This is a genomic window from Bacillus cereus group sp. MS39 (genome assembly GCF_040448665.1).
Lineage (GTDB): Bacteria > Bacillota > Bacilli > Bacillales > Bacillaceae_G > Bacillus_A > Bacillus_A wiedmannii.
On sequence record NZ_CP123058.1, the window covers coordinates 803,760 to 860,185 of the forward strand.

The window sequence follows — 56,426 nt, forward strand, 5'->3', positions numbered from 1 at the left end:
TTAAAATCGCTGAAGAAATTGGCACATATGATATTTCAATTCGTCCGTACGAAGATTGCTGTACAGTATTCACACCAGCAAGCCCAGCGACGAAGCCGAAGCGTGAAAAAGCGAATCGTTTTGAAGCGAAATACGATTTCACACCATTAATCGATGAAGCTGTAGCGAACAAAGAAACAATGGTATTACAAACAGTTGAAGTAGTGGCGGAAGAAGAAAAATTCGAAGAACTTTTTTAAAACCATAAATTACCATATCTAAAACATGTATGAAGTCATGTTATTTATCACACTCTATACTCACAAGGAGGTGATATAACATGTCACGTAGCACAAATAAATTAGCGGTTCCTGGTGCTGAATCAGCATTAGACCAAATGAAATACGAAATCGCTCAAGAGTTTGGTGTTCAACTTGGAGCTGATGCAACAGCTCGCGCTAACGGTTCTGTTGGTGGTGAAATCACTAAACGTCTAGTTTCACTAGCTGAGCAACAATTAGGCGGTTACCAAAAATAATCCCATATAAGATGGCTTAGAAAGAGCGGATTTTCCCGCTCTTTCTTTTTGTTGTTTGCACCGTTATACATTCATTTCGACATAGATATAAAAAATTTGTCAAAAGAAGAGGGTTCAAAATTAACTGAAAATTCTTTATTATATAAGGGAGGCATAGAAATGGAGGAGGATATTGTATGAAGAGAGAAGAATTGTTGGCGCCGCCGTCTTATAATTTAGTTTCTGAAATAGAGAAATATACAAGTGATAAAGAGAAGCTTGCTTTAATTTGGCAAGATGATAAAGGGAATAGACGAGAAGTTACATACGCTGAGTTAATGAAAGGTGCGAATAAAATTGGAAACGCTTTTATAAAGAGTGGTCTGCAAAAAGGGGACAAGCTCCTCATTATGATGCCACGTTTAATTGAAGCGTACATGACGTATATCGCTGCGATTAAAGCAGGATTTGTCGTAATTCCGAGTTCGGAAATGTTGCGCAAAAAGGATATAGAATATCGCATTGGGCACGGGGAAGTAAAAGCAATCGTAAGTTATGAGCCGTACATTGGGCAGTTTGATGATATAGAAGCGATGGAATCTCTTCAAAAATTCGTTCTGAGCGAGCAGTCAGTAGATGGATGGATTAATTTAAAAACAGCGTTAGAAACAGAAAGTGACCTGTTAGAAATGGCGAAGACAGATAAAGAAGATATGGTCTTTTTATCTTACACGTCAGGGACGACAGGAAATCCAAAAGGTGTTGTTCATACGCATGCATGGGCATATGCTCATTTACGTACGAGCGCTCCAAACTGGCTCGGAATTGAAGAGAATGATGTTGTGTGGGCGACAGCTAGTCCAGGTTGGCAAAAGTGGATTTGGAGCCCGTTTGTAGCAACTCTCGGTTCAGGTGCAACAGGATTTGTATACCACGGTAAGTTTGAACCAAAAACGTATTTAAACTTATTAGGTGATAATAAGGTGAATGTGCTTTGTTGTACGCCGACTGAGTATAGATTAATGGCAAAAGTAGAAGACTTAAGTGAGTACAATTTAGAAGCATTACATAGCGCTGTATCCGCAGGTGAGCCGTTAAATAGAGAAGTCATTGAAACGTTCCAAAAGCACTTTAATATTCCAGTAAGAGACGGCTATGGGCAAACGGAAAACACATTACTTGTCGGTGTAATGAAAGGAATGGATATTAGACCAGGATCAATGGGAAAACCAACGCCAGGAAACCACGTTAATATTGTAGATGAGGAAGGTATTCCGGTAAAGGTAGGAGAAGTGGGTGATATTGCAGTTCACATTGAAACACCAGCCCTCTTTAAACAATATTATAAAGACGATGAGCGCACAGCGATGCAATTCCGCGGTGATTATTATATTACCGGTGATAAAGCGAAGAAAGATGAAGAAGGCTATTTCTGGTTTGAAGGGCGCGGTGATGATATTATTATTAGCTCTGGTTATACAATTGGGCCGTTTGAAGTAGAAGATGCGCTCGTAAAACATCCTTACGTAAGAGAGTGTGCGGTTGTCGCAAGCCCTGATGAAATTCGCGGAAGTGTCGTGAAGGCATTTATCGTATTAAGAGAGAATATAGACAAGAACGAAGAAACATTAATTCCAGTACTCCAACAACACGTCAAAGAACTCACTGCACCATATAAATACCCTCGCAAAATTGAATTTGTAGATGAACTACCAAAAACGATTTCTGGAAAAATTCGCCGTATTGAACTTAGAAAACAAGAGATGGAGATTCCGTCAAAATAATTTTGAAAACAGTGAAGGAAATAGTTGAATGAAATGCCAAACAATGATAATATAAAAACGAACATAAGTTCGATTTTATAAACTAAAAAAAGAGGTGTCCGTATGATTTTAGGTATTAATCCGTACTTAGTTTTAGATGGTAGTGGGCAAGAGGCTGTACAGTTTTATAAAGAGGCGTTAGACGCAAAAGTAGAAGTCATGCAAACTTTTGGTGACATGCCTGAAAATCCAGAATACCCGATTCCAGCTGAAGCAAAAGAGCGCGTTTTACATGCTACTTTAAAAGTTGGTAATACGGACCTTATGATTTCTGATACATTCCCAGGTCAAGGGCATGCAATCGGATCTCAAGTAACAATTGCAATTCAAATTAGTAATGGAGAAAAAGCGAAAGAAGTATTCGAAAAGTTACAAGAGGGTGGAGAAGTTATTATGCCACTTCAAGAAACGTTCTGGAGCCCAGCATACGGACAACTAAAAGATAAATTTAGCATTGAATGGCAAATTACAACGAATCCTACTGAACAAAATTAATTTTTGGAAAAGCACCATTTTTAATCGGAATGGTGCTTTTTTTATACGGATTAATTTCGTAGACTTAAGGAAAAGGGGATGAGTATATGGGAGAGATTTGGTATGGCGGCACCATTTACACGATGCGAGAAGAGAATGAAAAAGTAGAAGCTATTTATGTTGAAAAGGGTATGATCGTTGATGCCGGGAGTAAGGAAGAACTAGAAAGCAAATATTCAGACGTGAAGTTGTGCGACTTAAAAGGGAAAACGATGATTCCAGGTCTCGTTGATAGTCATATGCATCTTATTGGTCATGGAGAGAGATTACTTCGTTTAGATTTATCAAACTGTACATCTTATAGCGAAGTGCTGATTCTTGTGCGGGAGCGAGTGGAAGAAGCTCCAAAGGGCTCTTGGATTATTGGAGAAGGCTGGAATGAAAATAACTTTACAGATACAAAACAAGTTCATGTACGTGATTTAGATGAAATTTCTACAGAACATCCAATTTTATTAAAGCGGGTTTGTCGCCACGTTACATGGGTGAATTCATACATATTGCAAGAAGCGAACATAACAGAAACGACGCAAGACCCGAAAGGAGGAAAAGTCGGCCGGGACGCATTGAATAATGTAACAGGGCTTTTATATGAACAAGGACAAGAACTAATAAAACATGTTCAGCCTGAAATTGATGAAGCCTACTTACAAAGAGCTCTGCAAACAGCGATAAAAGACTGTTGGCAATATGGACTCGTTGGTGGGCATACGGAAGATTTAAATTATTACGGTGGTTTTAGAAAAACGCATAATGCGTTTTCTCATGTTATAAAAGAAATGCCATTTAAAGCGCACTTGCTCGTTCACCATGAAGTGGCACATGAGCGAAAAGAATATGAAAATGAGCATTATATTGAATTTGGTGCGATGAAAATTTTTTCTGATGGCTCTTTTGGCGGAAGAACAGCTTTATTAAGTGAACCGTATGAAGATGCGCAGGAAACAAATGGAGTTGCAATCTTCTCACGTGAAGAGCTTGCGGAGTTAGTGAAAAAAGCACGTGATTTCCATATGCCAGTTGCGATTCATACAATCGGTGATTTATCGCTTGAATATGTCATTGATGCACTTGAATTATATCCACCAGTAGAAGGATTACGCGACCGCATTATTCATTGTCAGTTAGCTCGTGAAGAGTTGATTGAGAGAATGCAACACTTGACGGCTATTATCGATATTCAGCCCGTCTTTGTGTCATCGGACTTCCCATCGGTCATTGAAAAACTAGGCGAGCATCGTCTTCGTTATGCATACGCTTGGAAGACGTTACTGGAAGCAGGATTACACTGCAACGGTGGGTCTGACGCACCAATTGAACAAGTGAATCCGTTTTTAGGCATATATAGCGCTGTTACACGTAGAAGTTTTATTGACGGTTTATGCTATATGCCAGAGGAAAGATTAACGGTATATGAGGCTGTCTCTTTATTTACGACAGGAAGTGCCTATGCAATTGGAAAAGAAGCGAAGAGAGGACAAATTACAAAAGGATATGAAGCGGACTTTACGATATTAGCCCGCAATATTTTTGAAATAGAAGCAGAAGAAATAAAAGAATTACAAGCAGAAATGACTGTAATTGATGGGGAGATTGTTTATAGGAAAGATGTCTAAAAGTTTGAGGAAACGGCCTGAAAATACATTTTGGTGTTGCTTCCTCTTTTTAGATAGGTTGATGATATTGTTAATTTTTGTCGGTAAATTGATATTTTGGTTAAAATCGTTGATATATTTTGACTTGTGATAGATATATTCGAAAAATCGTTGATATATTTTGAGTTACGATAGATATATTTGAAAAATCGTTGATATAATTTCATATACTGTTGTCCTGTTCCAAAATATTTTGTGAAACAGCGTTAAGTTGCATGTGATAAATAAATAACCCTCGAATTATGGAAATCCCATAATTCGAGGGTTATTTGATTACTATAAAAACGTTCTCTGTACTTTTTCCCAGAAGGAATTGTTTTTTAATTTAACTGTTTTAATTTGTTTATCGCTTAAGCGTACAACAGCTTTTTCCACTTGTTTAATGCTAAGCGCTTCATTATCCAGACCGATAACAGGATAATCGTTACCGTCTGGTTTTAGTTTTAAAGTTAATGTGCGTTCGTGATTTAAAATGAACGGTGAACCGAGCGTACGGTATGTGTTGTTATTTAATGATGCTAGTTCGCTTACTTGGAAGCACGGAATAAGTGGGTCAACAACCGCGCCATGTAATGATTTATTGTAAGCTGTACTTCCTGTTGGGGTGGAAACAACTAAACCGTCCCCTCTAAATGTTTCGAAATATAGATCATCAACGTGAACATCTACAACGAATGTTTTAATGATACTAGAACGTAATGAGAACTCATTTAAACAATAGAAAGATGTACTGTGATCTACATCTACCTGAATTGTTGGATATTTTCGCACTTCAATTTCATTTTTTGTAATTTCTTGAAGGGCTGTATCAACGTGATCAATATGGAAATCGCAGTAGAACGAAATTTCATCTTTCGTAGAAATCCCTGCGTATAAGCAATCTTCTCTAAAACCAGTTTTACGAACGGCTTGTAAGAAAGTTGCATCATCTCCAACACTGACGATAGCGTTTGCATTTTTTGGATGATCTAATATGGTGAATCCATTCTCTTCTAAAATACGATAGATTGGTTTCATTTTTTCAACGAGCGTTGCTTTGTCATCACCATAAAAGAAAAATAAATTGCGACGATCTGCCATTATGTATCCCTCCACTGCAGTTAAATTTTCTGTTCTTCGTGCTACATATCATCCAAATACGTTCCCCGACGATATGTTCAAATAATATATTTCGATATAAAATGTCAAAATCCTTTTTTTATTTTTAGAAAAATTTTTATATTCAATCTTAAAGGATTCTGTTTAATGATGAATAAACTTGTCGATAATGGGTACGGAGTGAAAGGATGATACGTATGAAGTGGCTCGTGATTGGAATAATAATTCTTCTCCTTTTTATTTTGCTTATACTATTGTCGAAAATAAAGCTTAAAGTGACATTTTTATATTCAGAAATGGAAAAGCAATGTTTGTTTCAAGTGAAAATATGGATGATTCGATATACGTTTGATGTATTGGAAAGAATTGAAAAACAACAGAAAAAGACAGGGCAGAAAATCGAAAAAGCTGAAAAAGACGGTGGATTAGATAATAAAATTATGGCGCAACTTGATAGTATGGGGGAGCTGATAAAAAAGCTACAAGAAGTTCATACTATTGTTAAAGATTTTCTCAAACGAGTGAAAATCAATGGGTGGAAATGGCATACGCAAATTGGAGCAGGCGACGCAGCTAGCACTGGAATTGTCACTGGATATGCATGGGGGACAAAAGGAATGGCTGCTGGAGTTGTAGGACAATATATGCATATTGTAGACGTACCAGAATTTGAAATTACTCCTGTTTTTCAAGGGAAAGGATTTGCATCAAGATGTGAGTTAACGGCATCTTTTCGCATATTTCGTGCTATAAGAACAGGGATCAAATTACTCGTATTTATGAGAAGACAAAGATCTGGTACGACTGAAAAATCTGTTCAAGCATAGGGGGGATATAGAATGGACCATCCAATTCAAGGTTTAATGACAACCGCAATGCAGCATTTAAAACAAATGACTGATGTAAATACAATTGTTGGTGATCCGATTAAAGCGGCAGATGGAAGTGTAATTCTTACCGTTTCGAAAGTTAGTTTCGGATTCGCCGCCGGTGGAAGTGAATTTGGTAAAGTAGAACATTCAGGCCGTCATCCATTTGGCGGGGGAAGTGGTGGAGGAGTTTCTATTAATCCTGTTGCTTTTCTTGTTATAAATGGAGAAGGTGTAAAAGTGTTGCATTTAGATAAGCAAACACACGTCATCGATAAAATAATTGAATTAGCGCCACAAGCTGTTGATAAAGTGAAGGAAATGATGGATAAACGAAAAGAAGACGATCCTGAATTTCAAATTTAACAAATAAAGAAGCTAATCAATGGATTAGCTTCTTTAATTTTTTTGTAAATAAAGCGATTTTATTTGCATTATCGATAGGGACAAACTATCATTTACAGTGTACATATTTTGTTTAAATAAGGGAGGATTTTCAAGTGGCAAACGTAACTTTTAAAGGTAACCCAATGACTTTAGTTGGAACAGAAGTTAAAGTTGGCGATCAAGCGCCAAAATTCCAAGTATTAGCAAATGACTTATCTCCAGTAAGTTTAGAAACATACAAAGGCGAAGTAAAATTAATTAGTGTTGTACCTTCAATCGACACAGGTGTGTGTGATGCACAAACACGTCGTTTTAACCAAGATGCAGCAGGTATTGAAAACGCGAAAGTATTAACAATTAGCGCTGACCTACCATTCGCTCAAAAACGTTGGTGTGCAGCAAACGGTTTAGAAAATGTTGTAACACTTTCTGACCACCGTGACCTTTCATTCGGTGAAGCTTACGGCTTAGTAATGAAAGAGCTTCGTTTACTTGCTCGTGCAGTATTCGTAGTAGATAGCAACGACAAAGTAGTTTACGCAGAATACGTAAGCGAAGGTACAAGCCATCCAAACTATGAAGCAGCATTAGAAGCAGCTAAAGCGGCAAAATAATGTGAAAGAAATGACCTCTTATAAAGAGGTCGTTTTTTCTCATGTATTGCTGCGTAATGGTACCAATATATGAGAAAAAACGTTATATCATATATAACTTAAAGGGGAGCTCTTTGCAGGAGGTCGCTTTTTCTTTTTGGAAAAAAACACTTTGTGGTATGATATAAGTTATGTGTAAAAGAGAGAAGGAGGAATGTACGTGAGTCAGACAGTAGAAACATTATTTTCTATTTTTGATTCTTCTGCGGTAGTTTTACGTAAAGAATTAGATGTAACATATTTAGAGGCGCTTGTAGAAACAGGTGATAACTTGTTTGAAGGAGCAATTTTACAAGAGGAATTATCCGAATCAGCAATTGAAAGGCTGAATCGTGAATATAGTACGTTTAATGAAGAAACATATAAAGGGGAAGAAATTCGTAAAGCATTTCAGTTAGCCATTTTAAAAGGAATGAAAGAAGGCGTACAAGCGAATCACGAAATGACGCCTGATGCAGTTGGAATGTTCATGAGCTACTTATTCCATAAATTTATGCAAGGGCAAAACGAAATTACTGTTTTAGATCCTGCAATTGGAACAGGTAACTTAATGACTACAGTATTTAATAGCGCCAAAGAAGGACTAGCAATGAGTGGATTTGGTGTAGAAGTGGATGAAGTGCTAATTAAACTTGCTTTAGTAAATGCAAATTTACAAAAGCATGCAATCGAATTCTTCCATCAAGATGGACTAGCGCCACTTTATATCGATCCGGTTGATGCAGTCGTTTCAGACTTACCGATTGGTTACTATCCAAATGAAATCGGTGCAAGTGAATATAAGTTAAAAGCAGATGAAGGAATGTCGTATGCCCATCACCTATTTATTGAACAAAGTGTGAAACATACGAAAGAAGGCGGGTACTTATTCTTCCTAGTACCAAACTTCATTTTTGAAAGTGATCAAGCACCCAAATTACATGCATTTATTAAAGAAACATGTTTTATTCAAGGGCTATTACAGCTACCTGTTTCCATGTTTAAAAACGAGAAAAATGCAAAAAGTATATTTGTTCTCCAAAAGAAAGGTCCTAGTGTAACAATGCCAAAACAGGCGTTATTAGTGGAGTTACCTAAATTCTCCAACATGAAGGCGATGGAGAACATTATGGATCAATTAAATACTTGGTTTGCAACCCACAAATAAGGCAAGGTATATGTAACAGGGTTAGTAATTCATGTAGTACAGTTTTATATGATATGTCATATTTTTAAATATATACTAGATTAAACTGAATTTTTTTGAAATCTGTAATATATATTTTTTCTTGGTGTTACAATTTTTTCACTTGAAATATATGTCGGACGATGTTTAAATTAAAATCGTGAGTATAAAATTCACTAATGATGAAACGTTTTCATATTTAGTGAATTTGATCAGATAAAATCGAGCGGTTTGTGGACATATCCACACAACTACCAAGAGAAAAAGGGGCGAAAGACTAGATGTCAAAAATCATCGCGATTAACGCAGGAAGCTCTTCCTTAAAATTCCAATTATTTGAAATGCCAAGTGAAACAGTATTAACAAAAGGTTTAGTAGAACGTATCGGTTTAGAAGATAGTATCTTCACTATTACTGTAGATGGCGAAAAACAAAAAGAAATTACAAATATTCCAGATCATGCAGTAGCAGTAAATATGCTTCTTAAAAAATTAACTGAAAACGGAATCGTTAAGTCTCTAGATGAGATTGGCGGTATCGGTCACCGTGTTGTTCACGGCGGCGAAAAATTTGCTGACTCTGTTTTAATTACTGATGAAGTATTAGCTGATATCGAAGAGTTAAGCGATTTAGCACCACTTCATAACCCAGCAAACCTTGTTGGTATTAAAGCATTCCAAGAAGTATTACCAAACGTACCAGCAGTAGCAGTATTCGATACAGCATTCCACCAAACAATGCCGGAATCTGCATTCTTATACAGCCTACCATATGAGTACTATGAAAAATTCGGTATCCGTAAATACGGTTTCCACGGAACTTCTCATAAATACGTAACTGAGCGTGCGGCTGAATTATTAGGTCGTCCACTTGAAAGCTTAAGCTTACTTTCTTGTCACTTAGGTAACGGTGCAAGTATCGCAGCAGTAGAAGGCGGTAAATCTATCGATACTTCTATGGGCTTCACTCCACTTGCTGGTGTAACAATGGGTACACGTTCTGGTAACCTTGACCCTGCGTTAATTCCATACATCATGGAAAAAACAGGCCAAACAGTAGAAGAAGTAGTTAACGTATTAAACAAGAAGAGTGGTATGTTAGGTCTTACTGGTTACTCTAGTGACCTACGTGACATCATTGCGAAAGAAGAAGAAGGCGACCACCGTGCGAAAGTAGCACTTGATGTATTCGTAAGCCGTATCCACAAATACATCGGTTCTTACACTGCTCGTATGAAAGGTGTAGACGCAATCATCTTCACAGCTGGTGTAGGTGAAAACAGTGCAATTATTCGTGAGCGCGTATTAGAAGGCCTTGAGTACATGGGCGTATACTTCGACGTAAAACGTAATAACGTATTTGGTGAAGAAGCATTCATCAGCTTCCCACACTCTCCAGTAAAAATTATCGTAATTCCAACTGACGAAGAAGTTATGATTGCTCGTGACGTACTACGTCTTGGAGATATTGGTTAATATACTATATGAAAAGAAAGACGAGATCCTATAGGATTTCGTCTTTTTTCTTTTGTATATAATTTAAAATTCCATCTGGATATAGTACTTTCTTCTTCTGAATGAATACTGTAACGGGAATCCATTTCGCATACGATACTGTTTGCTCATCTTGTATATTCATTTTTTCCATTTCATATAGTGATGTGTCTAATAAGCGTAAAGAATATAGCTGAATGATTTCATGACCAATTCCCTCATCTAGCTGAAAGATGTTTTCTAAGCAGCCTAAATAATTGGTGATTTCCACTTCTGTATGAAGCTCTTCTTTAAATTCACGAATAACGGTATGTGCTGATTTTTCACCAAGTTCAATTGAGCCGCCAAGAGGTCGGTAATACGTTTCATCGCCTGTATGATATTCTTGTACGAGAAGGCGACCTTGATGTGTAGCAAGACCAAAAGCCTTTGCACGTGGATACATATATAATCACTCCTTATTTCTTTTGTATAAGGATGATTATAAGGCAGTGTGTAATAAAAAGTATCGTGTATTTAAGCCTGCGGTCTAATCGTAATCCCATCAAATAAGTCATGCCAAAATGCTTCATTGTACTGGTATACATCCATAATAGGGCATTTTATAACGCAAATATTTTGTAATCCCCAATCTTCTTGGGCAACAGTTGGTACATCTGCAGGAAGTAGTAATAGGACAGAGAATTTATGTTTAACTATTTGAGATAAAATTTGTTCCAGAGATCGTGCTTCTTCGTATGTTCCTCCAGTTCGAATAAACAATATGGATTTTTCCATTTCAATTGTAGTTAGAAAACGAGTAATTCGATGCTCATAATTTAGCTTGATTTCTGAATAAGAAGGCCAAGAAGTTGGTGTGTTTACATCTGTTTTAAAGTCGTGACAGGAGTCGATTTCATATAGGTTGTCCCTTAGTCTTAATTTCGCAGCATCATCCCAAAATGAGATAAAGGATAAGTTTTCGAAATGTAAAAAACGGTCAAATCGATTTTGTAATAATAAGTTCACTTTTCCTAATGAAGGGCTTAGCATAAAATCAATAACGCCAAAAAATGGTGATAGTCCGAATTGATATAAGGCCCAAGCAGGCCAACAGTTTTGTCCTAAGCTGAATACGGCATTATATTCTTTTTTTATATTGGATAGATTCATGTGATTCATCTCATCCTTTTTGTTAATATTTTATGCCATAAAAAAATGGTATGTGAATGAATATAGACAAGCATATTTGCAAAGAAGAAGCAGAAATATGTTACAATAGAAAAAAATCGAACGAGGTGGTTGTTACGATGCGATCGAAGCGAGAACAAGCCATTTTAGACAATATAAAAGAATGGGAATCGCAATTAGTGGAGCAAGAAGCGACCGATTTTCAAAAAATCTTTGATAAATGGGTACATACGACAATTGCGAAATTGCCTGAGAAAAAACGAAAAGATTTCTTTACGAAAGCAGATGGATGGCTCTTTCATTTGCATGCATTGATTCAAAGTTCACAATCACAGCTAGATGCGCGTAATCGTATTTTAGGAACGTCGAGATTGTTTGATGAATCGATTGAGCAACTAGAAGATTTGAAAGCATTATCTATTGATCAGTTAACATACATAGCAGAGCAGCAAACAGCACGTCATCGCCTATATTCATTCGTACAAGGCGGAGCAACGGGTGCCGGAGGTTTATTATTATTAACGGCTGATTTTCCGGTTATGATTGCGTTAAATGTGAAGGCTGTCCAACTTATTGCAACATCATTTGGGCATGATGTGAACAAGCCTTATGAAATGATGCTTGCATTAAAGGTATTTCATGCGTCATTACTACCAGGAAGACTTCAGCAATACGCATGGTACAATTTATTGCAAGAGCTAGAGCAAGAAGATTCGTTCTTCTACGAAGGAGACGAAACGGTGTTACAACCAGCTTCTACTGAAGTTGTGTTAAAACAAATTTTGAAAACATTTTCGATTTATGCTCTTCGTCGTAAATTATTCCAAGGTATTCCGGTAATTGGAATGGCAATCGGGTCTACAGTGAACTATCGTTTAACAAGAAACGTTACTGAATTTGCAAATAGATTTTATCAAGTGCGCCACATAGTTGAAAAAGAAAAGAGAGCGTAAAAAAAGCGAGAGGCCGAAGCCTTTCGCTTTTTTAATTTGTTGCATGTTTTTTTGGCATTGGAACAGATACTGGTTGCTTTTCCGCTTTTTTTTCTGCTTTTGGATAATAAATTAAATCCAATGTTTTTGCTTGTACGGCAATCGAAAGAATAGTGAAAGCAATTTCTGTCCAATTTAAATAATATAATGAAAGCGCAAGAACAATCGCGTCAAAGACGAAGAAAATTTGCCCAATTGTAAAGCGAGTTCGTTTACTTAATACAATTGTTAAAATATCGTCTCCACCGGTTGCACCGCCAAATCGCAATATAAAACCGAGTCCAATACCAGCTAACGCACCGCCAACTATTGCAGCTACAAATAAATTATTTGATAAATCTACCGTAAATGGAGAATAATTTTCCATAAGAGAATAAAATACTCCGAATGAAATCGAACCTAGGAATGAATAACCAACCATTTTTCTACCTAAAAATGAAGCACACAGTAAAATAATTGGGATATCCATAATTACAGTTGAAATAGATGGTGAAATATCATAAAAATTTTGGATGAATAGTGCAATACCTACAAAGCCACCTTCTGTTAAGTGGTTTTGGAAGTGAATGTGATATAGCGCTGCTGCTAAAATAAATGAACCGATTAAAACCATAAAAACTTCTTTAATAATTTGTCGACTTTGGATGTTCCTCATCGTTATTCCTTCTTTCCGTAGTTAGTAGTCCTTTTTGTGTTGTAAACTAACTACGAGCTCACATGTAGCTTCAGTTAGTTTACTAAAAAAACTAACTACGCTATATGTCGCTGAAGAAATAACGAATAATCCTCTCGTCCATCAATTCTCCCTACCTTCGTTTTAGTTTAAGTCTTAAAACGACTAAACAAAACGTGAAGTAGGATTCTTCATTTAGCAATCCTGCTCTTCTTTGTTTTGTTTAGCTAGTAACAATTAAGTCCTAAACAAAACGCTATGTGTAAGAAGAGTCTTTTTTTTGCCAAATTATCCTTCGGGCAATCATAATTTCCCCACTCTCGTATTTTTTTCGCTAGACTAAAGTATCTAAGCTGAAAAATACGCTACGTGTATGATTCGTCAATACGATGCCACATGCTCCTTCGAGCGATCATGATATCAAAATCCCTTCCTTCAAGATTTATATTATTATATCATACTTTCAAAAAATGTATGCGGATGGAAACCGACAATAAACGGAGGGAATCTACAAAAATTGTTATGTTTAAATATTTTTGTAGAAAAGCCTAAGTTATTTTGCAGAATTGGACAGTTTTTAACGGTTTGTCCAATAAGTAAGAAAGAGATGGTGTTTATTCAGTTGTATCTTTCTGGTCACCTTTATCTTTAAAAAACGCATCCCAGCTAATCACACTTAAAAAAGTTAAAGCAATAATAACGAAAGCGCGCATAAATTTTAGACCTCCTTTTGTACATAGTATATGAATCGTTCACTTTGGAATGTGTCATTTTTTTACAAGTCTTAACTAGTATGAGAGTATATTAATATAGATAGATGAGAGGGAGAGTGAAGATATGCTAAAAGACATGTTCAAAAGAAAAGAATTAATATGTGTTTCATGTCAGAAAAAGATTCAATATGAAGAAGAGCTAGTTGCTTTTGTAAAGTTGCCGAAAGAAAGAAGTATATTAGTTGGTCCGTTTGATGTGTGTTTGGCAAAAACAGCACAAGAAATATATTGTAAATCGTGTTACGACAAAAAAGCATGACCCAAAGTAATTGAGGGGCATGCTTTTTTCATTGGTGTGCTTTCCCCTCAGATACATTTTGAGTGAGTCGATACCAAAGCCAAAGGTCATTAATGATGGAAGCGAGATCGGCAATTTCTGAATTAAGTTTGCAAGAAATTTCGAAGTTTTCTTCGTTATTTAAATGATGCTGTTTTGCATTAATAGAGTGCTCGAGTTCTTTTATACGATCAGGAATCTTTCCGCGAACTTGTTCCCATTTTAATAAAATAGCATGCTGTATTTTTTCGGGGATATTTTCCCAATCTTCTTGTAAATACGGAATTTCAATTCCTAGATGATCGTCGTATAAGAAATACTTTTCCATAGGTTCACCCCCGTTTTCCTGCTTATATTGTACATGAAAACAGAAAGAAGCTCGACGAAATTATTTGAAAAAATTTGAAAATGACTCTTGATACATTTTGTGAAAGGTGTTAAAGTGTGTATTATTATAAAAGAAAATGAATATTTATTCTTTAGGGGGATGCAAAATGGAGAAGAAAAAAGTGGTATTAGCATATTCCGGAGGTCTTGATACTTCCGTTGCAATTAAATGGTTACAAGAGAAGAATTATGATATTATCGCGCTTTGTTTAGACTTAGGGGAAGGTAAAGACTTAGCATTCGTAAAAGAAAAGGCACTTTCAGTAGGTGCAATTAAATCATATATGATCGATGTTCAAGAAGAATTTGCAAATGAATATGCATTGATGGCTATGCAAGCACACACGTTATACGAAGGGAAATACCCTCTCGTTTCTGCATTATCTCGCCCACTTATCGCTAAGAAATTAGTAGAAATTGCAGAACAAGAAGGGGCGACTGCAGTTGCACACGGATGTACAGGGAAAGGGAATGATCAAGTTCGTTTTGAAGTTTCTATTCAAGCGTTAAATCCTTACTTAGAAGTGATTGCGCCTGTACGTGAATGGAAATGGTCACGTGAAGAAGAAATTGCATATGCAAAAGAAAACGATGTTCCAATTCCTATTAATTTAGATAGCCCATTTTCAATCGATCAAAATTTATGGGGACGCAGCAACGAATGTGGAATTTTAGAGGATCCATGGGCAGCGCCGCCAGAAGATGCATATGAGATGACATTGGCATTAGAAGATACACCGAATAAGCCAGAGTTTGTAGAAATCGGCTTTGAAGCAGGCGTACCGACTACTTTAAATGGCACTGCATATTCACTTTCAGAATTAATTAAAACGTTAAATGCCCTTGCTGGAAAACATGGCGTTGGACGTATCGATCACGTAGAAAATCGTCTTGTTGGTATTAAATCGCGTGAAGTATACGAATGTCCAGCGGCAATGACGTTAATCACAGCACATAAAGAGCTGGAAGATCTAACGCACGTAAAAGAAGTGGCACATTTTAAACCGGTGATTGAGCAGAAAATAACAGAACTTATTTATAACGGTTTATGGTTCTCTCCTTTAAAACAAGCGCTTCATGCTTTCTTACAAGAAACGCAAAAGAATGTAACAGGTACAGTGCGTGTGAAATTATTTAAAGGCCATGCGATTGTAGAAGGACGTAAATCTGAGTACTCTTTATATGACGAAAAATTAGCAACATATACTGCTCAGGACGAATTTAATCATGATGCAGCAGTTGGATTCATTTCATTATTCGGTTTACCGACGAAAGTATACAGCCAAGTGAATCAAAAGAAGGTGGAAGCGTGAGCAAACTTTGGGGCGGACGTTTTACAGAAGAAGCGGAAGCGTGGGTTGAAGAGTTTGGAGCATCCATCTCCTTCGATCAACAATTAGTAAATCAAGATATAAAGGGAAGTATTGCACACGTAACGATGCTAGCAAAGCAAGGTATCGTTACGAAAGAAGAAGCAGAGAAAATAAAGGTAGGGCTTCAGTATTTATTAAAAGAAGCAAAAGAGAGTAAGCTTCAATTCTCAGTAGAAGCAGAAGATATTCATTTAAACATTGAAAAAATGTTAATTGAACAAATCGGTGAAGTAGGAGGGAAACTTCATACAGGACGAAGCCGTAACGATCAAGTAGCGACTGATATGCATTTATATTTGAAAGAAAAAGTAGAACATATTATAAAAGCTACAAAACAATTGCAAACGGTTCTTGTTCATCAAGCAGAAAATAATATTGAAACCATTATGCCCGGTTATACGCATTTGCAGCGTGCGCAGCCAATTTCATTTGCTCATCATATTCTCGCTTACTTTTGGATGTTAGAGCGTGATGTGAATCGTTATGAAGATTCATTAAAGCGCATTAACATTTCACCATTAGGAGCAGGAGCATTAGCTGGGACAACATTCCCGATTGATCGAGAATATAGTGCGGAGCTTCTTGGATTTAATGGAATCTATGAAAATAGTTTAGATGCAGTAAGCGATCGTGATTTCATACTGGAGTTCCTAAGTAACTCATCTATGCTCATGATGCACTTATCACGCTTTTGCGAAGAACTTATTTTATGGAGTAGCCAAGAGTTTCAATTTATTGAAATGAGCGATCAATACGCAACGGGAAGCAGCATTATGCCGCAAAAGAAAAATCCGGATATGGCGGAATTAATTCGTGGTAAAACAGGCAGAGTGTACGGTAATTTATTTAGTTTACTTACAGTAATGAAAGGATTACCGCTCGCTTACAATAAAGACTTACAAGAAGATAAAGAAGGAATGTTTGATACAGTAAAAACAGTAGAAGGATGCCTTCATATTATGGCAGGCATGCTAGAAACGATGACTGTCAACAAAGAAAAGATGGGGCAAGCTGTAACGCAAGATTTCTCAAACGCAACAGAAATTGCCGACTATTTAGCAAGCAAGGGACTGCCATTCCGTCAAGCTCATGAAATTGTCGGGAAACTAGTTCTTCATTGTACGCAAAAAGGAATTTATTTATTAGATGTACCACTTGAAACATACAAAGAAATGAGCTCATTATTTGAAGAAGATTTATATGAAGTTCTTTCATCATATGCAGCTGTAAAGCGTCGTAATAGTGCTGGCGGGACAGGGTTTGAGCAAATTGAAAAAGCTTTGGAGAAGGCGAAAGCGTTAGTTGGAGAGTTTGTAGGAATTAAATGATGTATGAGAGAGAAGGTAAGGTGCTTTTTTAGAAAGCACCTTACTTTTTTTGTGTTTAGATTTTTAGGGGGGTATCTATCATTTCATAATCATTTTTCATAATCATAAAATGATGTTTCTCATGTATCGCTAATAGTTGGATAGATTGAATCAGGTTAGGATAGTGAGCGATTGGATCTAAAAATACGATATGTCCGGCGATATTTTCTTCTATATTTTGAACAAGTTTTTTTATTTCATCTGTTTCACGGGAAAGTAATTCTTCTAATTCAGTTACATTCATAGAGTGATAGATTTTTTTTGAGGGGATTAAAATCCAAGGTGCTTTCATTCCTTTACCATGCTTTTCTTTATATTCGGCATAATTGTCGTGTATTTCAGTTTCAAATGGGGTATTTTTTCTTAGCTTTGCATAAGGGATAAGAGTGAGAGAGAATTTAATCGCTACTTTGAGCATCCTTGTAATTAAATATAAGTGATAAAAGTGTTCACCAGTAGACCATTTTTTGTCCTCTTTCCTATACCATAGTTGTTCTTGTGATAATGAATGGAGATGAGGAAGGAACTCGTTCCTTTGTACATGTAATGTGTGAAAATGTTTTGAGATATTTTCAGATTTCATAGTAGAGCATCCTCCATACTTGTTTTTTCCTAATTATAACATTTTTCGTGAGGAGGTAAGTAAGCCTAGAGCATTTTGCTCTAGGCTTAAAGTTTCATCGATTAATCATACTTATGTCGATCTTCCGTAATTCGAATATACTCAATATCCATCAAATCTCTAAGTAATGCACCATTACTTAGTTCCACGCCATGCTTATCTTTAAAATGAGTACGAATCGTATCTAGCATTTCAATTTCTTTCCCATTCACATCTAAAATAATGCGTTCGGAATCACCCATGCAGCATCCTCCTTTTTTAAACACATATATTTTGTCCATCTATTTCTAAAAAATGTATGTTAACCTAAAGTTAGAAAATAAGAAAGGAATGGAAAATGAGGCGTATTTATTTTATAGGGTTAATTTTGTACACGCTAATTGTATTACACGTTGCATTCCCAAATATCTTTTCATTTAAGGATGTAGAAACAGTACACGTTGGGATATTTATCTTTATTCTATTTGTAGTAGATTGCTGTATTTCAATATGGCTTTCGAAAAGAAAACATGTACAAGATAAAAAAGAAATCGAACGGAAAAAGAGAAAACGTTCATTTTGGATGACGACGTATTGTTTTTCTTTAGTAATTGCTGCTGCCTTTTTAAGTGAGAATGTTCCGTTAGAAAGATTAAATATTGGATTTGGAGCGTTCGTATTTGCATACTATTTTTTCGTGCACTTTCTTCCTTATATGAAAGAAAAGCGAGGAGAAGAGGAAGATCCGTTTGTAGAAGAAGCGAGAGAACAAGAGCATAAGAGAATAGAAGAAGATATAAAGAAACTCGGAGAACAAAAATGGTATTTAAAATCTAAAGTCATATATGTTCTGTGCTTCATTACGCCGCCGATTGGCTATTTGTACGTTTTCTTTCTTCGTAAAAAAATGACAGAAGATGCAAGGCAATCTTATTTAACTGTAGCTACGATCATGATGGCACTGTGGTCCTTAAAATTTCTTCCGCCTTATGTATTAGCGATTACTGTTGTTGTTATAGCTTGTCTTGTATTTATAGTAAAATATGTGAAATGAAAAAAACACCAAGCCCATGTGGACTTGGTGTTTTATTTATGAATTAAAGATCACCTTGCTCCTCATCACCACGAACAACAAGGACATCGCATTTCGCATAGCGAATAATATGTTCAGAGACGCTACCAATTAGGAAACGCTCAACAGCATTTAAACCAGTTGCACCACACATAATTAAATCTACTTTATGGTTTGGAGCGATTTCTTTTGAAATTTTAGATTTAGGATTACCAAATTCTAATACAGTTTCAATTTTTTCAAGGCCAGCTTCAAGCGCAGTTTTTTTGTAGTCTTCTAATAAGTCTTCTGCAAATAGATTTGCACGTTCAGCAATTGCGCGGCTATAAGCTTCTACTGCTGAGTATGCTTTTACATCAACGATATGAGCAATTGTTAATGTTGCATTGTTGCGTTTTGCGACTTGAATTGCTTTTTTAAAAGCTCTTTCTGCCTCTTTAGAACCATCCACCGCGATTAAAATATTTGTATATGTATTATTCATAGTAAATTCCTCCCAATCATTTTTATTACCGTTTACAACTTTATTATAAAACAAATTTTGGTAATGTGCTTACCGTAAACGTTACAGAATTTTGAAAACTTTGCTTTAATTCATTTTAGTTGTAATTGGGGCGAGAACTTGTTACATATGAAGTATAGCAATTTAAAAGGAGGCATGTTTGTGAGACACGCGCTCATTACAGCCGGTACGAAAGGTTTAGGAAAGCAAGTAACAGAAAAGTTATTGGCTAAAGGATATTCAGTAACAGTAACATACCATAGCGATATGGCGGCTATGGAAACGATGAAAGAAACATATAAAAATATGGAAGAGCGTCTACAATTTGTGCAAGCGGATGTCACGAAAAAGGAAGATTTACATAAAATAGTAGAAGAAGCGATAAGCCGTTTTGGCAAAATTGACTTTTTAATTAATAATGCTGGTCCATATGTATTTGAACGAAAAAAGTTAGTCGATTATGAAGAAGACGAATGGAATGAAATGATTCAGGGTAATTTAACAGCGGTGTTTCATTTGTTGAAACTTGTCGTTCCGATTATGAGAAAACAGAACTTTGGCCGTATTATTAATTACGGATTCCAAGGGGCAGATAGCGCACCAGGATGGATTTATCGTTCAGCTTTTGCAGCAGCGAAAGTAGGACTTGTTTCATTAACTAAAACAGTTGCTTATGAAGAAGCAGAATATGGTATTACTGCGAACATGGTATGTCCTGGTGATATTATTGGTGAAATGAAAGAAGCGACAATTCAAGAAGCACGTCAGTTGAAAGAACGTAACACACCAATTGGTAGATCTGGAACAGGTGAAGATATCGCAAGAACGATTTCGTTTTTATGTGAGGAAGATTCCGATATGATTACCGGTACAATTATTGAAGTAACTGGTGCAGTAGATGTTATTCATAGACATCGATAGAGCGAAATAAATTGAAGTTTCGTATAATTGGACAGTTTATCCTGTATGCTGAGAGGTGTGGATAATACTGTCCTTTCATGTAAGATTAAATCCATCGGAAAACTTGTATTATTTTTTGTCAAATATTGAGATATTATGTTAAAATATAAGAGCGTAGAAAGCGCTTTAAAAAATGATTCAGGGGTCATTTCATAACTCAAGGGGGAACTAATAATGCGTATCGGTATTCCAACAGAAATTAAAAACAATGAAAACCGCGTGGCAATGACGCCAGCGGGAGCAGTACACTTAGTACAAAATGGTCATGAAGTTTTTGTTCAAAAAGGAGCAGGTTTAGGATCTGGCTTTACAGATGAAGAATACGTACAAGCTGGTGCAAAACTTGTTGAAACTGCTGAAGAAGCATGGAATCAAGATATGGTTATGAAGGTAAAAGAGCCAGTTGCAAGTGAGTACGGTTATTTCCGCGAAGGTTTAATTTTATTCACATACTTACACTTAGCTCCAGAACCAGAATTAACGAAAGCATTAATTGATAACAAAGTTGTATCAATTGCATACGAAACAGTACAGTTAGACAATCGTTCTTTACCATTACTTGCACCTATGAGTGAAGTAGCTGGTCGTATGTCTGCACAAATCGGTGCACAATTCCTTGAGAAAAACAAAGGCGGTAAAGGTATTTTACTTGCAGGCGTTCCAGGGGTAAAACGCGGCAAAGTAACAATTATCGGCGGTGGTCAAGCTGGTACAAACGCAGCGAAGATTGCAGTAGGTTTAGGTGCAGATGTAACAATCATCGATTTAAGTGCAGAACGTCTTCGTCAACTAGATGACATTTTCGGAAACCAAGTAAAAACTTTAATGTCTAATCCATACAACATTGCAGAAGCTGTAAAAGAGTCTGATCTTGTAATCGGTGCAGTATTAATCCCAGGTGCAAAAGCGCCAAAACTTGTAACAGAAGAAATGATTCAATCAATGGAACCAGGTTCTGTCGTTGTAGATATCGCGATTGACCAAGGTGGTATTTTCGAAACAACTGACCGTATTACAACTCACGACAACCCAACTTACGAAAAACATGGCGTTGTTCATTATGCAGTTGCTAATATGCCAGGAGCAGTTCCACGTACATCAACTCTTGCATTAACAAACGTAACAGTACCATATGCAGTACAAATTGCGAACAAAGGCTACAAAGATGCTTGCTTAGGCAACACTGCATTATTAAAAGGTATTAACACATTAGATGGCTATGTAACATTCGAAGCAGTTGCAGAAGCACACGGTTTACAATATGCTGATGCGAAAGAGCTTCTTGAAAAAGCTCCTGCTTTATCATAATAAAGATATATGTAAGACCCTCCTTCTGTAAGGAGGGTCTTTTTATTTTGATTAATTGTCTAGTTTCTTTACAATTTTCAATCCGAACATCATTGTAAAGAAAAGAATGCCGAACAAGTAATATAAGGCATACTCAACTCGTATCATCGAGTTTTTGTCAGTGAGATATAAAATAAATAGTATCGTAGAGCCGACTAAATGAGAGAGACCGAAAATTTGTGCCATAAGTTTTAAACTCATTTTCTCGATTCTTTCATCCATCTCAGGTAATAGATATTTCTCGGAAACGCTCTTTTTTTTCTTAAAGAATATTCGTTTCACTACGAATAGTATTAAGGATAAGAGTATGTATACGCCAGCGAATAGAAGGACAGAACTAATCTTTTCTTCGTCAGTACTATTGAAATAAAGAAAAGATGATCCTAACACTAAAAAAGTAAGATGTGAAATGAACTTTTGAGTAAAAGCATTTTTCATTCTTTTTCCTCCCCAGTTTTATCTAATTGAAATAAATCTTCTACTTTACAGTTGAAAAACTCACATAATTTCAATGCTAATTCTAAACTTGGGTTGTATTTATTCTTCTCGATAGCGATGAGGGATTGTCTGGTGATTTGAACAGAGGAAGCTAATTGCTCTTGAGTGATGTCTCTAACGACGCGGAATTGTTTCACCTTATTTTTAATCAAATATACAAGGTCTCCTTTTTGTAAATTTGTTACACTCATTATATCCATTTTTAGGAAATAAGTAAATAAAACTTTACGTGAAATATAGCTTGTTATGATGTTGTTTTTTGTGATAATTTGGAATTGAATGAAAAAAACGAAAGTCGATAGAGGGGATTCAATGGGGAGTAAAAATAGGAAGAAAAAGCAAGCTAAAAGACAAAAGTATATAAAGAAAAAACAGGAACAGAACATACCTCTTTCAAAAAAAGTAGTTATTATGATAGAAAAAACATTTCGGTATATTTGTATGTTCTTGTATGTGATTTTTTGCGTGTTTTTATGTGGGATGGTTAACAATTTGGGGATAACCCCTAATGTTATTGAAGGTATTTTTGGCGTTATACTTGTTATGGTAGAAGGATTCTTATTCTTTATATTATTTGATAAAGTGTGGCCTAGTCATGAAAGTAAAAAAGATAGAAAAAGAAGAAAAAAATCTTCATACGCTTCAAGCTCATCAAGTGGATTCGGTGACTACAGTAGCAATGATTGTAGCAGCTCAAGTGATAGTGGAGGAGATTGCGGAGGTGGTGGAGACTAAATTAGTTTTTCAGAAGAACGACTAATGAAAGGGTGGGACGAAAGATGGAAACTGTGAATTTAATAGAATTATCGAAGGACATTCAAGATCAACATAAAAATTTTGTCGTTTCAAATGTAAATAGTCATTGCTTACGAATCGCTGTATTTACTGGTGAATATGATTGGCACTATCATTCTAATTCGGATGAATTATTTATTGTGCTAGAGGGAGAACTACTGATCGATTTTGAAGATGGAGAAACGGCGGTTTTAAAGCCAAATGATTCTATCTTAATTCCAGCATGCACGATTCATAGAACGAGAGCATTCAAGAGAACGGTAAATCTTTGTTTTGAAAATATAGAGGCTGATACGATTAAAGTGGAGCAATTATGAAAAAATTATCTGTAGCCGAGTATAGAAAAATCCTTCCGACTTTAGAAGGTCATACAAGGACAACAACCTTTGCTCATGCGGTATGTGATCAAATGATAGATGGTGAAGTTTTTGCAAACGAGAAGTTAACAGCAGGACTAATTCGTACAGCTAACGGTATCTATTATTTATTTGGTGATACGGATGATCAAAATTATAACGAATATTTATTTGCGCATTTAAAAATGGCTATTGAAAAAACAGAGAAGAGATTTACGTTGTTCACTTCGAGTGACGAGTGGGAAATGATGTTAGAAGAGCGTTTTAGTAATACACTTCGGAACATCCCGCGAATGAAATTTCAACGAGAAATTTTTGAAGAGAGAAAACGAGATTCAAACAAAAATACATATGAAGTGAAGCGTATTAATAAAAGTGATATAGAACGAAGCAATGAATTTACAGAGGAGTATTATAAAGAATATTGGGGATCAAAAGAGCTATTTTTGAACGGTGGTTTCGGATTTTGTATAGAACAAGATGGGATAATTGTAGCTGAATGTGTTTCGATATTTAATGGGAATGGATTTGCTGAAATTGATATTGCGACGCATAAAGCATATCAAGGGAAAGGATTAGCCCAAGCTGTTGCAACACGGTTCATTGAACATTGCATGCAAAATGATATTACACCGTGCTGGGATTGTTATGTAGACAATATTCCTTCGCGGAAATTAGCTAGTAAATTACGTTTTTATAATCCAATAGAATATAGATTGTTTGTACGTAAGAAAACGGGGGAATAAAAATGAATGTGGAGTTAACGAGATTTAAAGTGAAACAAGGTAAAAGTCATCGTGTAGATGAATGGATGCAGCTTCTTAATGACAATATGAAAGAAGTGCTTTTGACACTAAACGACGAGAAGATGTACGTTGAGACAATTTTCCGGGAAATAAGAGATGGAGAAGAGTACTTATATTGGTATTCTGTGCAAGGAGAAGGCGGGGCTCTTGTCGAAAATTCTCATCATGAAATTGATAAAAAGCATGTAGCGTTTTGGTATGAATGTATTGATGAAGAAGCACCGTCTGTTGATATGAAAACAGAAGTCGTTATGATTCAAGATGTTGTGAAGGAAGCGATGAAATAATAGAATAGGATGTTGGAGAGAAGCACATCAAAATAGGTGTGCTTTTTATTTTGAAAAAAATTATAGAAAAGCTGTATACATTTTACGCTCTCAAACGTTGAGTATATAGAAGGGAGAGCAGAATGAGTCATGATACGTTTGAATCGTTATTAATAGAGAAGTCAAAAGCTGTGTTTGGATACTTAATTAAGATTGGAGCAGATAGAAAAGAAGCGGAAGATATTGTGCAAGATACGCTGTATAAAGCTTTATTGCTTATGGAGGAAATACCGTTAGAGCATTTAACACCGTGGCTCTTTAGGGTTGCAATCAATCAACACCGAGATTTATATCGGAAAGAAAAAAGGCTAAATCCCATTGCGATTGAATCTGTCGTTCTTATTGGCCAAAAGTCATTAGATGAAGTGCTTTTAACAAGTGAACTACAAGGCGAGGTACAAGAAATATTGGAGACGATGACGGAGGATTATCGTCATATTTTACTGTTGAAATATGAATATGAACTATCTTATAAGGAAATTGCCATTTTATTAAGTATGAAAGAAGATACAGTAAAAACAAGTTTGTACCGTGCAAGAAATCAATTTAAAAAATTGTATAGGAGGAGAAACGATGAGTCGGAAAGACTTTGATTTGAATATGGATGATAAGCAGATGAAAGTTTTGATGAAGAGAGCGAAGCGGAAGCAACTTTGGAGAAATTGGCTTATTTCTATTTGTGCGTCCATTATTGTTATAGTAAGTTTGTTTTTGGGAGCAGCGTATTTTTCTCAGCAAACGTTTAGAAAAATGGAAAGAGAAATGAATGCACTACATAGGGTTCAAGGCCCTAATATTCGTTTCAGTGGAAGTATGTATTTAAGTCTCGGTGTTACAGGGAGTACGGTAATATATAACTCGTATAAAAATATAGCTGGCCAACCAGTAAAATGGGTAAATGATATATATGAATCTGGCATATGGGATTATAGTATGAAGCACTACAATGGTGAGCTTGTTAGTTTAGATGAGGAAAAAAGGGGTGAAGAGGCTGTTGCGATACCAGACTATAATGTACAAACAATGCAAAGAGAAATGAGGTTTTATTTACCTTTCGTTACTTATAAAAATTATGTGGATGACCTGAAAAATATTGGGGATTTGCAAAATAAAGTTGCAGAAGTAGCCTTATCTTTTGATAAATCGTATACAGTTGAACAAATTACTGAGATGCTTCCCAAAAGTGTACAGCCAGTTTGGTTTTGGGTAGATACATATAATGAAAAGAAAAGTGATTCTTATGTAGGGCTAAAAGATCCTAAAAATGGCGCAATATTAAATGCAGAAATGGCTAAAAATGTTTTTGGGTTTGAAGGGAGTTATGCAAAAGTAAAAGAAGATGTGAAAAATGATGTAACAATAAACTCAAAAGAGTTTCTATACCAAATGAAGTATTTAGCAAAAAATAGTGAAGGTATACCAAGTGATTATTTTGAACAATATTATAAAGAAATAAAAAACACGAAACCAAAAGACCTACCAATATACGGTGTAGTCGTAACAGGAAAAACAGAGGATTTACAAAGTTTACAAGGAGCACCATATATTAAGGCTGCTGTTAGAGGTGTAACAGTTGAGAAATATTGATTACAAGCTATTAATGTGAATAATCAGAAAATTTATGTTATAATATGGGAAAAGGAGGTTTATATGAGGCAAATACATGGAGCAATTTATATTTACATAACAATGTTTTTCGTGGCGATATCCTATGGATTAGGGCACGTGTATTCGCATCCTATACTAACTTTTTTAAGCGGAGCATGTATGGCGTTTGCGATTCTTGTCCACCTTTTCTCAGTTTGGATCGTGAAATTTCAATTAAATATTAGTGAAATAGAAGAAGGTACTTTCTAAGTGACCTTCTTTTTTTAATAATATTTTGGAAGTTCTCGTAGCAATTTTTCAATTTTGCATTCGGTTTCTTCACATATAGACAGTGTGCGTAGTCGGAAAAACAAACTACGTAAGAAAGATTTTATATTTCCGTATAGGTACTCGTACGATTCAATATGTAATGTTTGTTTTTTGACGGGTAATTGAGCTACTAAATCATGAAGGGCTAATATGAGTTTTTCTTCCTTTAGACCATTTTGTAGCATTGCGACAATCGGATAAACGAGACGCTCGTCTTCTTCATATTTGTAGTAAATAGAATGGACACAAACTTTGTTTAATAAAGTTTGTAATATTTCTTCGTAATATAAAGTTTCCAGTTTAGGACTACGAACAAGCGCTTCAAATGTATCAGAAGCATGAGCGATACTGTGTGCCCAGCCGTGGTCTTTAACATATCCACGGAAATCATGTTCATTGTTCATATATAGAATCAATTGATCTTTTACAGTTAAAATCTCATTCTGTGATAAGAAATTATATTTTGTATCAGCATCAATAATGAGCGCAAGTAATAATGTCGTAAATGCGCGGGTAAATACAGCATCTTCGTCATCCGAATGAATTTTATACAATAAATATTTTTCACTCATGCTTTCTAATAATAGTTTCTGTAATTGTGTGTGTGAAATGTAGTCCTTTTTGATGAGATGATAAAAAGTAGAGTAGATGAGCTTGTCTCTTAAATAGCTATCGGTAACACCGATATGCTCAAGCATATTGGAACTTAAAGAATCAATGTTAAGTGTTTTATTCGGTATGTAATTATTATTACGAATTTCTTCTAACTGTTGTTGTAACATATAAACCTCCTATTTTAGAAAATTCTGTATTTTTATAATATAATAAGAGGAAGAAATAGACAATAAATAAGTGCTTTTGAATGGAGGGGCATTATGAAGAGAGCATTATTCTTTTTTATTAGTATTTTCTTTTTAGGAAGTTGTTCGATTTCGTATGTTACTTTTTCTAGTGAGAGCAAAAGTTGGACGGGGCAATATAAAGGATATATTAAGGATGACAGTGAAGATGGAATGTTTACGTTTCAGTATAAGGGCGGAGATGGAAATACAGAATTTAAAAATTTAGAGATTGCTATTAATGGAGCCTTTAGTGCAATGAAAGAAACGTCAGAAGTTCATAAAGGAGTAACGATTGAAATGAAGTCTTCTTGTGTAAGTTGTGCACCTCTATCTAAAGATGAACCGATAGAGGTTGTGATTAAATGGGATGATAAGTATGAGGAGAAGATGGTGTTAAATTTGAAATAGCTTAGAGTAAGGAGTTAAAAATGAATAGGCATATGAAAATTATTATGTTTTTAAGTGTATTTCTAGTCATATTATCAGCGTGTACTACAAAACAAGTAGAGCAAGTAGCAGTAAAAAAAGTACCTGAAGAGGGGGATGTCATAGTAAGAAATGACACGGTGTTTTTTGTAGATGATAAAACGTTTAATACAAAAGTAGAATTGCAACATTATATGGAACAACAAATAAATAAAGAGCATCCATCACATATAGTTTTGAGCTTTAAAGATAAAGGCACATATAAACAGTTAAAAACAGGGGATAGAATAAAAGTATGGTTTTCTCAAATACTTGAAAGCTATCCAGCAAAAATGATTGTAGAGAAATTTGAAATAGTGGAGAAATAGAAAAAGGCAGCAATCACGCTGCCTTTTTATTATTTTACAAATTGTAATTCTTTCGGGAATTTCGTTAAAATTTCTGATCCGTCTTTTGTGATATAAATATCATCTTCAATACGAACGCCACCTACGTTTGGTACGTAAATACCGGGCTCGATTGTGAAGACCATACCTTCTTTTAATGGAGACTCGTTACCAGCTTTTACATCTGGATATTCGTGTACGCTAATTCCAAGTCCGTGACCAAGTCGGTGTGGGAAGAAGTCGCCGTAACCTGCATCTGTGATAACAGAACGAGCAGCATTGTCGATTGCACCAAGTGTAACACCTGGTTTACATGCTTCAACTGCTTGTAGTTGTCCAGCAAGTACAGTGTTATAAATGCGAGTTTGTTCTTCAGAAATTTCACCGAATGCTACTGTACGTGTAATGTCAGAGCAATAACCTTCAATGATTACGCCTAAATCAAATAGTACGAAATCGCCGCGTTTCATTTTATTTGCACCTGGAATACCGTGTGGAAGAGCAGAGTTTGCACCTGCTAATACCATCGTATCAAATGACATTTTATGTATGCCTTTTGTTTTTAATTCGTGTTCAATAATTGCTAATACTTCTAGCTCGCTACGATTTTCTTTAATTGCATTTACACCCACTTCAACAGCGTAATCTGCCATTTTAGCTGCTTCGCGTAAAATAGAAAGTTCTTTTTCATCTTTAATTAAGCGAAGTTCACGAACTTTTTCCTCAGCTGATTTGAAAGCTGCATTTGGGAATAACTTTGTTAATTCTTCGTAGCGCTCTACGTTTAAATGTTCTTTTTCAATTGCAACTGCATTTGCATTGATGCCGCGGTCTTTAATTGCTTTTGCAATCATATCCCATGGTCTGTCAGTATCAGTAAATCCGATAATTTCATGTGCCCAGCCAGCGTTACGCGCTTGACCTTCTTCCATTTTAGGGCAAATTAAAATAGGTTCTTTTTCTTGGAATACAAACATACCAAGAAGTCTTTCGTGTGGTTCGCAGTGGAAGTTTGTCATGTAGAAAACGTTTGGTGTAGAAGTTAAGAACGCAGCTTCTACGTTTTTTTCTTTTAGCCATTGCATTAAATTTTCTAATCTAGCATTCATCGATTGGCACCCCCGAGATATTTAATTACAAATATAACTTTACATCGGAAGAAAGCGTTATGACAAGTAAATAGATGTTAGAAAAGACAGGGAATTGAAAAATCATGTAGAATAAAAAATGAGAATGTGAATAGGGGAGGAATGTAGTAATGAAAGTATCTTATCACGGGCATTCAGTTGTAAAGATTGAAACGAATGGAAAAGTGATTTTAATTGACCCATTTTTAACTGGAAATCCGACAGCGGATTTAAAGGCTGAAGATGTCAAAGTAGATGCAATTCTTTTATCGCATGGACATGGTGATCATGTTGGAGATACAGTAGAGCTTGCGAAGAAAAATAATGCAGTTGTTGTGGCACCATTTGAACTAGCGACATTTTTAAGTTGGCAAGGTGTAAATACACATCCGATGCATATTGGTGGTTCGCATGAATTTGACTTCGGAAAAGTGAAGTTTACACAAGCATTCCACGGTTCTAGTTATATTAATGAAGAAAATAAGACGATTACATATACAGGTATGCCAGCAGGTATTTTATTTACAGCAGAAGAAAAAACTGTGTATCATGCAGGGGATACTGCTCTATTCTCTGATATGAAATTAATTGGGGAGCTAAATAACATTGATGTAGCATTTTTACCAATTGGTGATAATTTCACAATGGGACCAGAAGATGCTGTTTTAGCAGCAAAATGGGTTCAGGCGAAAACTGTTGTACCGATGCATTACAATACGTTCCCGGTTATTGAACAAGATCCATATCAATTTGTAGAAAAGCTACAAAATTGTACAGGAAAAGTATTAGAAGCTGGAGAAAGTATTACACTATAGAAAAGAAACCCTTCATTTGAAAAGACAAGTGAAGGGTTTTTTACGTGTGTAGGACAGCTTTTAAAGGTTGTACTTGTTTTGACGATTCTTTTCTTTTTGGAAGTGGCTGTTCAGGTGTTTCATTCAATTCCATTGCAACTTTTTTTCCGTCTACGAAAGCTAAAAATACAGCACCTACAACCTCTAATAATTTTTTCATCATGTATCCGCTCCTTTGTTTCATTTCTTGTCTTCATTGTATATGGAAGCGGCTGGACAAACTATCGAACGAGATGACAATACCATTACATTGTTGTAATAGAAGAAGTAGTGTCATGTAAGGCGTATTTTGTTATAAAAAAAATAGTACAGATATATAAAGAGAGAGTGTAACAGTTTTGAAAATATAGTATACTGAAAATACAACACATGAAGAATTTAGGGAAAAGAAAGTATGGTGAAACCATTTGGCTACCAAGCATAACCAAATTTTAGAACATATTAATAGCCTGCCAGTAGGGCATAAAATTTCTGTAAGGCAAATTGCAAAAGATTTGAGTGTAAGTGAAGGGACAGCTTACCGTGCAATTAAAGATGCAGAAAATAAAGGGTATGTTAGTACGATTGAACGTGTCGGAACCATTCGAATTGAACAAAAGAAGAAAGAAAATATTGAAAAGTTGACATATGCAGAAGTTGTTAACATTGTTGATGGCCAAGTACTTGGAGGCAGAGAAGGACTACATAAAACGTTAAATAAATTCGTAATCGGGGCAATGAAATTAGAAGCTATGATGCGCTATACAGAAGCTGGAAACTTACTTATTGTCGGTAACCGTACGAACGCGCATCAATTAGCGTTAGAAACTGGAGCCGCTGTATTAATTACGGGCGGATTTGATACGGAAGATCATGTGAAGAAATTAGCAGATGAATTAAAACTGCCGATTATTTCAAGTAGTTACGATACATTTACAGTTGCAACGTTAATTAACCGTGCGATTTACGATCAGCTGATTAAGAAAGAAATTGTACTCGTTGAAGATATTTTAACGCCAATTGAAGAAACGTTATATTTAAAACCAAATGATACAGTGCAGCAATGGCATGCGTATAACGAAGAGACGATGCACGGAAGATATCCGATTGTTGATGAAAATAAAAAGGTATTAGGTATTGTGACTTCTAAGGATATGATTGGTGTTGTAAAAGAAACACCAATTGATAAAGTAATGACAAAGCATCCAATTACGGTAAATGGAAAAATGTCTGTCGCAGCTGCGGCACGTATGATGGTGTGGGAAGGTATTGAGTTACTTCCTGTTGTTGATGAAGGAAATAAGTTGCAAGGTATTATTAGTCGTCAAGATGTACTTCAGGCGTTGCAAATGATTCAGCGCCAACCACAAGTCGGCGAAACAATCGATGATATTGTAACGAATCAATTTATGACGCCGAAAGAAGCGAAAAATGAACATTTATATCAATTTTCAGTGACGCCGCAAATGACGAATTCAATCGGAACGTTATCTTATGGTGTATTCGCAACAATTGTGACAGAAGCAACGAATCGCGTTATTCGTGCGCAAAAGAAGAGTGATTTAATTGTTGAGAACTTAACAATTTATTTCGTAAAACCAGTTCAAATTGACAATGTTGTATCGGTTCATCCGAAAGTATTAGAAATTGGACGTAAATTTGGTAAGGTTGATGTAGAAGTGCATCATGAAGGTAATGTCGTCGGGAAAGCATTACTTATGGTGCAGTTGATCGATAAATAAAAAGATGGAGCAGACCGCTTTGGTTTGTTCCATTTTTTTTAGAACGCTACATGAGGGAGTTTTAAAATGTAGTTAGCAACTGAATCTAGCATGCTTTGAATTGCGAAAGAGAAAAATAAATCACGTTCTGTTTCATATTTATAAATAGGAACATGTAATCATTTGAAGATGCTTGAACAATAATTGTGGAGGTGTCGAATGGGAGTAATAGTTCTCTTTTTAGGTGTAGTATTTGCAATAACTTTTTATGTGTTAACACATAGAAGAATGGATTCAAATAAAAAGAAATTGTATGTAGTAAGTTTGATTTTCGCTATTATTTGTTCCTTTGCCCCTACAACTGGAGAAAATAATAGCGATTTTCTTTACTTTGGTATACCAGCAGAAAATTTCATTTATTATGATGGATGGAAAATTTCGTTTAATCCATTAGGCTTTTTCTTTAACTTTATATTGTTTTATTGGATTTTGAAGCTATTACTTAAGTTCAGTGGGCGTTTTAGTAGAGAAGTGAAAAAATAGAGGGATATGTATCAATGTGGATAGAAAATTGGTTGTTAGTCGATTACGCTACTAATCATTAAAAGATAAGAATAGTGTAATTGGATAGGGGAAACGATGCTTCACTATATGAACTAGGGGGAGAAGAATGGATTTTTACATTAAAGAGCAGTTATGTAAGCAATATAATTTAAATAGTCTTACGAAAGTGTCATTGTTGCATGGGGGAGAAAATCAAACATATATATTCGAATCGGATAAAAATAAATTTGTGGTTAGGCAGTATAGAGAAGGACGTTATACAGCCGAGCAAATAGAAGCTGAAATACATTGGTTAATAGCGTTGCAAAAACAAATGTTAGTACCAGAAGTAGTTGTAAATAAAGATGGTGACTGGGTCACACCTGTTATGAAAGATGAGGGAAGTATCCAGTATTTTGTTGTCTTTAGGTTTATAAATGGAAGTGAAATTATAGAACCAAAGGATAAAGATTATGAAAAACTTGGAGCATTAATGCGAATGTTTCATGAAAAAACAAATGGAGTGCTTAAAAGAGTGTCGCAAACTTGGAGAGGTTATGAAAGACCTATATATAGCGAGCAAAAGATGATTCATGAGTCTTTACAATGTTTATTAAATACTTCTTTTTTATCTTATGAGGATAAAAATAAATGCTTGAGAATTGCAGAAAGAATACAAGAACTTACAAACTCAATTCAATTGGGAGAAAAACAATTTGTTCACGGAGATATGCATTTTGGAAATATTCTTGTAGACAAAGAGGATTGGTATTTACTCGATTTTGATGAATGTGGATTTGGCTATAAAGAGTTTGATATTGGTGTTCCAAGATTGCATTTAATTGCTTCGGGACAGTTAGAAGATGCATGGGGGAATTTTATGATGGGATATGGGGAAAATATTTCAGAATCAGCCATTCGACTTGGGACCGCTTCAAGAATCTTTTATATGGCAGGAAAAATACCATTAAGACTTGATATTGAACCTATTAGAAAAAAACCTGATGCTTTTATTCGGCGATATATTCAGTATGTCGAAGAAGAATTATGTGGTGAGACAATTGTCTGATTAAAAAACAGAATATTAATTTAATTAAATGCTAGACTATGTTATAATTAAATTGTAAGAAAATGGATTTACGAAAGGTGGTATGCATTATGTCATCAACAGTACTCTTTTTTGGTAGTATCGCACTCTTTTACTTTCTTATAATGATACCGATTCAATATTTATACTTACAAGGTTTACATGAAAAAAAGAAAAAAACAGGATTATCTCAGCGAGAGTTATATGAAAGAATGTCTTTTGGGGAAGAACAATTACATCTTCATGTGCAGGGCAACCCATTTAATATACCATCTGCGTTTGTCGCATATATGATTTTAAAAGTTAAGGGACGTAAAAAAGCATCACAATGTTGATGCTTTTTTTGCACTGCTTCAGACAGATTCAGCTTCTTCAACTGCTAATGGTAAGAAATGTTTGTATTGGCGAAATCCATTAAATGCACTTGCACTACCAAATAGAACAAATAAAACACCAACGATAATTCGAGCGGTTGAAAGTTCTAAAAAGAATTGGTTTATCCCAAAGAATAAGACGAATGAACCAAGTGCCATTGCGGATTTTCCTGAGAGCCAACCTTTCTCCATTGGGCGGTTTGTACGAAAGTATTTTGTTTTGTAGAAGAGGTACAACATAAATGAGACGATAATACAGAAGACTAATACTGGCATCATGAACACTCCCATCGCTTTGTGAAAAATAATAGTGGAGAAAAAAGAAATATCTAAACTTTCTAATTTCTATTATAAAGCAATTGTTCGCATGTATGAAATACTTTCCGTTATAATGGAGGATAAAGTGAAACTTTAATTAGTGTGAGGATGTTTCTGCGCTAATGATTTGCCCGCACCAATTGGGCTTTTACTGCACGTTAAAGTGAAGAAGTTGAGTAAAAAGGAGATTATACATATGCATGAGCAAATTTTAAGAGCAATTAAAGAGTTTGATACAATTATTATTCATCGTCATGTGCGTCCAGATCCAGATGCATTAGGTTCACAGGGAGGTCTTGGTACAATTCTACAAGAATCGTTTCCAGAGAAAAATATTTATACGGTTGGGTACAATGAATCGTCACTAGAATATTTACGAGTAATGGATGATATTGAAGATAGTGTATATGAAAATGCACTTGTTATCGTATGTGATACTGCGAACCAAGAACGTGTTGACGATCAACGCTATGCAAAAGGGAAGATGTTAATTAAAATTGATCATCATCCGAATGAAGATCCGTACGGAGATATTACGTGGGTAGATACGACATCAAGTTCTACAAGTGAAATGATTTATGAATTTTACAGTTATGGAAAAGATAAAGGATTACAGATAACGAAAGAAGCAGCTCGTCTTATTTTAGCGGGTATTGTTGGGGATACAGGTCGTTTCTTATTCCCGAATACAACAGCGAAAACACTTCGTTACGTGAGTGAGCTTGTTGATATGGATGTGAAATTCACAGATTTATACAATGAAATGTATAAGACGAAAGAAAAGATTGCTCGTTTAAACGGCTATATTTTACAAAACTTTACGATGGTAGAAGAAGGAGCAGCTTACATTAAATTAACGAAAGAAGTATTAGAAAAGTTTGATGTACTTCCTTCTGAGGCATCCGGTGTTGTTGGAGCACTTGGTAATATTGATGGATTAAAGTCGTGGGTTCTATTTTTAGAGGAAGACGATGTGATTCGTGTTCGTCTTCGTTCAAAAGGACCAGTGATAAATAAATTAGCAATGCAATATAATGGCGGAGGGCATCCGATGGCTTCTGGTGCAAAAGCATCTTCTTGGGAAGAAGCGGATCGTCTTTTTGCTGATTTACGTGAGTTGTGTAGATAAGAGATTATATATGAAAACGAAAAGAAGGAGCGGCGCTAAAGTCCTCCTTCTTTATTTTTCTTTCTCTATCGTAATGCTAATTTCAAGCACTGTATCAAAAGATATCGTATCGACTTTGAAACGGTATAGCCGATCGTAATGTTTGTACGTCTTGTTTTCTATTACCTTTTTGAGTAGGTCTTTATTTTTTGCGATACTTTGTATGTTTTTCGTTAAAAGATGCTGGAGGTCATTATGGATAGAGGTAGTCATGTTTTCAAGTGTAAGGTTGTCTAAATCGTATTTTTCTCGATTTATAAGTTTTATTTTAATCTCTTGAATAGTTAAGAGTCGTTTATTTTCTGTATTCAATTTTTCTTGATCTTCGAGAAGGACGTGGAGCTTTGCTTCTTGTTTTTCTATAATTTCTCTTTGTTCTGCTATTTTACTAGCTTGTTCTTCTTGAAAAACACCGTATATGAACAAAAAAATAAACCAGCTCAACACGCCTCCAACAGCAGCACCAGCTAAAACTAAATACCATTTTTTTGCTGTATTGGCACTTGGTACTCTCATACATGTTCCTGCGTTAACCATTTAATAATAATAAGACCGGTTTGCATACCACCCGTTGCAAAAAAAATAAGGAGAATTTGTTTTACGATATCTTTCATATCCCCGCCAAAGAAACTTCTTTCAAAGCTATAAAAAGTATCAAATGTTCCGCCAATTGCTGCAACGAGTGCCCAAATTCTTAAATTTTGGGCGAATTGATTAATGTAAGTTAGAGTTGGTTTTCCGATAAGAAATGCACCAAATCCACCAATTAATGAACCACCAAGTATAACCCCAAAGGCAATAAAATAACTAATAATAAGCAGAGAGAAAAAAGTATGTTCTCTTACATCCATCGTCATTCCCCTTTCTTCTTCATATATATGGACAAAGTATAAGAAGTATGTTTTGATTTCCGCTTTCCTCATCACCTATAATAAAAGTAGTCAGATTGGTAAAGAGAGGGTACAACAGTGAAGTTTGTGCATTTACAATGTCAAACCGTTTTTAGTTTATTAAAAAGTGCTTGTAAAATTGATGAGCTTGTAGTCAGGGCGAAAGAACTTGGTTTCTCGTCACTCGCTATTACGGACGAAAATGTTATGTATGGCGTTATTCCGTTTTATAAAGCATGTAAGAAACATGGTATAGAGCCTATTATCGGCTTAACAGCTTCTATTTTTAGTGAAGAAGAGGAAAAATCTTATCCGCTTGTTTTACTTGCTGAAAATGAAATGGGCTATCAAAATTTATTAAAGATTTCTAGTAGCATTATGACGAAGTCAAAAGAAGGTATTCCGAAAAAGTGGCTTGCCCATTATGCGAAAGGATTAATTGCTATTTCACCAGGTAAAGATGGGGAAATTGAACAATTATTATTAGAAGACAAAGAGAGTCAAGCTGAAGAAGTAGCTCGCATGTATCAAAGTATGTTCGACAATTTTTATATGAGTTTGCAGCATCATGCGATTCAAGATGAACTACTCCTGCAAGAGAAATTACCTGCATTTATGAGTAGGATAAATGTTCCAGTCGTTGCAACAAACGATGTACGCTACATCAATCAAAGTGACGCACTTGTTCATGAGTGCTTATTATCTGTTGAAAGTGGAACGAAAATGACTGATCCGGATAGACCAAGGTTGAAAACTGATCAATATTATTTAAAATCATCAGATGAAATGGAAGCACTATTTTCTCACGTAGAAGAAGCGATTTATAACACAGTAGAAATTGCAGAACGTTGCAGAGTAGAAATACCGTTTCATATAAATCAATTACCGAAATTTCCTGTTCCAGCTAACGAGACGAATGATATGTATTTACGCCGCGTTTGTGAAGAAGGCTTGCAGAAACGATATGGTACGCCGAAAGAAGTACATATAAAGCGTCTGAATCATGAATTAAACGTTATTTCTAGTATGGGGTTTAGTGATTATTTCCTCATCGTGTGGGATTTTATGAAGTATGCGCATGAAAATCATATTTTAACAGGGCCAGGACGTGGATCGGCAGCCGGCTCACTCGTTTCTTACGTATTAGAAATTACAGATATTGATCCGATTGAATACGATCTATTATTTGAAAGATTTTTAAACCCTGAACGTGTGACACTTCCAGATATTGATATCGATTTTCCAGATATAAGACGTGATGAGATGATTCGATATGTGAAAGATAAATATGGTCAGCTGCGTGTTGCACAAATTGTAACGTTCGGGACGCTTGCAGCGAAAGCGGCAATTAGAGATATTGCGCGTGTAATGGGGCTTCCACCGAGAGACATTGACATATTCTCAAAACTTATCCCATCAAAGCTTGGTATAACGTTAAAAGATGCATATGAGGAATCGCAATCACTCCGTGAGTTTATACAAGGGAATCTGTTACATGAGCGTGTGTTTGAAATTGCAAAACGTGTAGAGGGCTTACCACGTCATACGTCTATTCATGCAGCTGGCGTTATTATGAGCCAAGAGCCGTTAACCGGAAGTGTTGCAATACAAGAAGGGCATAACGATGTGTATGTTACGCAATACCCGGCTGATGCATTAGAAGAACTTGGTTTGTTAAAGATGGATTTTTTAGGATTACGTAATTTAACGTTACTTGAAAATATTATAAAGTTTATCGTGAAAAAGACGGGGACACAAATTGATTTAAGAAATTTACCACTTCAAGATGAAAAGACGTTCCAATTGTTAGGTAGAGGGGATACAACAGGTGTATTCCAGCTTGAATCAGGTGGTATGCGAAATGTACTTCGCGGGTTAAAACCGAATGAATTTGAAGATATTGTCGCTGTTAACTCGTTATATAGGCCAGGACCAATGGAACAAATTCCAACCTTTATTGAATCAAAGCACGGAAAAAGAAAAATTGAATATTTACATCCGGATTTAAAGCCGATTTTAGAAAGAACATACGGTGTAATTGTATACCAAGAACAAATTATGCAAATTGCGTCGAAGTTGGCGGGATTCTCGCTCGGAGAAGCAGATTTATTACGCCGTGCAGTGAGTAAAAAAAATCGTGATATTTTAGATCAGGAGCGTAAGCATTTTGTACAAGGCTGTTTACAAAATGGTTATGACGAGACATCCGCGGAGAAAATTTACGATTTAATTGTAAGATTTGCGAATTACGGTTTTAACCGGAGTCACGCTGTAGCCTACAGTATGATTGGATATCAGCTTGCTTACTTAAAAGCGAATTATACGCTGGAATTTATGACAGCATTATTATCAAGTGCAATTGGAAATGAAGATAAGATTGTGCAGTATATACGAGAAACGAAGCGGAAAGGTTTTCACGTTTTGCCGCCATCTCTTCAGAGAAGTGGTTACAATTTCCAAATAGAAGGTAATGCGATACGTTACAGCTTACTTTCAATTCGAAACATCGGAATGGCTACAGTGACAGCATTACTCGAAGAACGAGAGAAAAAAGTATTTGAAGATTTATTTGAATTTTGTCTTCGCATGCCATCAAAGTTTGTAACAGAGCGAAATTTAGAGGCATTCGTCTGGTCTGGGTGTTTTGACGATTTTGGTGTTTCGAGAACAAATTTATGGAAAAGCCTTAAAGGAGCGTTAGAGTACGCAAATCTTGCACGTGATTTAGGAGATGCTGTTCCAAAATCAAAATACGTGCAAGGAGAAGAGCTCTCTTTTATTGAACAGTTAAATAAAGAGAAGGAAGCACTAGGTTTTTATTTATCAAGCTATCCGACAGCGCAGTATGTGAAGTTAGCAAAAGAATTAGAAATTCCATCACTCGCTCAGGCAATGCGACATAAGAAAAAAGTACAAAGGGCTATCGTGTATATAACAAGCGTGAGAGTGATTCGTACGAAAAAGTTGCAAAAGATGGCGTTTATTACATTTTGTGATCAAAACGATGAAATGGAAGCAGTTCTTTTCCCTGAAACATATATACATTTCTCAGATAAGTTACAAGAAGGAGCAATTGTTTTAGTTGACGGCATGATTGAGCTTAGAAATCATAAGTTGCAATGGATTGTAAATGGACTATATCCGTTAGAAGAAATGGATGTGTATGAAGAAAAGAAAGATGCATCTGTTTATGTGAAATTGTCGTCTCAGTATGAGAAAAAGCTTTTAAATCAGGTTACTAAAATATTGTTTGACTATTCAGGTTTTGCGAAAGTACTAATTTATTATGAAAAGGAACATAAAATGGTACAATTGTCTCGAAGTTTATCGATTCATCCAAGTGAAGAATGTTTAGGAGCACTTCGTGAAATTGTCGGGGAAGAAAATGTAGTTGTGAAAATATAATGGACAATTTCCCTACACTTCGATTATTATAGTAGTAGTGTTCGTGGTCAGACCACTTGGAGAAATTGATATCAGCTAGAATAATTTGAGGAGAGTGGATAGTTTGTCAACACTTCGTGAAGAAGCACTTCACATGCATAAAGTGCATCAAGGAAAATTAGAAACTGTATCAAAAGTAAAAGTAGAAAATGCAAAAGATTTAAGTCTTGCATATTCTCCAGGGGTTGCAGAACCTTGTAAGGAAATTTATGACGATAAAAGTAAGGTATATGAATATACGATGAAGGGAAATATGGTAGCAGTTGTGACAGATGGAACGGCTGTACTTGGTCTTGGTAACATTGGACCTGAAGCATCTCTTCCAGTAATGGAAGGTAAAGCTGTATTATTCAAGAGCTTTGCTGGTGTAGATGCATTCCCAATTGCCTTAAATACAAACGATGTAGATAAAATTGTTGAAACTGTAAAATTAATGGAGCCAACTTTTGGCGGCGTTAACTTAGAGGATATCGCAGCACCAAACTGCTTCATTATTGAAGAACGTTTGAAAAAAGAAACAAATATTCCTATCTTCCATGATGATCAACACGGAACAGCTATCGTAACAGTAGCAGGTCTTGTGAACGCGCTAAAATTAGTTGGAAAGAAAATGTCTGACATTAAAGTTGTCGCAAATGGCGCAGGTGCAGCAGGTATTGCAATTATTAAACTTTTATATCGCTATGGTGTACGTGACATTATTATGTGTGACCGTAAAGGCGCAATCTATGATGGTCGTCCTACAGGGATGAATCCGGTGAAGGATGAAGTTGCAAAATATACAAATAAGAATCGTATCGAAGGTTCTTTAGCTGACGTTGTACAAGGTGCGGACGTATTCATTGGTGTATCTGCAGAAGGTGCATTAACAGAAGAGATGGTTCGTACAATGAATGACGATGCAATTATTTTTGCAATGGCGAATCCAGTTCCAGAAATTATGCCAGAATTGGCAAAAGCAGCGGGCGCAGCTGTTGTTGGAACGGGTCGTTCTGACTTCGCGAACCAAGTAAATAATGTACTAGCGTTCCCTGGTATTTTCCGTGGTGCACTTGACGTACATGCGACACAAATTAACGAAGAAATGAAGATGGCAGCTGTACAGGCTATTGCTGAGCTTGTAGCAGAAGATGAGTTGAATGCAGACTATATCATTCCGGCACCGTTTGACGCGCGTGTAGCGCCTCAAGTGGCAGCTTACGTTGCGAAAGCTGCAATGGAGACAGGAGTAGCTCGCCGTCAAGTAGATCCAAATGAGATTGCTGAGAAAACAAAACAATTAGCGCTGATTGGTAAAGAATAAGCGAGGAATTTCCATTGACATCATCAAATACAAAAGTATATCTCGAAATTGTAAAAAAAATCCGTTCCATTATGGAAGAGGATGGATTGGTGGCGGGGGATCGTTTGCCGTCTGAGCGTGAGTTAAGTTCACGTTTAAACGTAGGGCGTTCCTCTGTAAGAGAAGCATTGCGTGCTTTAGAACTGGTAGGATTGATTGAAACGAGACGTGGTGAAGGGACGTTTATTCGAAACTTTTACGATAACGGTCTTGTACAATTGATTGCGCCGTTCTTGCTGCAAGATGAGAAAACAATTCGTGATTTATTACAAACAAAACGATTGCTTGAGAAAGATATGATTCGAATTGTATGTAATTTGCCGAAAGAAACGTTTTCTAAAGTGCTAAGAAAATTAAATCAAGTGCTTGAAGAAAATGAAAACTCAATTCCGATGCTTCATCAAACGTTCTTTAAAACACTCATTGAACAAGTCGATAATTATTTACTATATCGCATTTGGATGATCGTAAATGATTACGTATCAACTCTTTCTTGTGAAGTTTCAGGAGATTCTATCGATATGTATAGAAAGCTTTATGCTACTTTGGAAGAAAAACAAGAAAATGATGCACTAAAAATTTACGATGAATTAGTAGAGAATATACAGTTTCACTCGTAATGTATAAAATTTGTCGAAATGACCATGACACGTTATGACAAACATTCTATCGCGTAGCGGTTAAAGTTAAACGTAAAGAGTGAGGTTATTAGACAGATTGAGAAGATAAGGCTAACATCAAACTTTGGTGTTAGCCCAATTTTCTTCTTGCGCTAACCTTAGCTCTCAATGAAGGGGGTCAAATTGTGCTAAGAGATTTATTCGTGAAAAAGAAAAAGTACGCTGCAATACCTTCAGAACAAGTACGAAAAGATGTACCAGATGGCGTTATGACAAAATGTCCGAAATGTAAAAAAATCATGTATACGAAAGAGCTTCTAAAAAATTTAAAAGTATGTGTGAATTGTGGATATCATCATCCTATGAATGCATGGGAACGTCTTGATAGTATATTGGACGAAGGGTCATTCCGTGAGTATGACAAAGAAATGGTTTCATTAAATCCACTCGAGTTTCCAGGATACGAAGAGAAACTAGAGAGCGATCGTAAGAAGACTAAATTGAACGAAGCGGTTGTAACTGGTGAAGGAACAATTGATGACATGCTTGTTGTTGTTGCAGTAATGGATTCTCGTTTTCGAATGGGCAGCATGGGCTCTGTTGTAGGAGAGAAAATTGCCCGTGCAGTTGAAAAAGCATACGACTTACAAGTTCCATTTATTATCTTTACTGCGTCGGGTGGTGCCCGTATGCAAGAAGGGATATTAAGTTTAATGCAAATGGCAAAAACAAGCGTAGCTTTGAAAAAGCATAGTAATGCAGGAGGGTTATTTATTTCTGTTATGACTCACCCAACGACGGGCGGGGTTTCAGCGAGTTTCGCTTCACTTGGTGATTACAATCTTGCAGAGCCAGGTGCACTTATCGGATTTGCTGGTAGACGTGTAATTGAACAAACAGTGCGTGAAAAACTACCGGAAGATTTCCAAACGGCAGAATTTTTATTAGAGCACGGTCAATTAGATGCGGTTGTGCATCGTGATGATATGAGAGAATCGCTCCGTAAGATTTTAGAAGTTCATCAAGGAGGGGAAATGGCTGTATGGCAGAGCTAGAATTTGAGAAACCAGTTGTTGAGCTAAGAAATAAGATTCGTGAACTGAAAGACTATACGAAAAACAGCCAGATGGACTTCAGTGAGGAGATTCGTATTTTGGAAGACAAGCTAGAAAAATTAGAGGAAGATATATACGGCAATATGAAAGTATGGGACCGTGTTCAAATTGCTCGTCATGCAGAACGACCGACAACGCTCGATTATATTGAGCACTTATTTACTAATTTTTTTGAATGTCATGGAGATCGCCTATTTGGCGACGATGCAGCGATTGTCGGCGGCATTGCGAAATATAAGGGGATGCCTGTAACTGTAATTGGGCACCAACGCGGAAAAGATACGAAAGAAAATATTCGTCGTAATTTTGGGATGCCTCATCCAGAAGGATATCGAAAAGCACTGCGTCTAATGAAACAAGCGGAAAAGTTTAATCGTCCTATTATTTGTTTCATCGATACGAAGGGAGCCTATCCTGGTAAAGCAGCTGAAGAACGTGGACAAAGTGAGGCGATTGCCCGTAATTTATTTGAAATGGCGGGTTTAACGGTACCTGTTATTTGTATTGTTATCGGTGAAGGTGGTAGTGGTGGTGCGTTAGGTCTTGGAGTAGGAGATTACATTCATATGCTGGAAAATTCCACGTATTCTGTTATTACACCAGAGGGTGCGGCGGCAATTCTTTGGAAAGACGCTGGTAAAGCAAAAGAAGCTGCAGAAGCGATGAAAATTACAGCATTAGATTTGAAAGAATTAGGTGTAATTGACGAAATTATTCCAGAGGCAAAAGGTGGAGCGCATCGTAATATTTTAAAACAATCAGAAAATATAGATTTAATGCTTAAGAAAACTTTTGAACAATTAAGCGGAATTTCGAAAGATGAATTAATCGAAAAACGTTATGAAAAATATATGAAAATTGGGCAAGTTTCGTTTTCAAACGCTTCCATTGGGATAAAATAATAAAAGCGTGCGTTCCTCTTCGCGAATGCACGTTTTTATTATGAAAAGACACATCTTCTCCATTGTGTTTTTATATTTTTTCGTGTTATTTTATTATAAGGCAAATAATCTTTATGAGGTGAGTACAAATGAAACGTATTGGTGTATTAACAAGTGGTGGAGATTCACCTGGTATGAATGCTGCCATTCGTGCAGTTGTTCGTAAAGCGATTTTCCATGATATTGAAGTATATGGTATTTACCATGGATACGCGGGTTTAATTTCTGGTCATATTGAAAAATTAGAACTTGGTTCTGTTGGCGATATTATCCACCGTGGTGGTACGAAATTATATACAGCAAGATGTCCTGAGTTTAAAGATCCAGAAGTACGACTAAAAGGTATCGAGCAATTAAAGAAACACGGTATCGAAGGACTTGTTGTTATTGGTGGAGATGGCTCTTACCAAGGTGCTAAAAAATTAACTGAACAAGGATTCCCATGTGTTGGTGTACCAGGTACAATCGACAATGATATTCCTGGAACAGACTTCACAATTGGTTTCGATACAGCTTTGAATACTGTTATTGATGCAATTGATAAAATTCGTGACACAGCTACATCTCATGAACGTACATATGTTATCGAAGTAATGGGACGTCATGCTGGAGATATCGCATTATGGGCTGGTTTAGCTGATGGTGCCGAAACAATCTTAATTCCAGAAGAAGAGTATGACATGGAAGATGTTATTGCTCGTCTGAAGCGTGGTAGTGAACGTGGTAAAAAACACAGTATTATCATTGTGGCTGAAGGTGTTGGAAGTGCAATTGACATCGGTAAGCACATTGAAGAAGCAACAAACTTTGATACTCGTGTAACTGTATTAGGTCACGTACAACGTGGTGGATCACCAAGTGCACAAGATCGTGTATTAGCAAGTCGTCTTGGCGCAAGAGCAGTTGAATTATTAATTGCTGGTAGAGGTGGACGTTGTGTAGGTATTCAAGATAATAAACTTGTTGATCATGATATTATCGAAGCGTTAGCTCAAAAGCATACAATCGATAAAGATATGTATCAATTATCTAAAGAATTATCCATCTAATCGGCTTAGCGTCGGATATTTGGGAACGGTTTCATAATTTTCGGAGGTGCAATATGCGTAAAACTAAAATTGTATGTACTATAGGTCCTGCTAGTGAAAGTATTGAGAAATTAGAACAATTAATCGAAGCGGGTATGAACGTTGCTCGTTTAAACTTCTCTCATGGTAGCCATGAAGAGCACGGCGCTCGTATTAAAAACATTCGTGAAGCTTCAAAGAAAACTGGTAAAACAGTTGGTATCTTACTTGATACAAAAGGTCCAGAAATCCGTACTCACGACTTCGTAGACGGACAAGCTGAGCTTGTAACAGGTGCAGAAGTAGTTCTTTCTACTGAGCAAGTATTAGGTACTGCAGAGAAGTTCTCTGTATCTTATGCTGGTCTTTATGACGATGTAGACCCAGGTTCTCGTATTCTAATCGATGACGGTCTTATCGAACTAGAAGTAATCGAAAAAGCTGACGGAAACATCCGTACAAAAGTTTTAAACAGCGGAACTGTAAAAAATAAAAAAGGTGTTAACGTACCGAACGTAAGCATTAAGCTTCCTGGTATCACTGAAAAAGACGTAAAAGATATCGTTTTCGGTATCGAGCAAAAAGTTGATTTCATCGCAGCTTCATTCGTACGTAAAGCATCTGACGTATTAGAAATCCGTGAATTATTAGAAGGGCATAACGCTCAATACATCCAAATCGTACCAAAAATCGAAAACCAAGAGGGTATCGATAACATCGATTCAATCTTAGAAGTTTCTGACGGTTTAATGGTAGCTCGTGGTGATATGGGTGTAGAAATTCCACCAGAAGAAGTACCATTAGTACAAAAACGTCTAATCAAAAAATGCAACGTGTTAGGTAAACCGGTTATTACTGCGACACAAATGTTAGATTCTATGCAACGTAACCCACGTCCAACTCGTGCGGAAGCAAGTGACGTAGCTAACGCAATCTTCGATGGTACAGATGCAATCATGCTTTCAGGTGAAACAGCTGCTGGTCAATACCCAGTAGAAGCAGTAACAATGATGGCTAACATTGCAGTACGTGTTGAAAAATCATTACAATATGAAGATATGTTCAAAAAACGTATTAAAGAGTTCACTCCAACAATTACAGATGCAATTAGCCAATCTGTTGCGCATACAGCACTTGCTCTTGATGTAGCTGCAATCGTAGCTCCAACAGAAAGTGGACATACTGCGAAAATGATCTCTAAATACCGTCCGAAATCTCCAATCGTAGCTGTAACATCTGACGAGCAAGTGGGACGTCGTCTTGCACTTGTTTGGGGTGTGCAAGCATTTATGGCTGGAAAACGTGCAGCGTCTACTGACGAAATGTTAGATACTGCAATTCAAACAGGTATGGATGCGGGTCTAATTGGACTTGGAGACACTGTAGTAATCACTGCTGGTGTTCCAGTTGCTGAAACTGGTACAACAAACTTAATGAAAATCCATGTTGTTGGTGAAGAAGTTGCGAAAGGACAAGGAATCGGTCGTAAAGCTGCAAAAGGTAAAGTAGTTGTAGCGAAAACAGCTGCTGAAGCTGTAGCGAACGTAAACAAAGGTGATATCCTTGTTACAACAAGTACTGATAAAGATATGATTCCTGCAATCGAAAAAGCTGCTGCTCTAGTTGTAGAAGAAGGCGGTCTTACAAGCCATGCGGCTGTTGTAGGTGTATCAATCGGTATTCCTGTTATCGTTGGTGTAAACGGCGTAACAGCAACTTTAAAAAATGGCCAAGAAGTAACAGTTGATGCAGCACGCGGAATTGTTTATAATGGACATGCGGAAGTGCTATAAGTAATACGAAGAGAAGGATCGGAGTCCTTCTCTTTTTTTTACACAAAAACGAGGCAGAATCAGCTTGAAACGCCCAGAATTGCGTTTAAAATCCGTTTGTTACGAGGTTCAATAGGGAAAGGTGTTTAGTTTCTATGTAGCGTATACGGGTGCTCTGGGTTCTTTTAAAGTGATGCGTGAGAGGGGTGTAGAACTATGAAGTGGTTACTATTCTTGTTTATTTTAATACCGGCGATTGAGATTACAGTTTTAATTGGATCGAGTCATGTAATAGGTTTATGGTCTACGTTCGCTATGATTGTATTTACGGGTGTTGTAGGTGTCTATTTGGCGAAAAGACAAGGATTTAAAGTGCTTGGAGAGATTCAATCTAAGTTGAATAGAGGAGAAATGCCAGGAGGAGCGGTACTGGATGGTATTTTTATCTTTGTAGGAGGTATTCTTTTGGTACTTCCTGGATATGTAACGGATATAATAGGTTTTATCTTTGTTCTCCCTATGACGAGGACTTTGTTGAAGCCGTTTGTTGTGAAGTGGATGGAATGGAAGTTTAGAAAGAGTTCTACTATTATTGTGCAGAAATAGTGCTTAGATTATAGCGATCTAAGTACTATTTTTTTGCCCGCAAAAGGATGGGAGATGAATGAAGCTCTGTTAATTAAAGTTTTGCTGTATCATGCCTTAAAATTTGGTGAATGCGAAGGAGTTAAGTGGAAATCAGGCTGCTCATACAAGTCCGGTTGGTGAAAGTTAATAATCGGTGGTGGACAAAATCCTTACGAAACGTAGTTTTGCCTTATTATATTGGCTGTGTATTTTTCGATTGGATATGTAGGTGGTTCTTAATGAGTGTGTTGTAGGGAAATTCATATGAACTCAAGCGGGTTTTTGTATATAAAAAGAATTAATTGGTATGGAAAAGTTAGATGCGAACAGGAAAATTGTTAGTTTAAGTCTCATTTTATACCGTTTTGTATATTTATTCATTTACATAAAAAGTAATAAATGTAAGTGATAATTATATAAAAAATAGAATAAATATGTAAAAACACCTCGAAATATGCGTTTTCAATGCAAAAAACAAGAGTATTATCCTTTTTGTGGGAAATCCTCTTGTTGCATGTAATGAGTGTGAAAAATAAGTACAAGGAATAATCAGTGGGAAATTCCCACTGATTACATGTAAGTTTTTGTTGTATATGAATTAGAAACTATTATTTTGAAGGTGAGCCTTTAATATATTTCCACAAATCATGGAATACACGAGCTTTGTGCAATGTATTAAGTAGTACTAAGATGACTGGACCGATGATTAATCCTAAAAAGCCAAAAAGCTTAAAGCCGACAAATAGAGCAATCAGTGTTGCTAATGGATCAAGACCGATATTGGAGGAAAGTACTTTAGGTTCCATAATTTGTCTTTGGACAATCACGACGATGTATAAGATGAGAAGACCGATGGCGAAAGCAGTGTCGCCGGTGAAAAATACGTATATAACCCAAGGAACGAAGACGGCGCCTGTTCCTAAATACGGGAGTAAATCTACAACCCCTGTAATAATTGCGATAGTAATGGCGTATGGTACGCGTAATATTAAAAGTCCGATTAGTACAATAACAGTTGTCATAGATACGAGTGTAAGTTGCGCTTTAACAAAACCAAATAAAGCTTTTCTTAAATCGACAAAAATAGTTTTTCCATAGCCATGAACACGATTCGGCAAAAATTTTCTTACTTTCTGAGCAAGACGGTGCCAATCGTAACTAATGAAGAAAGTGGCTAATAAAACGAATACAAGGACAGTTAAAGTTGTTGGTAATGCACTAATGAAATTTGTTAATCCGCTTATAATAGCAGTTAAAAGTTCTTTCATTTGCGTCGTTGCTTCGGTTCCTAAGTTTTGAATGTTTTGTGTAATCGTATAGCGCTGTGGTTCACCAAGATGATTAAATTTAGAAATTAAATCATCATAGAGAGGCATAATATGATTAAGTGCAAATTGCTCTGCGAATTTAACGATATCCGGAAACTTTACTGTAACAAGTTGTAGTAAGTATGTTGTGGCAGATATTGCTTCCGTTACAAGATATGTAACGAGTCCGACGATAGCTCCGAATACGAGAATTAAGCTAACGAGTACTGCTAGTGCGCGAGGAAATTGTAGTTTTTGATTAAGGAAATTGACGACGGGATTAATCAAATAAGCAAATGCGAAAGCGATAATAAAAGGGTAGATAAGTCCTGACATATATAGTAATGCATAGAACCCGGCTACCGTTGCTACAATGACAAATATGAGTCGCAATATCATATATAGTAAGTTTCGGTTCAAAGATGTATACCTCCCATTCCAATTTGGATTATCCTAATTCGTTCAACTTATAACGAGTGTGCCCCGCTGATTAAAGTTTCACTTTATGTTATAGTGGAATGATGGATTTTTCCTGCTTTTTCAGTACATGAGTGACTGTAAAAGCTTGGTGTTGATGCTTCTACTATATGGTAAAAACTTCATTTTCTCTTCTTTTTATTTTACCTGTTTCTTATTAGAAAAGAAAGGAGAGACAATCGTTTTCAAAAATGTATACATGCTTAAATTTTTGATGATGAAAGTCTCATTTTAGCATTTTAAAATACATAAAAAATGAAGTGGTTATTGTTGAATATACATCGATATAGCATGTATAACGATAGGTTTAAAGGTATTTTTGTTTGGAAATGAGTTCATTATTTTCAGAAAGGAAGTGCAAACATGATTAGTCAGTCAACGTTATTTTTATTCATACTACTTATTATAGGACTTGTTGCTAAAAACCAATCGCTTACTGTAGCTATTGGTGTGTTGTTTTTATTGAAATTTACGTTTCTAGGGGATAAAGTCTTTCCTTATCTACAAACGAAAGGGATTAACCTTGGTGTTACGGTTATTACAATAGCAGTACTCGTACCGATTGCGACGGGGGAAATAGGTTTTAAACAACTTGGAGAAGCGGCGAAATCGTATTATGCATGGATTGCTTTAGCTTCAGGGGTAGCGGTTGCTTTGTTAGCCAAAGGCGGCGTACAATTATTGACGACGGATCCTCATATTACAACTGCGCTCGTTTTCGGGACAATTATAGCGGTTGCTTTATTTAATGGAGTTGCTGTAGGTCCATTAATTGGGGCTGGAATTGCCTATGCAGTTATGAGTATTATACAGATGTTTAAATAAGGAATTTTATAGTAATATAAAATTTTTGAATTCTTTCTGTTCACAAAAGTCAGATAATTGTTTATAATAGGATTAGAAACTTTGAAAAGTTACATAACAGCAGAGACTTTACACCAGATAAAATAAAAACAACATAAAACAATTTTATAATGATATTGTTTTATGTTGTTTTTATCATAAAACTCTTCGGAATTAATTTTCCTCACTAACTTGTTGTTTTGAGCGTGAGGATTCGGGGAGACATTCACGCTCATGCTTTCCATGTAGACAATGGACATAAGAGGGGAACATCGCAACAAATTTGCATGATCGTGCATTTTGCTTGCCTAAAGAGTGAACGGGCGTTCATAATTCAAAAGGGGAGCAAATAGATATAAGGAGCAAGGTTGGGAGAATTTTCAGGAAAAGGAGAGAATGTCATGACTGTTATTCGAGGTTTAGAAGGGGTAGTAGCAACAACATCATCTGTGAGCTCTATTATTGATGATACATTAACTTATGTTGGGTATAATATTGATGATTTAGCTGAGAATGCTACATTTGAAGAAGTAGTGTACTTATTATGGCATCGCAAGCTTCCTAATGAACAAGAACTAGCGAAATTTAAAGAGATTGTATCGGAATACTATAAAGTTCCAGGTGAGATTTTAACATATTTGAAACAAGTAGATTTAAAAATCGCACATCCGATGTCTGTTTTACGAACTGCAATTTCCATGCTATCATTATACGATGAGAGCGCTGAAATTATGGATGAAAACTCCAATTATTTGAAAGCGGTTAAATTGCAGGCTCAAGTGGGAACTTTAGTTGCTGCTTATGCAAGAATTCGTAAAGGTTTAGATGTTGTTGAGCCTAGAAATGATTTATCATTAGCTGCAAACTTCTTGTACATGTTAAATGATCGCGAGCCAAATGAAGTTGAAATTGAAGCTTTTGATAAGGCGCTTGTACTTCACGCAGATCATGAGTTAAACGCTTCTACATTTACTGCACGCGTTTGTGTAGCAACACTTTCAGATGTATATTCTGGTATTACAGCAGCAATCGGTGCGTTAAAAGGTCCTCTTCACGGCGGGGCAAACGAAAATGTAATGAAGATGCTAACTGAAATTGGCGAAGAAGAAAATGTAGAATCATATATTCATAATGCTCTTCAAAATAAAGTGAAAATCATGGGCTTTGGCCACCGTGTATATGAGCAGGGTGATCCGCGTGCAAAACATTTACGCGAAATGTCTAAGAGATTATGCGTGCTTTTAGGAGAAGACAAATGGTATAATATGTCTATCAAAATTGAAGACATTGTAACAAAAGAAAAAGGTCTTCCACCAAATGTTGATTTCTATTCAGCTTCTGTATACCATTGTTTAGGAATTGACCATGACTTATTTACACCTATTTTTGCAATTAGCCGTATGTCAGGCTGGTTAGCTCATATTCTAGAACAATATGAAAACAACCGTTTAATCCGTCCGCGTGCTGATTATAATGGACCAACACATCAAGTGTACGTTCCAATTGCGCAACGATAAGCGAAAAACACTATTTTGATAGTGAAAATACGCTTTCAAAAGTCTGATTTTTTCGGAAAGACGTAATGATTAGAATATTTTAATTTAAATAACGGTTTGAACTGAGGGGTTATTCCCTCAGTTTCATACATATGAAATTTCAAACATGGGGGTTATCACATTGACGACAGGTGAAAAAATTACTGTAACTAATGGTGTTATGAATGTACCAAACAATCCGATTATTCCATTTATCGAAGGAGATGGAATTGGTCCTGATATTTGGGCAGCTGCATCTCGTGTACTAGAAGCAGCAGTTGAAAAAGCTTATGATGGTGAGAAGAAAATCGTTTGGAAAGAAGTGCTTGCAGGGGAAAAAGCATTCAACCAAACAGGCGAGTGGTTACCAGAAGAAACTTTAAATTTAATCCGTGAATATTTAATCGCGATTAAAGGTCCACTTACAACTCCAGTTGGCGGTGGTATTCGTTCTCTAAACGTAGCACTTCGTCAAGAATTAGATTTATATGTATGTCTACGTCCAGTTCGTTATTTTGATGGTGTTCCTTCACCTGTAAAACGTCCGGAAGATACTGATATGGTTATTTTCCGTGAGAATACAGAAGACATTTATGCTGGAATTGAATATGCACAAGGATCTCCAGAAGCAGAAAAAGTCCTTGCTTTCTTAAAAGAAGCAATGGGTGTTAATAAAATCCGCTTCCCAGAAACATCTGGTATTGGTATTAAACCAATCTCAGAAGAAGGGACAAAGCGTCTTGTTCGTGCTGCAATTCAATATGCAATTAACGAAAAACGTTCTTCTGTTACATTAGTTCATAAAGGAAACATTATGAAATTTACAGAAGGTGCTTTCAAAAACTGGGGTTACGAAGTAGCGGAACAAGAATTCGGCGATAAAGTATTTACTTGGGCTGAATATGACCGTATCGTTGAGAAAGATGGTAAAGATGCAGCGAATAAAGCGATGGCAGACGCTGAAGTGGCTGGGAAAATCATCGTAAAAGATTCTATTGCAGACATCTTCTTACAACAGATTTTAACTCGTCCACGTGAGTTCGATGTTGTTGCAACAATGAACTTAAACGGAGACTACATCTCTGATGCACTTGCTGCACAAGTAGGTGGAATTGGTATTGCACCTGGTGCAAACATTAACTATGTGACTGGACATGCTATCTTTGAAGCTACACATGGTACAGCTCCAAAATATGCAGGTTTAGACAAAGTAAACCCATCTTCGGTTCTTCTTTCTGGTGTATTATTATTAGAGCACTTAGGATGGAACGAAGCTGCGAAATTAGTAACTGATTCAGTTGAGAAAACAATTGCTTCAAAAGTAGTAACTTATGATTTCGCACGCTTAATGGAAGGTGCAACAGAAGTGAAATGTTCTGAGTTCGCTAATGAACTTATTAAAAACATGGATGTAGCGATAATCAAAAATGCATAATTAAAGCGGGGGGTAAATTATGACAATCAAACGCAAGAAAGTTTCAGTCATCGGTGCAGGATTTACAGGAGCAACAACAGCATTCTTATTAGCACAAAAAGAACTTGCAGATGTTGTATTAGTGGACATTCCACAACTGGAAAATCCAACAAAAGGGAAAGCGTTAGATATGTTAGAAGCGAGCCCAGTACAAGGTTTTGATGCTAACATTATTGGAACATCTGATTACGCAGATACTGCTGATTCTGACGTTGTCGTTATTACAGCAGGTATTGCACGTAAGCCTGGTATGAGCCGTGATGACTTAGTAGCAACAAACTCTAAAATTATGAAAAGTATTACGCGCGACATTGCAAAACATTCACCAAATGCGATTATTGTTGTATTAACAAATCCAGTTGATGCAATGACATATTCTGTATTTAAAGAAGCAGGATTCCCGAAAGAGCGTGTTATCGGTCAATCGGGCGTATTAGATACAGCTCGTTTCCGTACATTTATTGCACAAGAATTAAATCTTTCTGTGAAAGACATTACAGGATTTGTTCTTGGTGGACACGGTGACGATATGGTACCTCTTGTACGTTATTCTTATGCAGGTGGCATTCCGTTAGAAACGTTAATTCCGAAAGAGCGTTTAGAAGCAATCGTAGAACGTACCCGTAAAGGTGGCGGCGAGATTGTAGGCTTATTAGGAAACGGTAGTGCATATTACGCACCAGCTGCTTCTTTAGTTGAAATGACAGAAGCAATCTTAAAAGATCAACGCCGTGTATTACCAGCTATTGCGTACCTTGAAGGTGAATATGGTTATAGCGACCTTTACTTAGGGGTACCAGTAATTCTAGGTGGTAACGGAATTGAAAAAATTATTGAGTTAGAACTTCTTGCAGATGAAAGAGAAGCGTTAGATCGCTCTGTAGAATCTGTACGTAATGTTATGAAGGTTCTTGTTTAATAATTAAATATAAGCGGAAAAAGATTCGGGGCCCCGAATCTTTTTCTACTATTTATTCAAATGTTTTTTTGAAATAATATGAAAACGCTATCATTTGGTGTATCCTATAATGAAACTATAGATTTATACTATACATTGCCCTCATCATAGTAAATTTCGGATCAGGTATCGCTATTAGTAGGATAATAAGGTGAAAAAATCGGAGGGGGTTGTAACATGTTAAAGAAAAAAGTTCAAATTGGTCGTAGAATGGATGAAATTACAGTAGGAGAGAAATTATCTATCACTGAAAAAATTGAGGATAAAGATTTGTTATTGTACTTAGGGTTAACGAATGATGCCAATCCATTATATATTCAGCATGATTACGCATCCCAAACTCCGTATGAAAAGCCGATTGTACCAAGCATTATGCTAACGGGAATGATTACAACGGCAGTTACGAAATATTTACCAGGTCCAGGTAGTCATATTACTAGGAAGGACCTTACGTTCGTGAAGCATGTTCACCATTATGAAACGTTACAAATCCACTTTGAAGTTGTGGCTGTTTCTGAGGAGGAACATACAATTGATATGCTTGTATCTGCTCATGATGAAAAAGGAGAAACGGTTGTAAAGGGTTCTTTAACAGTAACGCCGCCTTTTAAATCAGTTTCTATTATGGAAAAAGCATTAGATAATTTTTAAAGCATGAAAATATGAATAGCGCTAGCATACCTTACTATAAGGGGCTAGCGCTATTTTTAGTTGAAAAATCCTTCTTTAAACCCTTCGGCAAATTCTGAGCAACCTGTTTTAATCGTATCCCAGCTTGGTACGTTAAAAGTAAGGAAACATGTTACTACTAAAGTTAAAATAGGTAGTAATACTCGCATAATAGCCTCCTGAATCGTATTTATTTATATATTTAAATTAATAATATATTTATTGGTAATTGAAGTCAATGAAAGGGGTGTTTTTAAGGTGAAGTGGAAGAGAGAAGACATTATTTTTGAAACGATAAGAGAAGCTGAAGTGTGGGCAGAGGGGGTCGCGAATGAAATGTATGGAAGACTATTTGATGGATATGAAACACTGGACTATAAAATAGCGTATGCTCTTTCGTTTTTCCTAGCGCAGGAGAGGGGATTTATGGTTCATACGGAAAAATACTTTGAAAAAGGTAGGTTTATCTACCGAATTTGGATAGCGGAGAGAGAATGAAGTTTTAATTGCTTTTATTTTCGAAGCATTAGTAGAAACGAGCTCCATGTATAGACAATTATATTGAGAGGTACCTTGTTTTCTAGTATGATGAGAATAACGGGGAAAATACTAGGATGAAGAAGGTTTCAAGTCTATAACTTGGAGGAAAAGAATGAACAATCGTATTTTAGTAGTTGATGATGAGGAGTTTATCTTAACTTTAATTGAATTTAATCTACAACAAGCTGGGTTTGAAGTGATAACAGCGATGGATGGAGAAATGGCGCTTCAAAAAGCGACAACAGAACGCCCAGATTTAATTATATTAGATTTAATGCTTCCAAAAATGGATGGTATGGAAGTGTGTAAAGAATTACGATTGCAGCGCGTTATGACGCCGATTTTAATGTTAACAGCAAAAGATGATGAATTTGATAAGGTGCTAGGTCTTGAACTTGGGGCAGATGATTATATGACGAAGCCATTTAGCCCAAGGGAAGTTGTTGCGCGTGTGAAGGCAATTTTGCGCCGCACGAAATTACAACAAGAAGAGCAAGTGAAAGAAGCGTCAGATGAAGAGAGCATCACACTTGCTGAACTTAAAATTTTGCCGGAATTTTATGAGGCTTATTTCCAAGGAAGAAAGCTTGAATTAACACCAAAAGAATTTGAACTACTTGTTTATCTTGCGAAAAATAAAAGTCGCGTGTTGACACGTGATCAATTATTAAGTGCTGTATGGAACTATGATTTTGCTGGTGATACACGAATTGTTGACGTTCACATTAGCCATTTGCGCGATAAAATTGAACAAAATACGAAAAAACCGACGTACATTAAAACGATACGTGGTTTAGGATATAAATTAGAGGAGCCAAAAGGGGATGAATAAATTTCGTTCCAGGCTTCTTTTTACATTTGTTTCTCTTATTGTATTTATTTTAGTTGGACTAGGTTTATTACTGGAAACCGTGTTTGAAAACTACTATATAGATCATGCCAAAGAGAGAATGGTAAAAGAAACAGAGTATGTTGCGGTATTAGCAGAAGAACAGGGTTTTGATGATGTTTTAAAAAATCCATATGTATTTGAAAAGTTAGAAGAAAAAATACAGGCTTCTATTGCATTTGTAGATGAAAAAAAGAAAGTTCAATATAGCGGAGGAGAACAGTCTGCTTTTAGTCAAGGGATGATTAAAGAACTTTCTTCTGAAACAACAAAACAAAGAAACAAAGTCATTACGAAAGAAACAGATCAGAATAATGAATTTTACCATGCGGTATTCGTTCAAGATGTAGCAGGAAAACAAGGGTACATTTTGGTGAAAAGTACAATTGAGCCTTTGAAATCTGTTCATCAAAAAACGTGGGGATTATTAATTATCGGATTTGTTATCGCTTGTCTCGTAGTCGTATTTTTAGGTATGAAAATTACAGGGCAATATATTAGGCCGATTGAATCTGTTACGAAAGTTGCTATCGAATTAGCGAAGGGAAATTATAAAGCACGCGCTTATGAAAGTCATTCGGATGAAACGGGAATGCTGAGTAAAGCGATTAATATTTTAGCCCGTAATTTACAAGAGATGACACTTGAGCAAGAAATGCAACAAGATCGTCTGCATACGTTAATTGAAAATATGGGAAGCGGAATGATTTTAATTGATAGCCGCGG

The 56,426-nt window shown here is 36.2% G+C and carries 66 protein-coding genes (2 of these 66 cut by a window edge); 48 read left to right on the forward strand and 18 right to left on the reverse strand.

Annotated features, from left to right (window positions below; genetic code table 11):
• From thiI to QEP67_RS04200, 5 genes are all read left to right on the forward strand, one after another.
• Positions 1-239, forward strand: the 3' portion of a protein-coding gene (thiI, locus tag QEP67_RS04180; protein ID WP_000989273.1) for a tRNA uracil 4-sulfurtransferase ThiI. The gene continues 976 nt to the left of window position 1, outside the view; the window shows 239 of its 1,215 coding nt (coding positions 977-1,215); the start codon falls outside the window, past its left edge; its stop codon occupies positions 237-239.
• An 80-nt stretch (positions 240-319) separates the two neighbouring features.
• Positions 320-517: an alpha/beta-type small acid-soluble spore protein gene (locus tag QEP67_RS04185; RefSeq protein ID WP_000091640.1), complete on the forward strand. Its 198-nt coding sequence runs from the start codon at positions 320-322 to the stop codon at positions 515-517.
• A 176-nt stretch (positions 518-693) separates the two neighbouring features.
• Entirely contained in the window at positions 694-2,280 is a 1,587-nt protein-coding gene (locus QEP67_RS04190; RefSeq protein ID WP_000817780.1) for an acyl--CoA ligase, read from the forward strand.
• Positions 2,281-2,382: 102 nt separating this feature from the next.
• Positions 2,383-2,814, forward strand: coding sequence for a VOC family protein (locus QEP67_RS04195; RefSeq protein WP_000600355.1), 432 nt, complete (start codon positions 2,383-2,385; stop codon positions 2,812-2,814).
• Between the two features lie 86 nt (positions 2,815-2,900).
• Entirely contained in the window at positions 2,901-4,469 is a 1,569-nt protein-coding gene (locus QEP67_RS04200; protein WP_000504006.1) for an amidohydrolase, read from the forward strand.
• A gap of 315 nt (positions 4,470-4,784) precedes the next feature.
• Here QEP67_RS04200 and QEP67_RS04205 read toward each other — a convergent pair whose 3' ends face one another.
• Positions 4,785-5,588 (reverse strand): NAD kinase, encoded by an 804-nt coding sequence (locus tag QEP67_RS04205; protein ID WP_000785181.1) that lies wholly within the window; start codon positions 5,586-5,588, stop codon positions 4,785-4,787.
• Between the two features lie 206 nt (positions 5,589-5,794).
• Here QEP67_RS04205 and QEP67_RS04210 point away from each other — a divergent pair, with 206 nt between their 5' ends.
• From QEP67_RS04210 to ackA, 5 genes are all read left to right on the forward strand, one after another.
• On the forward strand, positions 5,795-6,433 hold the full coding sequence (locus QEP67_RS04210; RefSeq protein WP_002107586.1) for a DUF2953 domain-containing protein: 639 nt from the start codon (positions 5,795-5,797) through the stop codon (positions 6,431-6,433).
• A 12-nt stretch (positions 6,434-6,445) separates the two neighbouring features.
• Positions 6,446-6,841: a GerW family sporulation protein gene (gene ytfJ, locus QEP67_RS04215; protein ID WP_000350005.1), complete on the forward strand. Its 396-nt coding sequence runs from the start codon at positions 6,446-6,448 to the stop codon at positions 6,839-6,841.
• A gap of 134 nt (positions 6,842-6,975) precedes the next feature.
• Positions 6,976-7,476: a thiol peroxidase gene (tpx, locus tag QEP67_RS04220; protein ID WP_000024522.1), complete on the forward strand. Its 501-nt coding sequence runs from the start codon at positions 6,976-6,978 to the stop codon at positions 7,474-7,476.
• A gap of 199 nt (positions 7,477-7,675) precedes the next feature.
• Entirely contained in the window at positions 7,676-8,662 is a 987-nt protein-coding gene (locus QEP67_RS04225) for a class I SAM-dependent methyltransferase (protein ID WP_000084362.1), read from the forward strand.
• A 299-nt stretch (positions 8,663-8,961) separates the two neighbouring features.
• A complete protein-coding gene (gene ackA / locus QEP67_RS04230) occupies positions 8,962-10,155 on the forward strand; it encodes an acetate kinase (RefSeq protein WP_000034572.1) in 1,194 nt (397 codons plus the stop codon).
• Positions 10,156-10,183: 28 nt separating this feature from the next.
• On the opposite strand, the gene QEP67_RS04235 is transcribed toward ackA, so the two are convergent.
• Together QEP67_RS04235 and QEP67_RS04240 are read right to left on the reverse strand one after the other, a co-directional pair.
• Positions 10,184-10,618: an NUDIX hydrolase gene (locus tag QEP67_RS04235; protein WP_000283494.1), complete on the reverse strand. Its 435-nt coding sequence runs from the start codon at positions 10,616-10,618 to the stop codon at positions 10,184-10,186.
• Positions 10,619-10,689: 71 nt separating this feature from the next.
• A complete protein-coding gene (locus tag QEP67_RS04240) occupies positions 10,690-11,325 on the reverse strand; it encodes a DUF1796 family putative cysteine peptidase (RefSeq protein WP_151035600.1) in 636 nt (211 codons plus the stop codon).
• A 137-nt stretch (positions 11,326-11,462) separates the two neighbouring features.
• Here QEP67_RS04240 and QEP67_RS04245 point away from each other — a divergent pair, with 137 nt between their 5' ends.
• Entirely contained in the window at positions 11,463-12,296 is an 834-nt protein-coding gene (locus QEP67_RS04245) for an EcsC family protein (protein WP_001256866.1), read from the forward strand.
• 31 nt (positions 12,297-12,327) lie between these two features.
• On the opposite strand, the gene QEP67_RS04250 is transcribed toward QEP67_RS04245, so the two are convergent.
• A complete protein-coding gene (locus QEP67_RS04250) occupies positions 12,328-12,990 on the reverse strand; it encodes a YitT family protein (protein ID WP_001244522.1) in 663 nt (220 codons plus the stop codon).
• An 855-nt stretch (positions 12,991-13,845) separates the two neighbouring features.
• On the opposite strand from QEP67_RS04250, the gene QEP67_RS04255 reads away from it, so the two are divergent.
• Complete coding sequence (locus tag QEP67_RS04255) at positions 13,846-14,040, forward strand: hypothetical protein (protein WP_000910278.1); 195 nt, start codon at positions 13,846-13,848, stop codon at positions 14,038-14,040.
• Positions 14,041-14,068: 28 nt separating this feature from the next.
• On the opposite strand, the gene QEP67_RS04260 is transcribed toward QEP67_RS04255, so the two are convergent.
• Entirely contained in the window at positions 14,069-14,386 is a 318-nt protein-coding gene (locus QEP67_RS04260; RefSeq protein WP_000417209.1) for a hypothetical protein, read from the reverse strand.
• 166 nt (positions 14,387-14,552) lie between these two features.
• On the opposite strand from QEP67_RS04260, the gene QEP67_RS04265 reads away from it, so the two are divergent.
• Complete coding sequence (locus tag QEP67_RS04265) at positions 14,553-15,758, forward strand: argininosuccinate synthase (protein ID WP_000412317.1); 1,206 nt, start codon at positions 14,553-14,555, stop codon at positions 15,756-15,758.
• Positions 15,755-17,146 carry an argininosuccinate lyase gene (gene argH / locus QEP67_RS04270; protein ID WP_000041249.1) on the forward strand — a complete coding sequence of 464 codons (1,392 nt, stop codon included), beginning with the start codon at positions 15,755-15,757 and terminating at the stop codon, positions 17,144-17,146. The genes QEP67_RS04265 and argH overlap by 4 nt, the downstream gene beginning before the upstream one ends.
• Positions 17,147-17,201: 55 nt before the next feature.
• On the opposite strand, the gene QEP67_RS04275 is transcribed toward argH, so the two are convergent.
• Together QEP67_RS04275 and QEP67_RS04280 are read right to left on the reverse strand one after the other, a co-directional pair.
• Positions 17,202-17,768, reverse strand: a complete 567-nt coding sequence (locus tag QEP67_RS04275; RefSeq protein ID WP_151035599.1) for a DinB family protein — start codon at positions 17,766-17,768, stop codon at positions 17,202-17,204.
• 101 nt (positions 17,769-17,869) lie between these two features.
• A complete protein-coding gene (locus tag QEP67_RS04280) occupies positions 17,870-18,049 on the reverse strand; it encodes a hypothetical protein (protein WP_000502807.1) in 180 nt (59 codons plus the stop codon).
• Between the two features lie 95 nt (positions 18,050-18,144).
• Between QEP67_RS04280 and QEP67_RS04285 the strand changes: the two genes are divergently transcribed.
• On the forward strand, positions 18,145-18,840 hold the full coding sequence (locus QEP67_RS04285) for a hypothetical protein (RefSeq protein ID WP_074651637.1): 696 nt from the start codon (positions 18,145-18,147) through the stop codon (positions 18,838-18,840).
• 43 nt (positions 18,841-18,883) lie between these two features.
• Here QEP67_RS04285 and QEP67_RS04290 read toward each other — a convergent pair whose 3' ends face one another.
• On the reverse strand, positions 18,884-19,342 hold the full coding sequence (locus QEP67_RS04290) for a universal stress protein (protein WP_001066680.1): 459 nt from the start codon (positions 19,340-19,342) through the stop codon (positions 18,884-18,886).
• Positions 19,343-19,489: 147 nt separating this feature from the next.
• Here QEP67_RS04290 and QEP67_RS04295 point away from each other — a divergent pair, with 147 nt between their 5' ends.
• Together QEP67_RS04295 and ald are read left to right on the forward strand one after the other, a co-directional pair.
• The gene (locus tag QEP67_RS04295; RefSeq protein ID WP_048565831.1) at positions 19,490-20,281 is read left to right on the forward strand and encodes an SDR family oxidoreductase; all 792 of its coding nucleotides are present in this window, start codon (positions 19,490-19,492) and stop codon (positions 20,279-20,281) included.
• Between the two features lie 213 nt (positions 20,282-20,494).
• The gene (gene ald, locus QEP67_RS04300) at positions 20,495-21,628 is read left to right on the forward strand and encodes an alanine dehydrogenase (RefSeq protein ID WP_001219405.1); all 1,134 of its coding nucleotides are present in this window, start codon (positions 20,495-20,497) and stop codon (positions 21,626-21,628) included.
• 51 nt (positions 21,629-21,679) lie between these two features.
• Here the strand turns inward: ald and QEP67_RS04305 are convergent, their stop codons facing one another.
• Together QEP67_RS04305 and QEP67_RS04310 are read right to left on the reverse strand one after the other, a co-directional pair.
• On the reverse strand, positions 21,680-22,105 hold the full coding sequence (locus tag QEP67_RS04305) for a hypothetical protein (protein WP_000786133.1): 426 nt from the start codon (positions 22,103-22,105) through the stop codon (positions 21,680-21,682).
• On the reverse strand, positions 22,102-22,365 hold the full coding sequence (locus QEP67_RS04310) for a helix-turn-helix transcriptional regulator (protein WP_033658700.1): 264 nt from the start codon (positions 22,363-22,365) through the stop codon (positions 22,102-22,104). Before QEP67_RS04310 ends, QEP67_RS04305 begins: the two co-directional genes overlap by 4 nt.
• A 112-nt stretch (positions 22,366-22,477) precedes the next feature.
• Between QEP67_RS04310 and QEP67_RS04315 the strand changes: the two genes are divergently transcribed.
• The 7 genes from QEP67_RS04315 to QEP67_RS04345 all read left to right on the forward strand — a co-directional run bounded on the left by QEP67_RS04315 (position 22,478) and on the right by QEP67_RS04345 (position 26,305).
• Positions 22,478-22,900 (forward strand): hypothetical protein, encoded by a 423-nt coding sequence (locus QEP67_RS04315; RefSeq protein WP_000534973.1) that lies wholly within the window; start codon positions 22,478-22,480, stop codon positions 22,898-22,900.
• A 44-nt stretch (positions 22,901-22,944) separates the two neighbouring features.
• Positions 22,945-23,277 carry a cupin domain-containing protein gene (locus QEP67_RS04320; protein WP_000450923.1) on the forward strand — a complete coding sequence of 111 codons (333 nt, stop codon included), beginning with the start codon at positions 22,945-22,947 and terminating at the stop codon, positions 23,275-23,277.
• On the forward strand, positions 23,274-24,062 hold the full coding sequence (locus QEP67_RS04325) for a GNAT family N-acetyltransferase (protein WP_000736761.1): 789 nt from the start codon (positions 23,274-23,276) through the stop codon (positions 24,060-24,062). The genes QEP67_RS04320 and QEP67_RS04325 overlap by 4 nt, the downstream gene beginning before the upstream one ends.
• Positions 24,063-24,064: 2 nt before the next feature.
• Entirely contained in the window at positions 24,065-24,409 is a 345-nt protein-coding gene (locus tag QEP67_RS04330; RefSeq protein ID WP_001100229.1) for a DUF6176 family protein, read from the forward strand.
• A gap of 122 nt (positions 24,410-24,531) precedes the next feature.
• Positions 24,532-25,041, forward strand: coding sequence for a sigma-70 family RNA polymerase sigma factor (locus QEP67_RS04335; RefSeq protein WP_000017719.1), 510 nt, complete (start codon positions 24,532-24,534; stop codon positions 25,039-25,041).
• Complete coding sequence (locus QEP67_RS04340; RefSeq protein ID WP_000087170.1) at positions 25,022-26,035, forward strand: anti sigma factor C-terminal domain-containing protein; 1,014 nt, start codon at positions 25,022-25,024, stop codon at positions 26,033-26,035. The genes QEP67_RS04335 and QEP67_RS04340 overlap by 20 nt, the downstream gene beginning before the upstream one ends.
• Positions 26,036-26,098: 63 nt before the next feature.
• The gene (locus tag QEP67_RS04345) at positions 26,099-26,305 is read left to right on the forward strand and encodes a hypothetical protein (RefSeq protein WP_001248904.1); all 207 of its coding nucleotides are present in this window, start codon (positions 26,099-26,101) and stop codon (positions 26,303-26,305) included.
• A gap of 14 nt (positions 26,306-26,319) precedes the next feature.
• Here QEP67_RS04345 and QEP67_RS04350 read toward each other — a convergent pair whose 3' ends face one another.
• On the reverse strand, positions 26,320-27,147 hold the full coding sequence (locus QEP67_RS04350; RefSeq protein ID WP_000941482.1) for a DUF2785 domain-containing protein: 828 nt from the start codon (positions 27,145-27,147) through the stop codon (positions 26,320-26,322).
• Positions 27,148-27,240: 93 nt separating this feature from the next.
• Here QEP67_RS04350 and QEP67_RS04355 point away from each other — a divergent pair, with 93 nt between their 5' ends.
• Together QEP67_RS04355 and QEP67_RS04360 are read left to right on the forward strand one after the other, a co-directional pair.
• Positions 27,241-27,615, forward strand: a complete 375-nt coding sequence (locus tag QEP67_RS04355; RefSeq protein WP_000816715.1) for a hypothetical protein — start codon at positions 27,241-27,243, stop codon at positions 27,613-27,615.
• Between the two features lie 20 nt (positions 27,616-27,635).
• Positions 27,636-28,001 carry a DUF3221 domain-containing protein gene (locus QEP67_RS04360; protein WP_001079367.1) on the forward strand — a complete coding sequence of 122 codons (366 nt, stop codon included), beginning with the start codon at positions 27,636-27,638 and terminating at the stop codon, positions 27,999-28,001.
• Between the two features lie 29 nt (positions 28,002-28,030).
• On the opposite strand, the gene pepQ is transcribed toward QEP67_RS04360, so the two are convergent.
• Positions 28,031-29,128, reverse strand: a complete 1,098-nt coding sequence (gene pepQ, locus QEP67_RS04365) for a Xaa-Pro dipeptidase (protein WP_000994038.1) — start codon at positions 29,126-29,128, stop codon at positions 28,031-28,033.
• Positions 29,129-29,277: 149 nt separating this feature from the next.
• Here pepQ and QEP67_RS04370 point away from each other — a divergent pair, with 149 nt between their 5' ends.
• Positions 29,278-29,961 carry a metal-dependent hydrolase gene (locus QEP67_RS04370; protein WP_000868947.1) on the forward strand — a complete coding sequence of 228 codons (684 nt, stop codon included), beginning with the start codon at positions 29,278-29,280 and terminating at the stop codon, positions 29,959-29,961.
• A 40-nt stretch (positions 29,962-30,001) separates the two neighbouring features.
• Here QEP67_RS04370 and QEP67_RS04375 read toward each other — a convergent pair whose 3' ends face one another.
• Positions 30,002-30,163, reverse strand: a complete 162-nt coding sequence (locus QEP67_RS04375) for a hypothetical protein (protein WP_000976301.1) — start codon at positions 30,161-30,163, stop codon at positions 30,002-30,004.
• 244 nt (positions 30,164-30,407) lie between these two features.
• Between QEP67_RS04375 and QEP67_RS04380 the strand changes: the two genes are divergently transcribed.
• The 4 genes from QEP67_RS04380 to QEP67_RS04395 all read left to right on the forward strand — a co-directional run bounded on the left by QEP67_RS04380 (position 30,408) and on the right by QEP67_RS04395 (position 33,665).
• Complete coding sequence (locus QEP67_RS04380; protein WP_000201589.1) at positions 30,408-31,721, forward strand: CBS domain-containing protein; 1,314 nt, start codon at positions 30,408-30,410, stop codon at positions 31,719-31,721.
• Positions 31,722-31,919: 198 nt separating this feature from the next.
• Complete coding sequence (locus QEP67_RS04385; RefSeq protein WP_353706528.1) at positions 31,920-32,243, forward strand: hypothetical protein; 324 nt, start codon at positions 31,920-31,922, stop codon at positions 32,241-32,243.
• 127 nt (positions 32,244-32,370) lie between these two features.
• Positions 32,371-33,312: a phosphotransferase gene (locus tag QEP67_RS04390; protein ID WP_048565765.1), complete on the forward strand. Its 942-nt coding sequence runs from the start codon at positions 32,371-32,373 to the stop codon at positions 33,310-33,312.
• Between the two features lie 89 nt (positions 33,313-33,401).
• Entirely contained in the window at positions 33,402-33,665 is a 264-nt protein-coding gene (locus tag QEP67_RS04395) for a DUF3949 domain-containing protein (RefSeq protein ID WP_000099734.1), read from the forward strand.
• An 18-nt stretch (positions 33,666-33,683) separates the two neighbouring features.
• On the opposite strand, the gene QEP67_RS04400 is transcribed toward QEP67_RS04395, so the two are convergent.
• Positions 33,684-33,980, reverse strand: a complete 297-nt coding sequence (locus QEP67_RS04400; protein ID WP_001144768.1) for a YtpI family protein — start codon at positions 33,978-33,980, stop codon at positions 33,684-33,686.
• Positions 33,981-34,218: 238 nt separating this feature from the next.
• Here QEP67_RS04400 and QEP67_RS04405 point away from each other — a divergent pair, with 238 nt between their 5' ends.
• Positions 34,219-35,151, forward strand: a complete 933-nt coding sequence (locus QEP67_RS04405; protein ID WP_353706529.1) for a bifunctional oligoribonuclease/PAP phosphatase NrnA — start codon at positions 34,219-34,221, stop codon at positions 35,149-35,151.
• 51 nt (positions 35,152-35,202) lie between these two features.
• Here QEP67_RS04405 and ytrI read toward each other — a convergent pair whose 3' ends face one another.
• Both ytrI and QEP67_RS04415 read right to left on the reverse strand, forming a co-directional pair.
• Positions 35,203-35,706: a sporulation membrane protein YtrI gene (ytrI, locus tag QEP67_RS04410; protein ID WP_001265725.1), complete on the reverse strand. Its 504-nt coding sequence runs from the start codon at positions 35,704-35,706 to the stop codon at positions 35,203-35,205.
• Complete coding sequence (locus QEP67_RS04415) at positions 35,703-36,116, reverse strand: YtrH family sporulation protein (protein ID WP_002008713.1); 414 nt, start codon at positions 36,114-36,116, stop codon at positions 35,703-35,705. The genes ytrI and QEP67_RS04415 overlap by 4 nt, the downstream gene beginning before the upstream one ends.
• Positions 36,117-36,158: 42 nt before the next feature.
• Here QEP67_RS04415 and dnaE point away from each other — a divergent pair, with 42 nt between their 5' ends.
• The 8 genes from dnaE (at position 36,159) to QEP67_RS04455 (ending at position 46,987) form a co-directional block, all read left to right on the forward strand.
• Positions 36,159-39,485 carry a DNA polymerase III subunit alpha gene (gene dnaE, locus QEP67_RS04420; protein ID WP_000673707.1) on the forward strand — a complete coding sequence of 1,109 codons (3,327 nt, stop codon included), beginning with the start codon at positions 36,159-36,161 and terminating at the stop codon, positions 39,483-39,485.
• A 133-nt stretch (positions 39,486-39,618) separates the two neighbouring features.
• Positions 39,619-40,827 carry a malic enzyme-like NAD(P)-binding protein gene (locus QEP67_RS04425; RefSeq protein WP_161796084.1) on the forward strand — a complete coding sequence of 403 codons (1,209 nt, stop codon included), beginning with the start codon at positions 39,619-39,621 and terminating at the stop codon, positions 40,825-40,827.
• Between the two features lie 14 nt (positions 40,828-40,841).
• Positions 40,842-41,486 (forward strand): GntR family transcriptional regulator, encoded by a 645-nt coding sequence (locus tag QEP67_RS04430; protein ID WP_000204434.1) that lies wholly within the window; start codon positions 40,842-40,844, stop codon positions 41,484-41,486.
• Between the two features lie 185 nt (positions 41,487-41,671).
• Complete coding sequence (accD, locus tag QEP67_RS04435) at positions 41,672-42,541, forward strand: acetyl-CoA carboxylase, carboxyltransferase subunit beta (protein WP_000942866.1); 870 nt, start codon at positions 41,672-41,674, stop codon at positions 42,539-42,541.
• On the forward strand, positions 42,529-43,503 hold the full coding sequence (gene accA, locus QEP67_RS04440) for an acetyl-CoA carboxylase carboxyl transferase subunit alpha (RefSeq protein ID WP_000818786.1): 975 nt from the start codon (positions 42,529-42,531) through the stop codon (positions 43,501-43,503). The genes accD and accA overlap by 13 nt, the downstream gene beginning before the upstream one ends.
• Before the next feature lie 128 nt (positions 43,504-43,631).
• The gene (gene pfkA, locus QEP67_RS04445; RefSeq protein WP_000821162.1) at positions 43,632-44,591 is read left to right on the forward strand and encodes a 6-phosphofructokinase; all 960 of its coding nucleotides are present in this window, start codon (positions 43,632-43,634) and stop codon (positions 44,589-44,591) included.
• 53 nt (positions 44,592-44,644) lie between these two features.
• Positions 44,645-46,402 (forward strand): pyruvate kinase, encoded by a 1,758-nt coding sequence (gene pyk, locus QEP67_RS04450; protein WP_001232679.1) that lies wholly within the window; start codon positions 44,645-44,647, stop codon positions 46,400-46,402.
• Between the two features lie 195 nt (positions 46,403-46,597).
• Positions 46,598-46,987: an FxsA family protein gene (locus QEP67_RS04455; protein ID WP_000871636.1), complete on the forward strand. Its 390-nt coding sequence runs from the start codon at positions 46,598-46,600 to the stop codon at positions 46,985-46,987.
• 629 nt (positions 46,988-47,616) lie between these two features.
• Here QEP67_RS04455 and ytvI read toward each other — a convergent pair.
• Positions 47,617-48,735, reverse strand: coding sequence for a sporulation integral membrane protein YtvI (gene ytvI, locus QEP67_RS04460; RefSeq protein WP_001081380.1), 1,119 nt, complete (start codon positions 48,733-48,735; stop codon positions 47,617-47,619).
• 420 nt (positions 48,736-49,155) lie between these two features.
• Here ytvI and QEP67_RS04465 point away from each other — a divergent pair, with 420 nt between their 5' ends.
• The 5 genes from QEP67_RS04465 (at position 49,156) to QEP67_RS04485 (ending at position 54,253) form a co-directional block, all read left to right on the forward strand.
• Complete coding sequence (locus QEP67_RS04465) at positions 49,156-49,617, forward strand: DUF441 domain-containing protein (protein WP_000625511.1); 462 nt, start codon at positions 49,156-49,158, stop codon at positions 49,615-49,617.
• Positions 49,618-50,003: 386 nt separating this feature from the next.
• On the forward strand, positions 50,004-51,152 hold the full coding sequence (gene citZ, locus QEP67_RS04470) for a citrate synthase (RefSeq protein WP_000503659.1): 1,149 nt from the start codon (positions 50,004-50,006) through the stop codon (positions 51,150-51,152).
• 160 nt (positions 51,153-51,312) lie between these two features.
• Positions 51,313-52,605 (forward strand): NADP-dependent isocitrate dehydrogenase, encoded by a 1,293-nt coding sequence (icd, locus tag QEP67_RS04475; RefSeq protein WP_000206896.1) that lies wholly within the window; start codon positions 51,313-51,315, stop codon positions 52,603-52,605.
• A 19-nt stretch (positions 52,606-52,624) separates the two neighbouring features.
• Entirely contained in the window at positions 52,625-53,563 is a 939-nt protein-coding gene (gene mdh, locus QEP67_RS04480) for a malate dehydrogenase (protein ID WP_000153234.1), read from the forward strand.
• A 216-nt stretch (positions 53,564-53,779) separates the two neighbouring features.
• The gene (locus QEP67_RS04485) at positions 53,780-54,253 is read left to right on the forward strand and encodes a MaoC/PaaZ C-terminal domain-containing protein (protein WP_000914190.1); all 474 of its coding nucleotides are present in this window, start codon (positions 53,780-53,782) and stop codon (positions 54,251-54,253) included.
• A gap of 56 nt (positions 54,254-54,309) precedes the next feature.
• On the opposite strand, the gene QEP67_RS04490 is transcribed toward QEP67_RS04485, so the two are convergent.
• Positions 54,310-54,441 carry a hypothetical protein gene (locus tag QEP67_RS04490; RefSeq protein WP_001265022.1) on the reverse strand — a complete coding sequence of 44 codons (132 nt, stop codon included), beginning with the start codon at positions 54,439-54,441 and terminating at the stop codon, positions 54,310-54,312.
• An 88-nt stretch (positions 54,442-54,529) separates the two neighbouring features.
• Between QEP67_RS04490 and QEP67_RS04495 the strand changes: the two genes are divergently transcribed.
• The 3 genes from QEP67_RS04495 to phoR all read left to right on the forward strand — a co-directional run.
• Positions 54,530-54,769, forward strand: a complete 240-nt coding sequence (locus tag QEP67_RS04495; protein ID WP_000871415.1) for a hypothetical protein — start codon at positions 54,530-54,532, stop codon at positions 54,767-54,769.
• 154 nt (positions 54,770-54,923) lie between these two features.
• Entirely contained in the window at positions 54,924-55,643 is a 720-nt protein-coding gene (gene phoP, locus QEP67_RS04500; protein ID WP_001065223.1) for a two-component system response regulator PhoP, read from the forward strand.
• On the forward strand, positions 55,636-56,426 hold the start of the coding sequence (phoR, locus tag QEP67_RS04505) for a sensory box histidine kinase PhoR (protein ID WP_001032131.1). The gene runs 973 nt beyond the window's last position; only the first 791 of its 1,764 coding nucleotides appear in the window; its start codon is at positions 55,636-55,638; its stop codon lies beyond the right edge, outside the window. Before phoP ends, phoR begins: the two co-directional genes overlap by 8 nt.

Bases quoted from the DNA above. Each gene is read 5' to 3' on its own strand.
- QEP67_RS04350 (WP_000941482.1), bottom strand. From the start codon at position 27,147: ATGTTACAACAACAGTTAGAAGAAATTCGTAATAATAATTACATACCG.
- QEP67_RS04290 (WP_001066680.1), bottom strand. From the start codon at position 19,342: ATGAATAATACATATACAAATATTTTAATCGCGGTGGATGGTTCTAAA.
- QEP67_RS04390 (WP_048565765.1), top strand. From the start codon at position 32,371: ATGGATTTTTACATTAAAGAGCAGTTATGTAAGCAATATAATTTAAAT.
- QEP67_RS04265 (WP_000412317.1), top strand. From the start codon at position 14,553: ATGGAGAAGAAAAAAGTGGTATTAGCATATTCCGGAGGTCTTGATACT.
- QEP67_RS04325 (WP_000736761.1), top strand. From the start codon at position 23,274: ATGAAAAAATTATCTGTAGCCGAGTATAGAAAAATCCTTCCGACTTTA.
- QEP67_RS04305 (WP_000786133.1), bottom strand. From the start codon at position 22,105: ATGAAAAATGCTTTTACTCAAAAGTTCATTTCACATCTTACTTTTTTA.
- QEP67_RS04235 (WP_000283494.1), bottom strand. From the start codon at position 10,618: ATGTATCCACGTGCAAAGGCTTTTGGTCTTGCTACACATCAAGGTCGC.
- phoP (WP_001065223.1), top strand. From the start codon at position 54,924: ATGAACAATCGTATTTTAGTAGTTGATGATGAGGAGTTTATCTTAACT.
- QEP67_RS04185 (WP_000091640.1), top strand. From the start codon at position 320: ATGTCACGTAGCACAAATAAATTAGCGGTTCCTGGTGCTGAATCAGCA.
- QEP67_RS04345 (WP_001248904.1), top strand. From the start codon at position 26,099: ATGAGGCAAATACATGGAGCAATTTATATTTACATAACAATGTTTTTC.
- ytrI (WP_001265725.1), bottom strand. From the start codon at position 35,706: ATGAGAGTACCAAGTGCCAATACAGCAAAAAAATGGTATTTAGTTTTA.
- QEP67_RS04385 (WP_353706528.1), top strand. From the start codon at position 31,920: ATGGGAGTAATAGTTCTCTTTTTAGGTGTAGTATTTGCAATAACTTTT.
- QEP67_RS04210 (WP_002107586.1), top strand. From the start codon at position 5,795: ATGATACGTATGAAGTGGCTCGTGATTGGAATAATAATTCTTCTCCTT.
- QEP67_RS04330 (WP_001100229.1), top strand. From the start codon at position 24,065: ATGAATGTGGAGTTAACGAGATTTAAAGTGAAACAAGGTAAAAGTCAT.
- QEP67_RS04335 (WP_000017719.1), top strand. From the start codon at position 24,532: ATGAGTCATGATACGTTTGAATCGTTATTAATAGAGAAGTCAAAAGCT.
- mdh (WP_000153234.1), top strand. From the start codon at position 52,625: ATGACAATCAAACGCAAGAAAGTTTCAGTCATCGGTGCAGGATTTACA.
- QEP67_RS04260 (WP_000417209.1), bottom strand. From the start codon at position 14,386: ATGGAAAAGTATTTCTTATACGACGATCATCTAGGAATTGAAATTCCG.
- QEP67_RS04320 (WP_000450923.1), top strand. From the start codon at position 22,945: ATGGAAACTGTGAATTTAATAGAATTATCGAAGGACATTCAAGATCAA.
- QEP67_RS04310 (WP_033658700.1), bottom strand. From the start codon at position 22,365: ATGGATATAATGAGTGTAACAAATTTACAAAAAGGAGACCTTGTATAT.
- QEP67_RS04280 (WP_000502807.1), bottom strand. From the start codon at position 18,049: ATGGGTGATTCCGAACGCATTATTTTAGATGTGAATGGGAAAGAAATT.
- QEP67_RS04490 (WP_001265022.1), bottom strand. From the start codon at position 54,441: ATGCGAGTATTACTACCTATTTTAACTTTAGTAGTAACATGTTTCCTT.
- QEP67_RS04485 (WP_000914190.1), top strand. From the start codon at position 53,780: ATGTTAAAGAAAAAAGTTCAAATTGGTCGTAGAATGGATGAAATTACA.
- pyk (WP_001232679.1), top strand. From the start codon at position 44,645: ATGCGTAAAACTAAAATTGTATGTACTATAGGTCCTGCTAGTGAAAGT.
- QEP67_RS04400 (WP_001144768.1), bottom strand. From the start codon at position 33,980: ATGCCAGTATTAGTCTTCTGTATTATCGTCTCATTTATGTTGTACCTC.
- QEP67_RS04455 (WP_000871636.1), top strand. From the start codon at position 46,598: ATGAAGTGGTTACTATTCTTGTTTATTTTAATACCGGCGATTGAGATT.
- ytfJ (WP_000350005.1), top strand. From the start codon at position 6,446: ATGGACCATCCAATTCAAGGTTTAATGACAACCGCAATGCAGCATTTA.
- QEP67_RS04395 (WP_000099734.1), top strand. From the start codon at position 33,402: ATGTCATCAACAGTACTCTTTTTTGGTAGTATCGCACTCTTTTACTTT.
- pfkA (WP_000821162.1), top strand. From the start codon at position 43,632: ATGAAACGTATTGGTGTATTAACAAGTGGTGGAGATTCACCTGGTATG.
- QEP67_RS04315 (WP_000534973.1), top strand. From the start codon at position 22,478: ATGGGGAGTAAAAATAGGAAGAAAAAGCAAGCTAAAAGACAAAAGTAT.
- accA (WP_000818786.1), top strand. From the start codon at position 42,529: ATGGCAGAGCTAGAATTTGAGAAACCAGTTGTTGAGCTAAGAAATAAG.
- QEP67_RS04370 (WP_000868947.1), top strand. From the start codon at position 29,278: ATGAAAGTATCTTATCACGGGCATTCAGTTGTAAAGATTGAAACGAAT.
- QEP67_RS04190 (WP_000817780.1), top strand. From the start codon at position 694: ATGAAGAGAGAAGAATTGTTGGCGCCGCCGTCTTATAATTTAGTTTCT.
- QEP67_RS04425 (WP_161796084.1), top strand. From the start codon at position 39,619: ATGCATAAAGTGCATCAAGGAAAATTAGAAACTGTATCAAAAGTAAAA.
- QEP67_RS04360 (WP_001079367.1), top strand. From the start codon at position 27,636: ATGAATAGGCATATGAAAATTATTATGTTTTTAAGTGTATTTCTAGTC.
- QEP67_RS04340 (WP_000087170.1), top strand. From the start codon at position 25,022: ATGAGTCGGAAAGACTTTGATTTGAATATGGATGATAAGCAGATGAAA.
- QEP67_RS04465 (WP_000625511.1), top strand. From the start codon at position 49,156: ATGATTAGTCAGTCAACGTTATTTTTATTCATACTACTTATTATAGGA.
- ald (WP_001219405.1), top strand. From the start codon at position 20,495: ATGCGTATCGGTATTCCAACAGAAATTAAAAACAATGAAAACCGCGTG.
- QEP67_RS04375 (WP_000976301.1), bottom strand. From the start codon at position 30,163: ATGATGAAAAAATTATTAGAGGTTGTAGGTGCTGTATTTTTAGCTTTC.
- pepQ (WP_000994038.1), bottom strand. From the start codon at position 29,128: ATGAATGCTAGATTAGAAAATTTAATGCAATGGCTAAAAGAAAAAAAC.
- QEP67_RS04285 (WP_074651637.1), top strand. From the start codon at position 18,145: ATGAGGCGTATTTATTTTATAGGGTTAATTTTGTACACGCTAATTGTA.
- QEP67_RS04195 (WP_000600355.1), top strand. From the start codon at position 2,383: ATGATTTTAGGTATTAATCCGTACTTAGTTTTAGATGGTAGTGGGCAA.
- QEP67_RS04295 (WP_048565831.1), top strand. From the start codon at position 19,490: ATGAAGTATAGCAATTTAAAAGGAGGCATGTTTGTGAGACACGCGCTC.
- QEP67_RS04355 (WP_000816715.1), top strand. From the start codon at position 27,241: ATGAAGAGAGCATTATTCTTTTTTATTAGTATTTTCTTTTTAGGAAGT.
- ackA (WP_000034572.1), top strand. From the start codon at position 8,962: ATGTCAAAAATCATCGCGATTAACGCAGGAAGCTCTTCCTTAAAATTC.
- QEP67_RS04205 (WP_000785181.1), bottom strand. From the start codon at position 5,588: ATGGCAGATCGTCGCAATTTATTTTTCTTTTATGGTGATGACAAAGCA.
- QEP67_RS04255 (WP_000910278.1), top strand. From the start codon at position 13,846: ATGCTAAAAGACATGTTCAAAAGAAAAGAATTAATATGTGTTTCATGT.
- QEP67_RS04405 (WP_353706529.1), top strand. From the start codon at position 34,219: ATGCATGAGCAAATTTTAAGAGCAATTAAAGAGTTTGATACAATTATT.
- QEP67_RS04275 (WP_151035599.1), bottom strand. From the start codon at position 17,768: ATGAAATCTGAAAATATCTCAAAACATTTTCACACATTACATGTACAA.
- QEP67_RS04245 (WP_001256866.1), top strand. From the start codon at position 11,463: ATGCGATCGAAGCGAGAACAAGCCATTTTAGACAATATAAAAGAATGG.
- QEP67_RS04240 (WP_151035600.1), bottom strand. From the start codon at position 11,325: ATGAATCTATCCAATATAAAAAAAGAATATAATGCCGTATTCAGCTTA.
- QEP67_RS04250 (WP_001244522.1), bottom strand. From the start codon at position 12,990: ATGAGGAACATCCAAAGTCGACAAATTATTAAAGAAGTTTTTATGGTT.
- QEP67_RS04200 (WP_000504006.1), top strand. From the start codon at position 2,901: ATGGGAGAGATTTGGTATGGCGGCACCATTTACACGATGCGAGAAGAG.